The organism is Gilliamella sp. Occ3-1, assembly GCF_001690655.1.
Lineage (GTDB): Bacteria > Pseudomonadota > Gammaproteobacteria > Enterobacterales > Orbaceae > Gilliamella > Gilliamella apicola_P.
The window spans coordinates 1-57,671 of the sequence record NZ_LZHQ01000011.1; the positions used below are offsets into that span (position 1 = coordinate 1).

The window sequence follows — 57,671 nt, forward strand, 5'->3', positions numbered from 1 at the left end:
GCTTAAACAGATGTTTGCCGAACTGAGCTTAAAATCCCAGCTTCAGGAAGAAATCATAAAAAAGCTGTAGTGCCCACAAAAGCACGTAAAACGTGGGCACAGCAACTACAACAAAATCATTCGGTTACTATTGCTATGAGTTGTGCCATTGTTGGCTTAAGCCGTTGTGCTTACTATTATCAACCTAAGTTACCGGATGATTCGGTGATTGTTTCGGTGTTGAATGCTATCACTGACCGGCATTTGCGCTGGGGCTTTCCTAAATGCTTTAATCGTATCAGAAAGCTCGGCTATAAATGGAATCATAAACGGGTGTATCGGGTGTATTGTGAGTTGAAACTTAATCTCAGGGTAAAGCGTAAAAAACGTATCCCCCCACGAACTCCAGAAAAGCTATTGGCTCCTAATAAACAAGGTGAATGTTGGTCAATGGATTTTATGAGTGACAGTAGCCGTAATCAACGTCGCTTTAGGACATTCAATGTCATTGATGACTTTAATCGTGAGGCGTTAGGGATTGATATTGCAATAAGCTTACCAGCAGGAAGGATTACCCGTTACTTAGATAAACTGGCCGAATATAATGGGTATCCATTAAAAATACGAGTCGATAATGGACCAGAATTCACCGGAAACACGTTTACTAATTGGGCAAAAACACATGGTATAACTATAGATTACATCAAACCCGGTAGCCCTTATCAAAATGGTTACATTGAACGATTTAATCGGACTTATCGAACTGAAGTGTTAGATTTATATCTTTTTAACAACCTAGCGCAAGCAAAGAGAATAACCGAAGAATGGTTAACGATTTATAACACCGAAAGGCCTCATGAAGCACTAAATAATATGACGCCGATCGAGTATAAAACATTAAAACAGGCAGCTTAATTTTCTACGTGAGTTGTGTATTAAGTTTGGGGTATTTACAGATGCTTTTTCATACCGCTAAGAATATCTGCAAGAAAAGTATACCGTTACACTGTGTAAGTGGTTTAGAAAATTAGTTTAAACAGAAAAAATACCTTATTCAAGTTGAAACCTGCGTCAGCGGTTGAGACTCTTTATAGTTCATTCAATTGTTCAATACTGAATAAGTGGCTTAGCAGTATCGTTGAATAAGCGAAAAAAACGGAACTCACATGTTCCGTTTTTTTGTATGCTAAATCCTTGTATTCACTCGGCCAAAGAAAATATAGACAATAACCGCTAGAAAACCAAAAGCCAGAGACACAAAAAACATTGCCTGATAAGCGCAGTTTATTGAAATTATTTGATGTTGAGTGAGGTTGATTAATATTCCTGATAGTACGCCTCCAAATGCACCACCAATTTGCTGTGTAACACGCGTGATAGCGCTCGTGTCCTTAATTTGATTTTTATCACAGAACTCAAATGGAGAAGAGAGAACAGCAATCGTGGCGACGCCTAATCCGGAACCTCGAACAGTAAAACCGATAATTTCAAAGGCGTTGCCACCTACTTGAATTATTAATATACTTATTGCTGATATTATTAATCCTACACCAATAATTAGAAATGAATTTATCTCACTTAGAGATTTATAAATAAATTTTCTAGCCAACCAGGCACCTACACCTTGTAGAGCTAGCAACATACCAATATATGTAATAGATATATTATCATTTATTGCTTGTATTAAAGGAAAAAAAATCATGAAACCAAAAAAGATAAGTGACGTCAGAAATCCCATAATTATTGCGAACGAATATTGAATACAACTAAATGAACTTAAATCGATCAGTTTACTGTTTGACTTGTTATTAATAATAAGCGAAACCAGCATCAAACCAATACCTAAAACTAGCATAATAATATTAAAAATATCAAAAAAATGCCCAGAAGTGATATTTTTAATAGAGATGAAAAATATTATTAAAGCAATTAAAAATGTCATTAATACATAAATATTCATATTGTATTTAGACGTTTTATTATCAGGCATTGTCGTTCTACCAAATAAAAAAGCCATAAGTACTAAAGGTATGTTGATAAAAAAAGCTATTCTCCAATTTAACTGTTCTGATATGATTGCTCCAAAAATTGGCCCTAGTGCAGGGGCAAAGACTGACGGAATAGCAATCAATGCCATAACCGGCTTTAGTCTTTCCTTACCAAAATAAGTTGCTATTGTAGATTGAGTAATAGGAATTAAAATTCCTGCACCAAAACCTTGTAGACATCTATACAAGATTAAAGAAACCAGATTATATGAAAATCCAACTAATATAGAACCAACAAGAAAGACAAAAATTGAGCATACCCATGCTTTCTTGAGTCCAAAATTTTCATGTACATAAGGTGATAGTAATATGCCAGCTGCGCAAGCAAGCATATATATGGTAACAGCCCATTGCATATAAGCATAAGAGGTATTAATGTCATTCGAAATTGAGGGTAAAATAACATTAACAATACTGCTATCTAATAATGGCAATATACTAGATAGTGTCATAGCAAACACTAACTTTCTTTCTGAGGTTGTCAGGTCAATCGATTGCTTCATATTAAACTCTTTCCAGATTATATTGAGTTGCGCCTCGTGTATATATTCCACCGAACGTTGGCGGTGTAATTTCTTTATAATTTTTAAGTATTAAAACTAATTTTTGAAGGGCGATATTTAATTGCATATTTGCAAATTGAGCACCAATACAAGCATGAATTCCCACTCCATATGAAAGATGTCCCTTAAATTCTCTTCGTGGATTGAATGTGTTTGGGTGTTCAAAATATTTTTCATCTCTATTTGCTGATGGTATTAAGGAAAATATTAAATCTCCTTTTTTTAAGTTAACACCTTCAACACAACTATCATCCTCGACTTGGCGTGGAATTAAATGAACAGGTGGTGTAATTCGTAAGCTTTCCTGCAAGATACTATTAGTGCTGCAATCATTGGAGATAACTAGATCAATATAAGATTCATTTCTATAAAGGTGATAGATACAATTTGCTAAAACTTTATCAACTGGTTCTGAAGCTGCAAGTAAAATGTTTAATGAAAGTGCGACTATCTCACTATCACTTAATATTTCACTTTCATTACTATTATGAATAATAAAAGAAATAATATCATCTCCAGCACACTTTTTACGTTCATCGATTAAATCCAATATCACTTTTTCCAATTCTTCAGATGCAAATAGTGCGATATCTTCAGTCTCTTTTGAAAGATTAAACCCAGTCGCAAATTGAACTATGAGTTTTAATCTTTCTAGATACCAGTCTAATTTATTATAATCAATACCAATGATATTGAATGTTGTTAATAAAGCATATTTATTACCAAAATCAGAAATAAAATCAAATTTGTTCTTAGTTATAATTTCTGTTAACAATGAATCACATAGATTTGTCAGTTTGGGGTGATAATAATCTTTCAACACACGACCGGTAAGCTGATGTAAGAGCATGCTCTTTTTTATTTTATGTTCATTACCTTCCATCTGAGCCAGAACTTTTCCCCTCATTACTGGCTCAGCTCTTTTAGATAAAGGTTTTGTTGAAAATAATACTGAATTTCCAAGTATGCTACGAACAGCATCATAACTAATAGCTAAATGCGCATTTAAAGTTTTGTCATAAATAACGTTCTCCGTTTTATCCAATAAATCAATATATTTGTATGGATCTTGTCCATATTCATCAGACAACACTCCTGGAAAATGATTGTTCATAGTCAACATATTACCTCCATATTACTTAATAATTAAATTGAATGATCTTTAACAATAATTTTTGTATCTGAACTAGGGCTGATACTTAACTTTCCAGCATAAACATAATCAGCTATTGGCCATGAACAGTAATAAGATATATGCAGACTAGTTAGTGAAGATGACAATAAAGAAGGGGAAATAATAAAAGGAATTTCTCTTATTATATATTCTGTAGCAATAATAATATCCTGTTCTTTTATTTCAGATGTTTTACTGATGGCGTTTTTTCTATTCAAAATAGCTTTATATGGCTGAGTTATACATAATGAGTGAAAATTCTCATTATTTTTAAAATCTTCTTTTATTATCTCTACATTTTTTTATACAATTCGTCAGCATAAAAATCGGAAAATTTTAATATTCTTTTTGCAAAAAAATCATGACTAGACATTGATAAATAATTATTAATAGCTCTTTCAATTCGATAAAATTCTTTTCGTGATTTTTTACGTGCTTTTACCTCATTATCTCCAGCTCCTATTAAAAGATACTTAGCCTCTTCATGTGGATGTAAAACATCTACATGATCATAATTATCAAACCCCCACTCCAACATATTTTTAATGTAATTTTCATTAAATTTGGAATTAAAAGGGCTTATGCCAAATAAAACATGTTTTCCTTTCATTTTATACCTCTTTCTAGACAGCTAGCTACTAAAAATATATATAACATTAATTATTTCAATCAATTATATTAAATAATATTTTTTTTAAATCATTCATGATTTATTGCTAATTTATTTTTAATATATATAGTTATATTTATTTTATTTGAATTAAGTTGGGCTAATTTAGGATAGTTAGTAAAACAAAAAATTACTAACTAATTCCAGCCACAAAATATTACTTAGAGGCCATATAAATGAATATTTCACTCATTTCTCCAGAGGTCGCTTCTTCTGATAACGAACCTATGATTATATCGGCATCACTCAAATCCCCATCAGTGAAAGTAACAGAACTTCATCATCACTCGAGAGGACAACTAGCTGGTACATTACAAGGTTTAATTTCAATTGAAGTGGAAAGTAGTCAATGGGTAATACCCACAACTCATGGTATATGGATACCTCCAGATACACAGCATTCTCTTCTCGGATCACATGGGCCATTCCACGGATGGAGTATCTATATACAAAAAAGCGAATGTAATAATCTGCCGAATAAACCCTGCATGCTAGAATTATCTAGTCTATTGCGTGAAGCAATTACCCGAACCATGACATGGAATAATTCAGAATTGCAACCCGAGCATAAGCGATTGATGGCAGTGATTGTCGACGAGATTAGTATAATCCCTCAAGTTGAGATAGCACTCCCAATGCCAAAAGATATTCGTTTGTTAAAAATTGCTTTAGCTTTGTCTAATAATCCTAGTGACGATAGAAACATTAATGAATGGAGCGTTTGGGCTGGGATTTCTCGACGCTCATTAACTCGTCGATTTACAAATGAAACTGGATTTAATTTCACAGAATGGCGACAGAAACTACGTATGTTAAAAGCTTTAGAGTTGCTTGTTGCGGGCAGACCTATCACAGAAATTTCTTTAAATTTAGGTTATGATAATATTAGTGGCTTTATTGCTATTTTCCGTCGAAATTTCGGGGTAACTCCAGGTAATTATCAAAAAGCGATGAGAAATAACCACCCATGGAGAAACTTTAATGACACTATCATTTAAGATGATAATTATATTAATGATATATTAGGGCGTGTTGATCTTTCGTGATTATTTTTTAGACGGCATGATGTGAGTTATAATAATTCTACAAAAAACAACCATAACTCGATTCATCATGCCAAGAACAATGCTAACAGATAAACGGTGGGAAAAGCTACTACAAATAATGAAAAATACCGGCCGAGTTTATAATAAATCCGAGCATCGGATGACGTTTGAAGGGATCCTTTTCCGAATGAGAACCGGTATTCCTTGGCGAGATTTGCCAGAAGAGTTTGGTGAATGGAGCACCGTCTATAGACGATTTAATTTGTGGTCTAAAAAAGGAATATTAGTTGATATTTTCAAACATTTATCACAACTAGCGGATTTTGAATGGGTGTTCCTAGATGGCTCGATTATCAGGGCTCATCAACATAGTACAGGCGCTGCAACGGAGCATTGTGAGCAAATAGGTCAGAGCTGTGGTGGTAATTCAACTAAAATTCATCTTGCGGTTGATAGTGGTGGTTTGCCTATTTGTTTTGAGCTTTCTGAAGGGCAACGACATGATATCACTTATGCAGAAAACCTAGTTGAAAAGCTCGATGAGGTGAATACAGTGATAGCCGATAAAGGTTATGACAGCGAGCCTTTTCGGTGCTTTGTTCGTCAAAAAGGCGGACGAACGGTGATTGCTAAACGTAATTATGGTAAGGATATAGATAAAAGCAGTATGGATAGGTGCCTTTATCGCTATCGTCATTTAGTCGAGAATGCCTTTGCTAGAATCAATCAATATCGTTCAATATCAACTAGATACGATAAGTTAGAAAAGAATTATACCAGTATGGTATCACTGGCATTTATGTTAATGTGGCTGCCAATGTATTGTTGAGTAATTTATGTACAGCAAAGATCAACAGCCCCTAATCAATTACAATTAATTTTTTAATTATTTATAACTATCCTTTACCTAAATTCACTCCTAATTTGAAATACCTATAAACTTAAATAAAAGACATTAATTCAATGTATTCCGCTAATTTGATAATTAAAATCCATTTAAATGAAAATTTTTTGAATCTTTTTTTGATTTTGTCGACTCTTTATTAGAGTAGTTCATTATTAAATCTAATTTTAAAGAGGAAAAAAATATGAGTTTTAAAAAAAATATTCCAAGTTTTGAGCGTTTATGTCGAATTATTATTGGTGCCTGTATTGCTTATTTAGGCTTTCTTTTTGCTCCAACAGCCCTAGTAATGTGGATTGCTATCGCAACAGGAATAATTCTGGTTTGTACTGGAACTATAGGATTTTGCCCTATGCGTTCAATTATGAAAAGAAAAATAAACTAGCTAAAAAATCCACTCGCTACTTCCTTGATATAATGATGAATAACAGTTTACTTTGAGGAAGTACATATTACAGGATATCTCTCATTGATATCACCATTAAGAGAAAAATGTAAATAAAATGAAATTTAAATTAAATAATTTTAAGAGGTAATGTCATGTTTAGAAGTAGTTCTGTATTAAGGCATTTACTACGAGGATGTATTGGATTTGGTTTGCTCGGTTTAACAATATATCTGTTCATTCAAGGTGCTGTCTGGAGCGTTTTATTGGGACTTGTATCGGCTGTTTTAGGGTTTGTTGTATTAAGAGGATGCCCTGCTGTATTATTTTAGGGGAGAGTTACATTTTTCATACACTCAAAATACATATTATTCATGACTGTTACTACAAAACGAGGAAGCAGGCTAATAAAGCACTATTTGAATATATTGAAATCTATTATAATCGGATACGCCGTCATTCAGCCAATGCCTGGGTATCACCTGAACAATATGAACAACAATATTACCAAAACGAAAAAATGATAGAGGTGGGCACTGTCTAATATTTTGGCGAGGATCAGAGGCTTCCAGTACTCTAATACCGCGATTGAAACTGCCTTGATGATGGAGGGGACTTTCTCTATGCCGTTACCTGCACTGCAAGGTTTTTTTGAATTGGCTTTCAAGCCAATGGATGTTACACTAATATAGGTAAAAGTTCAAAGACAATTTACACCAAATATAGCAATAAAACGAGAGGGCTATTCGATATTTCGTTATTGATTCGACAGACCTTAAAGTCTTTGGTAAATGTAAAGTAAGAAAGCAGAACATGGCGCAAAGCAGACTTAGCTATTGATGTGGATACTCACGAAGCTATTAATACGGAAGCCAGCCTTGTCAATGTTGGCGATATTGAAGTGCAAAGTCTTGCTAGAGCAAATCATAATGAAAATAGGAAACAAATTGGGTAATGCTGCATCTAAAATCGAAGTAAAACCATACTCTTCACTCTATGCCTCTGAAATATGCGATTTGTTTCATTCGTCTATTCATGCTATTGATACCGATATTTACAGCAAAGCACAGCAAGAAGCATGGTGCTCAACACCACCAGATTATCAGAAGTGGTTAGAACGTTTAAATAACACTCAGCCTTGGATGGCTATCTTTGGCTCAAGCCTTGCGGGGTTTGTTGAACTTGGAGATGATGGTTACATAGACTGTCTGTATGTGCATCCTGACTTTCAAAAGCGTGGCATAGCTAGAAAACTCTATGACCATGTGCTTGACTTGGCCCACCAGAAAAAGCTTACACAATTAAGTGTAGATGCTTCAAAAGTGGCCATGCCAATTTTCAAAAAATGGGGTTTTAAAATAAAGCGGGCTAACAAAATATCCAGAGAAAATCAGGTACTGATAAATTACTATATGTATAAACTACTTTGATTTTTATTGAGACCTTTGTACAGTAAAGCTTCACTCAAACTAAATTTTTAACCGCGCTTTTTTGAGGCATTTGGGCTTATATTTAGATCTAAATACCTCTAGATAAGTTACTATTTATTGCCATTTCCCTGTTTTAGGCACAACTTTCCTGCTGTACAGATAACCCTCGTTTGATATCAAAGTTCAATAAGCTGCCTGAAAGATGAGCTTGGATTAGTTCTGTCAATGGAGTTTCAAATTAAACCGTATTTACGAAACCAAAGAATAAGTAGAAAACTTTATGAATAGAGGTGGGCACTGTCTAATATTTTGGCGAGGATCAGTTCTTGGCATGATGAATCGAGTTATGGTTGTTTTTTTGCAGAATTATTATAACTCACATCATGCCGTCTAAAAAATAATCACGAAAGATCAACACGCCCTAATATTTTTATAATTAATGTTTTTATTATTTAGGCTTTTATCGATTAATGATTTGCATCACTTTGCCAGCCATTTTTAGCTAAAGGAAAGAAACCGACCCCAACCGCAATTAACGCTACAAAAGAGATGTAAATACCAGCACCAAGATAACTATATTGACCTAATAAATGTTCAGGGCTTAATAGATAAATGGTTAATGTTGGTGTAAATGCACTAAATAGCGCATAGGCTAAATTATACGAAAATGACAAACCCGAATAACGAATCGCAGGAGGGAAAGCTCTTGTACCAACTATTGCTGTCATTGCAACAGAACCAATAAATAGCCCAAATACAGCCCAAAGCGAATAAAGTTTAGTTAAGGACATATCTGGCGACAAAGAGCTATAAAATACAATGCTCATAATAGCAAGTCCGCCCCAGTTAATTAGCATTGTTTTGGTTGTACCTATTTTATCTTCTAACCAACCAAAAATAACGCAACCGATAGTCAAAGTTAGTGCAGCAATACAACCACCAATACGCCAATCAAGATTAGCAAAATGGTACATGCCACCAACAATACGACCCGGTGTAATCAAAATACCCACCATAATTGCCGTCGACAATGACCAAGTCAAAAGAGCCACAATTAGGCAAGCTGTTTTATGTTTTTGAAGCACGGTAACGACAGGAATATTCTTTTCAATTGCTTTGCGTGCCGCTAACTCTTTAAAGATAGGTGTTTCAGATAAAAATCGACGTAAATAAACCGAAATAACGCCAAAAATACCACCAATAATAAACGGAATACGCCAAGCATAATCTAAAATATTTACGGTGGTAAAACAAAGATCAATAATGATAGTCACAATAAAGCCAAGTAAAATACCGCCAGTAATACCTGAAGTTAACGTACCGATACCTAAACCATAACGTTGCTTTGGCACATGTTCAGCAATGAACACCCAAGCTCCTGGCATTTCACCACCAATAGCAGCACCTTGAAGCATACGCATCACTAATAATAACAGAGGTGCAAAAATACCAATCACTTCATAAGTTGGTAAAACACCAATGATAAATGTAGGTAATGCCATCATAGCCACGCTTAAGGTAAACATTCGCTTACGTCCCACTTTATCACCAAAGTGCGCCATAATTATGCCACCAACAGGACGAACCAAATAACCAGCAGCAAAAATACCCCATGCAAATAAATCTAACGTTAATGGCGATAAAAAATACGGTAAAAATAGTGGTTTTACAATGGTATCGATGTAAAGCGCATAAATAACAAAATCATAAAATTCTAATGTACCACCCAAAGAGGACAAAACTAACGTTTTAAAATCCTGCCGATTTAATGGTCGAGCACTAGGCTGCCATTCCGCGTTGATTACAGACTGACTCATGGAAAAACCTTATTATTAAATTAAGTTAGAAAATAAAAAATCTATCTTTTATTGATTTAAGTTAAAAACGTGAGATTCATTCTGCCACAAAAAAAAGGCTTTTTTTTCATCATAAAAAAATTTAATGTATGTAACAAAACTACTTATTTGATTTATAATTCAACTAATCGAAGCTTAAAAAATATAAATCACGATAAAGCATAATCAATAATGGATAAATTAGATAAAATTTGATGACAAATAACAACAAAGTACGCTGTAGTTGGGTTTTGGATGACCCAATATACATTCATTACCACGATAACGAATGGGGCAACCCCCAATATGATAGCCTTAAACTATTTGAAAAAATTTGCCTTGAAGGGCAACAAGCGGGATTATCGTGGATCACTGTTCTGAAAAAACGAGATGAATATCGACGTTGCTTTTTTAATTTCGACCCACAAAAAATTATTCAGCTAACGCCTGAAGATATTGAACATCTTTTAAAAAATAAAGGACTAATTCGTAATCGTTTAAAGCTAAATAGCATTGTAAAAAATGCTCATGCTTATTTAAACATGCAAAAAAATGGTGAAGATTTCTCGCAATTTATCTGGTCTTTTGTTAATAATAAACCAATTATTAACCACTTTAACGACAAAAGCGAAGTTCCCGTAAGTACTGATATATCAGAAAAAATGTCAAAAGCGCTAAAAAACAAAGGATTTACATTTGTTGGTTCTACCATCTGTTATGCTTTTATGCAGTCCATGGGATTAGTTAACGATCATTTTGAAAATTGTTATAAAAAATAAAGGAAAAAATGGATGATAGCAAAATCAATAAAGTATGGTATAGCCTTAATATTAGCCTATTTCATTATTGCTAACATTGCGATTTATATTTCTTCGTTACAAAAACCAATAAAAAATGCCGATACCGTAGTTGTATTGGGATCACAAGTTATTAATACACCTGCCATAGCTCCACCTACTTTAGCCGAGCGTTTAAATATTGCCATAAATTATTTACAAAATAACCCACAAACCAAAGTTGTTGTTTGTGGTGGACAAGGCAAAGACGAATCTGCAACTGAAGCTAGTGTAATGGCTCAATATTTAATTGAAAAAGGGATCGATGCTAATCGAATTTATCAAGAAGACAAATCAACTCGAACAGCCCAACAATTTATCTATGCAAATCGTATATTACCCTTAGGAAAAACGGTTGTGGTAACCAATGATTTTCATTTATTGCGATCGCTAATGCTTGCTAAACGTTCAGGAATTAACGAAGTATCAGGCTTAGCGGCGCCATTAGATTTAACTAATGGCGATAAATATATCGCATTAATAAGAGAACCCCTAGCACTAGCAAATTCTTGGTTATTTGACCATCCAAGCGATAATAAAACCTCTGAAAACCAATTACCCAGTCAACCATCTAACTAAAATCATCGGCGCATCACGGCAAAAGCACGGGTAACTACTGTTTTTGCCGTGCGTCCATGATATCATTAACTATTAAAATTTAAATCAGCTACAGATAAATATGAAATCAGACACAATTGTTGCACAAGCAACACCACCAGGTCGTGGTGGCGTAGGTATATTGCGCATTTCTGGACCCCAAGCCCAAGCCGTGGCTCAGGCAGTATTAGGGCAAATACCCAAACCAAGGTATGCACATTATCTTCCTTTTTTAGCTACTGATGGTTCAATTTTAGATGAAGGTATTGCGCTGTTTTTCCCAAATCCACACTCTTTTACAGGCGAAGATGTACTTGAATTACAAGGGCACGGTGGTCCAGTTATTTTGGATCTACTTTTAAAGCGTATATTAGAACTTCCTAACATCCGTATTGCAAAGCCGGGAGAGTTTTCAGAGCGTGCATTTTTAAATGACAAGCTAGATCTGGCTCAAGCCGAAGCTATTGCTGATTTGATTGATGCTAGCTCAGAACAAGCGGCAAAATCGGCAATATCATCTTTGCAAGGAGTATTTTCTAAAAAAGTGAATGCCTTGGTTGAATCCTTAATTCATTTACGCATATTCACCGAGGCAGCAATCGACTTTCCTGAAGAAGAAATTGACTTTTTATCTGACGGCAAAATAGAAGCACAGCTTAACCAAGTCATAACTCGTTTAAGCGAAGTTCGCCAAGAAGCTAAACAAGGAACACTGTTACGAGAAGGCATGAAAGTAGTCATAGCAGGGCGTCCTAATGCAGGAAAATCAAGCTTACTAAATGCATTAGCTGGGCGTGAAGCTGCCATTGTGACCGATATCGCAGGCACCACGCGTGATGTACTGCGTGAACATATCCATATTGATGGCATGCCACTACACATTATTGATACCGCAGGTTTACGAGAAGCTAGTGACGAAGTGGAACGAATTGGTATAGAACGTGCTTGGCAAGAAATTGAGCAAGCTGATCGTGTATTATTCATGGTTGATAGCACAACCACAACAGAAACCAACCCAGAAAAGCTATGGCCAGAATTTATTGAACGCTTACCTAAAAATATGCCAGTAACTGTAATTCGTAATAAAGCCGATTTAACGGGTGAAGCATTGGGATATAGCGAAGTAAACGGCTACTCACTGATTCAGCTTTCAGCCAGAACGGGGGAAGGCATTTCACTATTACGCGATCACCTAAAACAAACCATGGGCTTTACTAGCAGCACTGAAGGTGGATTCTTAGCCCGACGCCGTCACCTTCAAGCACTTGAAAAGGCAGCCGAGCACTTAAATAATGGTAAACACCAACTAGTCACCTTCCATGCTGGTGAATTGCTTGCTGAAGAGCTAAGATTAGCGCAAGAATCCTTAAGCGAAATCACAGGAGAATTTACTTCTGATGATTTATTAGGCCGTATATTCAGTTCGTTTTGTATTGGTAAGTAGTAAATTTTATGCTAAACGGAGTCTAGCGGAATATTGCTTATTTTTGCTCGGTAAGATTTCGGACGTTATCACTGATGCATTTATTTCCACAAAAGTTAAAACGTCCGAAACCAAATAAATTTAACTAAATCTCCTTTTAATGACTGATTTTATAAAAATTTAATTGTTATTTGAATGTTTCAACAAATTTTAAAGTTTTGAGTATATTTCAACGAATTAACTTGTTTTTTACTATGAAATTCTATTTTATAAAAATCAGATAACTATCAATTTATGTAAATCATAATCTGAATAAATTTAAATAATTCGTAACTCCTTTAATGATAATTTTATAAACGCATAAAAAATAGGTGCAAAAATTAAACCAATGACACCAAAAAGAGTTTCTAAAAATAGCATCGCAATTAATAATTCACAGATACCTGCATGGATTTTAGTGCCGACAATTTTAGCATTAAGTACATATTCCATTTTGTGGATTAAAATTAAATAAACAATAATTACTATTGAAACAGAAAATGATACGGTAAATGCGACAAAAAAGATTATTGTATTGACAATCAGGTTTCCAATAATTGGTATTAGACCAAAAATAAATGTTGCTAGCACTAAACTTTTACTAAACGGTAAATGAATACCAAACAAAGGCAGAATAATAAATAGTAAAATGGCGGTCATTACGGTATTAAATAACGCAATCACAACTTGAGAGATAGCTACATATTGGAAAACCACCACTAATCGATTTAGACTGCTTTTCAAGGCTTTAGTTAATGGCCTTTGTGTAATTTGATTCTGATTAGTGTTGCGTTGATTTTCTTTATAGCCCAAAATTAATCCGATGATCATTCCTACAATTAATATAATTAAATCATGAAATACTTTTTTGATAACAGATTGTAGATAAAATACATGATCTTTAAGATAAATCATTATAGTTGATTTAACTTCATCGAGATCATTAGGTAAATAATGGGTAATACTTGGTGGTAGGCTGTTGATTACATTGTTGACCAATAATTTTAGATTCGTTAACGTTTCGGTTGGATGTTTAGCCATATCGACAAACCAAGCAAATAAATACCAAAATCCACCAATAAAAATGCCAATAATTAAAGTGGTAAGTACTAATACCGAAATTAATTTTGACCTATGGCTAAAACGTAGCATTTTTTGTGATAAAAAATCATCTAATTTTTGTGTTAACGTATAGGTTAATAAGCCTGCAATTACTGCAGGCATTAAATGCACTTGCATTAAAATAATGAAACTAACCGAAAATAGAGCAAGGCAAAACAGACCTAATTTTTGATTGTTATTAAGTAACATTGTTGAATTATTTCCTTTAATAATCAATTCAATATATTAAAACTATGAGTATATGAAGTAAAAATAGATAAAATTATAACAGATGGTTAGTTATTCATCCGCTTATTATTACTAGCTAAACAAAGTCAGTTTTAACAAATATTTTTTATAGTGATAAAAATATGGGAATGCAGTCTGTCATATAAACGCTAAGGTATAAAACTATTTAAAATAATCTTATACCTTTAAAGTGAGGTTGTTTAACAACCTCTTTTATATTTTGGAAATGACTAACGCAATGCTATTTAATTACATAAAAATTAACATCGCGAGTACTTCGGAGGGCATCAACAAATTGCCTTAATTCTTTACGGTAACTTTGCTCAGGATCGTTTTCTTTTGTGCATTTGTCTACAGAAGAATAGCTTTTCGCCATTGCATCATTTGAGGCTAAATTATTGTATGGTTTTGTAAAATCACTACCTTTTAATGTCATAAGGTGATTCCAATCATTTAACAGGCCTTCCATATATTTGCGACCTTCTTCGCATTTGATGCTATTTAAGTTAATCTTAGGAATAACATATTGGCTTATCTCGCTGAACTTTTTAGGCTGGTAAGGAAAACTAATGTCTTCTTGTTCATCTTCTTTTATGAGCTCAATAAAGTCGCTTTCACGATATAATTTTCTAAAAATTTCTTGATAAGATTGGTTTTTCTTTAATCTTAGGTCTTGGGTTATTTCTTCTGGGAAAGCCTGATCATAAGAATAATTCCAATGATAATCACTCCTTTCAATCAATATATCATTAATTAATTTTGCTGGCATTTCTATTTCTTGCTCTTTACCATCAATAATGGCTGGGATTTTATTGATTTCTCTGTTTTGTTTTAAGATCTTTTCGTATTCCTCATCACTAATTTCAGAGGTTGAATAGATGACTGTATATAAATAATAGTTGCTTTGAGTTGGGTTAATAAAACCTGATTCTCCAAATTGAGCCGGTTTTACGACAAAATTGAAGTCGTCATTATTATACGATAAGGTATGTTTGCCGTATTCAAATGTATAATTAACACCTGATTTGGCAGGGATAGTTAGTTCTTTACCATCGATAGTGACTTTTATTTCGTTAGCAGTAGGATTGTCAATCCAACGGTCGATAGAGCTAGGTTCAGAACAGCCTATAAGTATTAAACTGCAAATTAGTAGTAAAAAATATTTTATTTTTTTCATAATAATTATTTTATATGTACAAAAAGTAATCGAAAGCTATCATATTTATGGAAAAAATAAATAATTTTGAATCAAATAGTGATAAAAATTGCTATATTTGCTTTTTATTTGAACAAAAGAAATTTGAAAAGAGAGGTTTTTATGAAATTAATAGTCGATAATATGAGTTGCCAACACTGTGTTAAAGCAATAACAAAAGCAATTAATGATATTGATCCAAATGCAAAAGTGACCGTTGATTTAACCAAACGCGAGGTTGATATCGAAAATAGTTCTATTTCGCAAGAATCAGCTATTGTGGCGATTGATGAAGCTGGCTACCAGTTTGTTAGTATCCTTAATTAATTCAGTTCATTTCGATATTTATTTAAGCATAAAATGCTTAAATAAAGATAGTTTCGACAAACATACATAAATGTTTGTCGAACTAATAAGATTAGATTATTCATTCTTTTTTAAAATAAAATCAATAATATTTTTGAGCATATTTGGAAAATTTTTGATAAAAAATTTATTATTGAAGACTCATTACCACCATTGATAAAAATGGTGTGTTGGTCCAATTCCTTTCCCTATATTTAAATAATCGGCATGGCTGATTGCGCCGTGTAGGTAATTTTTTGCTTGAGCTATTGCATTTTGTAAGCTGTTTTTAGGTAATAATGCGGCAATGGCAGCGGATAATGTGCACCCCGTTCCATGAGTATTTTTAGTTTGGATGCGTGGAAAGGTCATTCTTATTATATTATTGTGTGTGATCAAATAATCAGTGCTTTCTTTGCTTGGTAAGTGTCCACCTTTCATTAATACTGCTTTGCAACCTAGTTTGAGTAATTTTTGCCCTTGGTTTTGCATTTCATCTTCGGTTTTTGCTTCATCACAATCAAGTAATGCAGCAGCTTCAGGTAGGTTGGGAGTGATAATGGTTGCTAGGGGTAATAAAAGCTCACGAATGGCCGTTACAGCATCGGATTTTAAAAGAGGGTGTCCACCTTTGGCAACCATTACGGTATCTAACACGATAGCAGGAATAGGGTTTGTTTTAAGTAGGTGGTGAACGGTTGTGACTATTTCTTTATTCATTAGCATACCCATTTTTACGCTATCAATTTGAATATCTTGATAAAGTGTATTAAATTGGGCTTCAATAAATTCGGGCGATATAGCTAATACCGCATCAACCCCTTGGGTGCTTTGTGCTGTTAGGGCGGTGATAACTGACATACCATACGCACCAAGTGCAGAAAAAGTTTTTAGATCGGCTTGAATACCTGCACCACCGCTAGGATCAGATCCTGCAATGGTTAATGCAATTGTTGTCATGATCGTATTTCCTATTTAGCTTGTTTGATTTTGTTGATAAGCGATAATGTTGCTTGTTGAATATCTTTTTTGCCACAAATAGCCGAAACTACAGCAACGCCGTCAATGCCCGTTTGAATAATGCTAGTTACATTGCTTTCATCAATACCACCAATGGCAACAGTTGGGCACTGTTTTAGTTTGACTAATTCAGTTAATTGTTCAGTTCCTATTGCTACCGTTGCATTTTTTTTGGTTGTGGTTGGGAAGATAGGGCCTATGCCAATATAATTAACCTGCTGCCAAGGAACTGCTTCAAGTTGTTGTTGGTTAGTTACCGAAAGGCCTAACCATTTATCTTTGCCGATAAGTTGTCGAGCTACATCAACAGGCAAATCACTTTGCCCAATATGGACACCATCGGCATCAACCGCTAAAGCAATATCTACATGGTCATTTATAAATAGTGGAACAGAGGTGTCGTTTAATGCTTCTTTCAATGCTAAGGCAGCGTAGTACCAATCTTTACCGCTAAACTCACGTTCAGATCTTAACTGTATTGCAGTCACACCATTTGAAACAGCAATCTTTGTGGTGTTTACCATGCCATTAATGCCACCGCATAATAATGGATCAAGGACTAAATAGAGGGTTAAATCCAGTCGTTTTTTCATTTGATTTCCTTATTAAAGCGATGGGTTAAATGTTGAGAGTTGATCTAATAGTGATATCGAGAAAGTTCCTAATCCTTGTTGTTTATTAGCTAGTTCACCAGCTTTTTTCATCATAAAACATGCACAGGCAGTGGCTGATAATGGGTCAGGCGAATTAGCTATGAAAGCCGCTACCATTGCAGATAATGAACATCCTGTACCTGTTACTTTTGTTAAAGTAATATCACCACCAGTTATACTATATGTGCTATTTCCGTTAGTTATGTAGTCAACATCGCCAGTCATTGCGACAATAGTTTGATATTTTTGCGCAAGCTCTTGGGCAGCGTTTAAAGCTGATTGAGTTGTGTCTTGACCGTCGGGGCCTTTTGAGAAAGATTTTTGACCATTTAATGCTAATATTTCTGAAGCATTACCTCGTATTACTGTGGGATTAAATGATAATAATTGATGTGCAATTTCAGTTCGATAATTAAGTGCAGTTCCTACAGCAACCGGATCGAGTACCCATGGGGTTTGTGTTTGCTGTGCCTTGGTGGCCGCTAATAGCATACTTTGGGCTGTGTTGCGGTGAATAGTGCCAATATTAATCAGTAAGCTATCGGCAATGTTGACAAATTCAGCAACTTCTTGTTCGGCAATCACCATTGCTGGAGATGCACCAATAGCAAGTAGTACATTGGCGGTAAAGTTTTGGACTACATCATTAGTAATGCAATGCACTAGTGGGCGTTGTTGTTTTATGTGATTAATAAAAGAAGCGGTTTGGGTAATTTGGAATGATTTGACTGCTGACATATTTCTTCCTTTCTTATTAATTTATAAATGTCGGGAAGAATTTGCCAATTTAAGGCTTTTATGGCTTAGACTTCCCTACGCTGGTATAATCCAGATCAGGTTCAACGGGTGAAATCTCAGTTTTTTGTTTAGACAAAAAACACCCCGAGTCAAAATGAATTTTTATTATGAACTGATTATTTGTTTTTAACAAGCTATTGTAATAATCTTTCAATATCAGTAATTGCTTTTCTATCTGGTAAGAAGATGATTAGATGATCATTGTCTTCTATGGTTAAATCAGTATTAACGATAATAACATCTTCTCCACGCACTACAGCTCCAATGGTTGCACCCGATGGGAGTTTTAGTCCATTAATATTTTTGCCAACCAGTCTTGATGTTTCACTATTACCATTGGCAATAATTTCGACAATTTCGGATTCTCCTTGTCTTAATGAAACAACTTTAACAACCCCAGTTTGTCTAACATGGCTTAATAGCTCAGATATTGTGGCGTGTTGTGGAGAAATCGCAATATCAATCACACTATCATTAATTAGTTCAAGGTAGGCTTGGCGTTGAATTAGTACAATTACTTTTTTTGCTCCCATTCTTTTGGCTAACATGGAGGACATGATGTTGGATTCATCATCACTGGTAACAGCGATAAATAGATCAGTAAGTTCAACTTGTTCTTGTGAGAGCAATTCTTGATCCGATGATTCCCCATGTAATACTGTTGTATTAACAAGTTGCTCGGCAATTAATTCTGCTCGTTCGGCATTTCGCTCAATTAATTTGACTTGATAATTATTTTCTAAACGTTTTGCTAGAGCGACAGCGACACCACCACCGCCACTGATAATTATTCGTTTATATGGTTTTTCTAACCGTTGTAACTCACTGGTCACCGCTTTGATATTAACGGGGGGAGTTATAAAGTAGACCATATCGCCCGCTTCTATAAGTGTTGAACCAAGCGGTCGGATAAAACGGTTTTTACGATAAATAGCTACTACTCGAGCTTCAACATGCGGTAAATGTTCTTTAAGTTCTGATAACTCACTACCTACTAAAGCACCACCATAATAAGCGGTGACGGCAACTAAACAGACACGATTGTCGTAAAAAGATGCAAATTGTAGCGAACCAGGATATTGTACTAATTGACTAATATGGTTGGTGATAAGATTTTCTGGAGCAATAATGTGATTTATATTTATACAATCTTTGTTGAAAAGAGGGTAGTTTTCGTCATTGTATTCAGGTGCTCTAATGCGCGCGACTTTTTGTGGAATGTTAAACATGACATGACCAATTTGGCAGGCCATCATGTTGACTTCATCAGAGTTAGTTACAGCAACAAGCATATCAGCTGATTCAGCTCCGGCACTTTCTAAAACTTGTGGGTATGATGATTTTCCGCAAATCACCTGTAAATCAAAACGTTCTTGTAATGATTGCAATTTATTATAATTTTCATCAATCACCGTGACATCGTTTTGTTTTTCGGTAACAAGATATTCAGCAAGCGCACTACCTGTTTGTCCTGCACCAAGAATAATAATCTTCATAACTAACCTGTATATTTAAATGGCTTTAATTGTTCCCCATTTTCCCTGTATATTAAAGCCATTGCATACTGTTTTATTTTTATTAACAATCAGTTATTAATTTTTCAATTATACAAAACCGATTGCATTATAAACTTTTTTCAAAGTTGGTTCGGCTTTTGAGCGTGCTTTTTCTGCTCCTTCTTGCATTATTGAAATTAGATAACTTTCATCATCTCGATACTGATGATACTTTGCTTGAAGTTTAGTTAGCATATCAATGACTTGTGTTGCTACTTCAGTTTTAAGATGACCATACATCTTGCCTTCGAACTCTTTTTCAAGTTCGCAGATAGGCTTACCTGTCACGCCAGTTAAAATGTCAAGTAGGTTTGAAACACCAGCTTTATTTTTTAGATCGTAACGTACCACAGGTGGCTCATCTGAATCGGTCATTGCACGTTTGATTTTTTTCTCGATATCTTTTGGATTTTCGAGTAAACCAATTACGTTATTGCGGGTTTCGTCTGATTTAGACATTTTTTTAGTCGGTTCTTGTAGTGACATGACGCGAGCACCCACTTTCGAGATAAAAGGCTCAGGAATAGTAAATATGTCACCGTAAAGCGCATTAAATCGCATAGCAATATCGCGTGATAATTCGAGATGTTGTTTTTGATCGTCACCTACAGGTACTAAATTTGCTTGATAGAGTAAAATATCCGCAGCCATTAGTACAGGGTAATCAAACAATCCCGCATTGATGTTTTCAGAATGACGAGATGATTTATCTTTAAATTGAGTCATACGGCTAAGTTCACCAAAATAGGTGTAACAATTTAATGCCCAGCCGAGTTCTGCATGTGCAGGCACTTGTGACTGTACAAAAATGGTACTTTTTTGCGGATTAATACCGCAAGCTAAATATAGAGCGAGTGTGTCTAATGTAGCTTTACGTAATTTGTTTGGATCTTGGCGTACGGTAATCGCATGTTGATTGACGATACAATAAATGCAATCATATTCATCTTGCAGAGCGACCCAATTCTTTAAAGCACCTAAGTAGTTACCAAGTGTTAGTTCTCCTGATGGCTGAGCGCCACTAAATACAATCGGTTTGCTCATAATTTATTCCTAATCTATGCTAATTATTTTTTTGCCTTAGCTTTTGGCTGAGGTAATAATGTTAATATGTCTTTAAAATCGTCAAATAAGAAATCAGGGTTGCTACTGGCGATCGATATGCCATAGTTATAACCATAGCTTAATGCAACAGTTGGACAGTTAGCATTTTGGGCTGCAGTAATATCATTTTTTGAATCACCAACAAAAAGTAACTGATCACTAAACAATCCAAATTTAGCCATTACTTGGTATAAAGGGGCTGGGTGTGGTTTTAGTTTAATCACATCTCCCCCTCCAAGCACTAATGAAAAGTACTCTTTTATGCCTAAAGAAGTCAGCAAAGCAGGCAAAAATTGTGCGGGTTTATTGGTTACTAAAGCTAGTGGATAATTATTATCGTGAAGTACTTTTAAAGTCTCTTTAACGTTGGGAAACAGTTTTGTTTCTGCATCAATGACTTTATCATAGTGTTGATTAAATAGATCTTTAGCTTTGGAAAATAGTTCTAATGATGAATCAACTTCAATTGCTTTGAATACTCGTTCTAGCATAATATCAATACCATTACCTACAAAGTTTTTGATTTTCTCGTTACTGATTGTAGGTAGATTCAAGTCTGCTAACATATTTTGTGTTGCCAATGCTAGTCCTGGTACGCTGTCAACTAATGTGCCATCTAAATCAAAAGCTACTGCTTGAATATTTTCTAGTTTATTCATGTTCAACTCCTGCTAACTCTTTACGCATGGCGTCAATAACTGTTTTATAATCAGGTTGGCTAAATATAGCTGAACCAGCAACAAACATATCGGCGCCAGCTCTAGCTATTTTGGCAATATTGTCAATTTTTACGCCACCATCAATTTCTAACCGAATATTGCATCCAGATTCAATAATACGCTGTTTGGCTTGTTGTAATTTCTTAATTGTTGAAGGTATAAAAGATTGACCTCCAAAACCTGGGTTAACACTCATTAATAAAATAATATCAATTTTATCTATGACATAATCTAAATAATCAAGCGGTGTAGCTGGATTAAATACAATACCAGCTGTGCAACCATGATCTTTAATTAACTGTAATGAACGATCCAAATGGACAGTAGCTTCTGGATGGATAGATATATTGGTTGCGCCAGCTTTGGCAAATGAGGTAATTATCTCTTCAACAGGCGATACCATCAAATGCACATCAATAGGGGCTTTAATACCATAGTCTCGTAAAGCTTTACAAAACATTGACCCCATTGTGAGATTAGGTACAAAATGGTTGTCCATAACATCAAAATGTATTACATCAGCTCCTGCATCTAGCACTTTTTGAGTATCTTCACCAAGGCGAGCAAAATCAGCTGATAATATTGATGGAGCAATAATGTATTCTTTCATAACTTACCTATAATAACTTGCCTTATATTCAAGCCTATTTAAGACTTTTTGTATAATGCTAGAATCTCGTCAATTTTTTTTCGTCCTTTACCGGCACAGCTAATTGAACGTCGCATTTCTGTTCGATAAAGCTCGCTTGCCTTGCTGTATAGGTTCATTGTGTAATCAGTATAATGATTGGACACAAGCACAGGGATATTTTTTTTATATGCCATAGTTTCAGCTAATTCCGACAAGTTTTTATGTTCTTCAAATCCAAATATATTTGAATAATAAGCCGTAAATCCAGCTGATTCATTCGGGGGTATATAAGGTGGATCACAATAAATTACTGAATTTTTTGCCGCTTTCTTCATTACTTCGTGGTAAGGTGCACAAATAAATTCTGCCCTTTGAGCTTTTTCTGCAAAAAAATAAAGTTCTTTTTCAGGAAAATAAATTGTTTTATACCGCCCAAACGGTACGTTAAATAGTCCATTGTTATTATAACGACATAAACCGTTATAACCATGCCGATTTAAATAGACAAATAAAAGCGATCTAATATACTGATCTTTACTTCCATTAAATACTTCACGCAGCTGATAAAACGCATCTGGACGATTATTCTGAGCAACAAATAGTAATCTAAGGTCACGGATAAATTGATCTGGACTTAATTTTAATAATGTAAATAATGAAATTAAGTCATGATTGATATCCGCTAAAATATAACTTTTGTAGTTGGTGTTTAAAAACACGGAACCAGCCCCAACAAAAGGCTCTATTAGTTGATCGCCTTCTGGTAGATACCGTTTAATTGTTTCCACAAGTTCATATTTTCCTCCAGCCCATTTTAAAAAGGCTCGTTGCTTCTTCAACGGATACTCCTATTTGTCGTTGATCGGATAAATAAACAATATCCTTGGTTATTTTGCGGCTTTTTCTTTATTAATTGTTGCACTAGATTTGACCCATGGTTTGTCTTTTTGTAGTGCACTCGGTAAAGACTTGATTGCTTTATGTGCTTCTTCAGATGAAGAGTAATTACCTTTAATTAGAACATACCATTTTTCATTATTACGTTTAGTTCCATAAATTTGATAGTTAGTTATTTTATGTTCGTTAATCAATTTTTTTAGACCGTCAACTGATTTTGATGCAGCAAGTTGAATACTATAACTATTATTGTCTAGTTTTAAATTATTTGCTGAAGTAACAATTTCATCAGTTTTATGATGAGGTATTTTTTTATCAAAGTTGTTTTTATTTGTGCCAGTTTTAGTTGAATTCGCATTCTTTTTAACGTTATCTGAACTAGCAATGCTATTAATATTTGGTCGTGTTAATGGCTTAGCCTGATTATGGTTTAGTTCATGTGTGTATTCCTGATTAATGATTGGTTCTAAATTACCATTTTTATCATGAAGTAATTCAAAATGCTCGTTACTTGATTGATTAATTTGTGCTTCTGAGCCTATATTTTGTATTGAATCCATTTGCACTGCATCCAGTGCTAGATCATCTTGACTTTGAGTTACCAAATCATCTGGTACTTGTGATGTTGCAACACCATTATTCTCCGGCAGTGTTAATGGTGTTGGTTTATCTTCTTTTGAAGATTTAAACAAAATCAAGCTAAGCAATAACAGAATGACCACAGTTGATAGAATAACAATGATTAACTTTTTATTAAGAAAATCTTGCAGTATTCTTGATAATTTTAATGAGAGTATAATGTCTTTATTAGATTTTTCAGATATATAACGATCCTCTTTATCTACACGCATTCTCACTCCTTAACCTATTAATAGGCTTTTTGCTTCGCGATAATTTCCTACCAAGTAAAATAATGGTTTAAATTTGCTCTATTTTATCAATAATATAACCAGCAACACCTTTTGCACTTTGTTCATCGGTTTTAATTGTAATATCGGCAATTTCTTCGTAAAGTGGTTCACGTTCACTAGCAAGATTTTCATAAAGTTCACGTGGTGTGTTACTGCCTTGTAATAATGGTCGGCGTTTATCTTTTTGTGTTCTTGCCATCTGTTTTTCAATGGTTGTTTCAAGATAGACAACGATTCCACGAGCGGATAATCTATTTCGTGTCTCTTTAGATAAGACTGAACCCCCACCAGTTGCAAGAACTACACCTTGTTTTTCAGTCAATTCGTTAATGACTTTTTCTTCTCTGGCACGGAATCCCTCTTCTCCTTCTAGGTCAAAAATCCATGCAATATCAGCCCCAGTACGTTTTTCAATCTCTTGATCTGAGTCAAAAAAATCCATGCCTAACTGTTGTGCAATTTGTCGGCCTATTGTGCTTTTTCCTGCCCCCATTGGGCCAATTAGAAAGATATTTCGCTTTTCTGCCATTGTTGTTTCATCATCTATTAATTTTGGTTAAAAATATACAACACAATGCCAACTTATTATGATTTATGAAATCATTCGTCTTATCACTGTGTAACTTTTCTTGGATCTCCGTCTAACGACAAAAATTTAGGTCGGTAATTATCTCAATAGATAGTACCTTTTGGCAATAGGTATTTATCAATACTTTTAGCTAATACCAGCTTGATGCAAATCATGAATGTTTAAAACGCCTACTAATTCACCTTTGCAATTAACGACCGGGGCGGCGGTTATATTATGATCATTAAATGATTTTAACACTTTGACTGCTTTCCAGTTTTCGGGAATGCAATGACCCGGACTAGTCATAACGCCCATAATACTATCTTGTAATGTACCATTTTTTAATAATAATCGACGTAAATCACCATCGGTAAATACCCCAATTATTTTATTATTATCTTGGCAGATTGCAACTAAACCAACACCTGTACGGCTTAATTCTAACATGGCATCCATAACGGTTGCATTTTGCGGTACTTTAGGAATTCGATCACCAGTTCGCATTACATCTTTGACATGATTGAGTAATTTAGCACCTAAACTACCTGCAGGGTGGGAGCGTGCAAAATCTTCCTCTTTAAAGCCTCGTGCTCGCATTACTGCAATTGCTAGCGCATCCCCTATTAATAATGTATTAGTTGAACTAGATGTTGGTGCAAGCCCCATGGGACAAGCTTCTTTCTCAATTGAAATATCAAGAATTGCTTGGGCTGATTTAGCGAGTGGCGAATCCAATCCTCCAGTGATAGCAATAACAGGTACCTGCATTTCAATAAGAATTGGTAAAATAAAATTGAATTCCTTAGCGCGACCTGAGTAAGAAATTAAAATGGCTACGTCGTTTTGAGTTATCATTCCTAAATCGCCATGTAAGGCTTCCGATGGATGCATAAAAAAAGCAGGGCTTCCTGTACTAGCTAACGAGGCGGCAATCTTTTTTCCTATATGTCCAGATTTTCCGATACCCGAAACAACGACTTTACCTTTGGTGGTTAAAATAAGCTGACATGCGTTAACAAAATCTCTGCCAAGTCGATTTGGTAATTTTTGTGCTTCGTGTATCTCTAATTCAAGAAGCTCTCGACCATATTGTAATAATTTATCCATTTAATTAGCCTATTGAATAAAATGAGTCATCTGTGAATTTATAATCAGGATGCAAGGTTGAAATGATTATAAAAACTGAATAGGTATTAGTTTAACAATTAATGTTTAAATATTCAAAAAAGTATGCATTTTAGCCTTAATATTTGCTAGTTACTTTTTAATAAGCTAAAAACCTAAGGCGACTTTAATTCCTAGTGTAATTAAAATGCCTCCTAGTAATTTATCAATTATAAATTGAATTTTAAAGTAACGTCGTTGTACACTTTATTCTTTGAAAAATAAAGACGATAAAAAGCCACCAAAAAACACCTTCAATCCAAATAATAAACGCAACGATTAGCTTATCAAGTGTTGATGATTCTGCATTAAGCACTTGAGTAAAGGTAGCTAAAAAAATAACGTTGCTTTAGGATTAAGTAAATTACATAAAAAACCTTGCATAAAGGCTGATTTTTTTGAAATTGGCTGCGTGAGTTGTGGCTTACCAATATAGGTGGTATTCAGATTTTGAGCGAGTAGTGCCTTTATGCCAAGCCATATTAAGTAAGTGGCACCCGCATAGCGTAAGGCGTTATAAAGAAGTGGAGTTGTGGTGATAAGTACTGCAATGCCCGCAATACAATAGCTCATATGAACTAAGATGGCGATGATGACGCCTAGGCAAGAGAGCAATGCCATCTTGTGGTTATAGCTTAAGCTATTTTTTAACACCAAAAAAATCAGGTCCAGGTGAGATCATACCTAAAAAGCTGACGGTAGAGACAAAAATTAATGTATCAAACGTCATTATTCATGCCTATTTAAATACTTGTGCCGAATTATTGAGCGTTGCGATATTAGATTTATTTTGTTCAATAAACTGTTTTTTATCAAAATTAGGTTCAGTTAAATAGTCAGTCAAAAATTTAGCGTTAGTTTTGACTTGGGCTCCATTTAAAATTAAACGAGGTAAGTCAATCTGATAAATAGTCTGCCCAGTGTTTTTTTGTAGATCTTGCGTATGTGCATTTGTTAATAAATAAAGTTTGCGTTCTGTTTCTGAAAGACGATTGATTGTTGGTGTGCCTGCTCCCATCATTAAATGATCTGGAAAAATATAAAATACAGTATCTTCTAATACACCTTCGTCTTTTAGATGTTGGATAAAAATTCCCAAATTATGATCTAGTGAAGCAGCAACGAAAGACATATTATCTGATTTTGGTGAAATAACCGATTTCATTCTTTCATCATCAAAACCATTTGGGGCATGAGTTGAAACAGTTGAAATAAATAAAGCAAAAGGTTTTTTTGTTTTGCGCATTTCAGTAATTTGTTTTTGCGCTACATCAAAAATGTCCTTGTCATACAGCCCAAAAGGTGCTAGTGGATATTGGTCGACATAGTTTTTTTCAGAAATGACTTGCATACCAAACAGTTCTGCTGTGTGACCAATACCAGCAAAATCAGGGCTAGCCATTACATAACGGGTTTGATAACCCGCTTGATTAAGAATATCGCCTAGGCTAACTAGATTGGTCTTTTCTGCGCGCATTAGTGGTGATGTTGTGTAGCCACCAATTAGAAAGGGCATACCGGTCATATAAGTGTACATTGATGCGGTAGTCCATGAGCTTCCTGGACTCATGGGCATATTAGCAAAAAAGGTATAATTTTGGCGAAGTTTTTGTAAATTAGGGGTAATATCCTCAAAATCGAAAAAGCCTTGTTCAAATGATTCTAAAGATAAAACAATAATATTTTTACCTTGATAGCTAACAAGCTGATCTTTATTGGTATAGTGAGTCATATTAAGTGATTGTAACGCCTGCTCAAATGGCTCACGAGGTGCGCTTGTAACTTGATAGATTTCGTATAAGCGACTGAATGGACCATTATGGTAACTGATGGATACTATTGCCACAAAGGCTAGTAACAGACGAAACACTAAATGACATTTACGTTTGCATAAATCTGCGAGTTTTGATAGCAAAAAAATAAGGGCAAAAAAGACAACGATAACTAAGACTGCTTGTAATTTAAAAATAAATAGCCCTTCGATTATGTCATTAATGTTTAAATTTACATAAAACTGATAATCAATAAAGCCACCACTAAAATAGATAGAAGTTAGCTCCATTACAATAAAGATTGTTAGTAAAATTATGCTTAACATTTGCCATTTTGTCTGTTTAAAGAGTGAGGCAAAAACAATTGTAATAATAAAAAGTGGCAAAACAATTAATGTCGATAGTGGCATAAGATTTGTTACTCAATATATTCAGAACTCAATTTTGCCTAAGTATATACTTAATGCATAAAAAAATAAAAATATCGGTTAATGTTATTTTATTCACAGGTTTATTTTCTTAATTTAATTTATAAAATAGTATTAAAAATAAGCGCCCTTATCACGATTTTGCTCGTTATAGCCAAAAAGTTATGAAAATGTCAGCTGGACGATTTATTGACTAATGGGTTTAGTTATTAACTGAATTGTTATATTAAAAGTGGATTACAACCCATGTCGATCATAATTTTATTGAGTTTTAATAATGGCAACCCAACTAATGAATTAATATCATTACCTTCAAGTTTATCAAACAGGGTGATGCCCAGTTCATCACATTTAAAACTGCCAGCACATTGTAGTGGCTTCTCTTTGCTAATGTAAGCATCAATTTCTGAATCAGTTAAATGCCGAAAAGTCACCTTAAATGGTTCGCAAATAGTGGTTTGTTGTTGTGTTTTGGTATTAATTACTGTCATACCAGTATAAAAATAGAAAGCTTTACCGCTGCTTTGTCGAAGCTGTTTACGGGCATTATCAATTGTATGCGGTTTGCAAACAATATTACCGTCTAACACACCAACTTGATCAGAGCCAATAATTAAACTATCAGCAAACTGCGTCGCTAATGATTGGGCTTTAAGTTTTGCTAGTCGAACCACCAATTGCTGAGCTGATTCGCCGACTAGCGGTGTTTCATCGCATACAGGCGGTACACACTCAAAAGGGATAGCTAATTTTTCGAGCACTTTTTTACGGGATACAGATGTTGATGCTAATATGATTCTCATTTTAATTATCTCTTAAAATCCAAGAAAAATGGTGTTCATTAAACCCGATATGACCATAACGATCAACTATGTGTTCTAACTAGATTTTTATATTAGGTTGATAAATAATATAGCTCATGTTGATCTCCATCATAAATTGGATAAAAAATAATTAAAGTTTAAATTTAAAATGAGTATCATACTAGCTAGGTAAAACCTATTTTAGGTTCACTGAATATATAATTGAATCTTTAACAAAGCAAGGGGGGGAGTTATGTACAAAAAAATTTTAGTTCCTATTGATGTGCTTGAAGACCAATTAACCAAGAAAGTGATTCCACATGTAGAGTGCTTAGCCAAACTGTCTAATTCCCAAGTTATCTTTTTTCATTCATTACCAGTCGCCTCAGCCATTGTGAATGCTTACTCATTTGGTTTTGACGAATTTAAGGATAAAGCTATAGTACAAACGGAAAAAGACTTGCATAAACTTATCGACTCGATTGATTTACCGCGTGAAAACGTATCCTTTTCTATTGCATTTGGTAATCCAAGGGATGAGATTCTCCGTTTAGCGGAAGAAATTCAACCCGATTTAATTCTTCTAGGCTCACGTCGTCCTAATATCTCAACTCATCTTTTAGGATCTAATGCTTCTGGGGTGGTTCGTGGTGCTAAAACTTCGGTGTTAGTTGTTAGGTAGGATGATTAAGTTTTGTTGAAAAATTAAATAAAATTAGGTGAATATCCCAATGAATTCTTTTTAAATATTTAGAATTACAGGTTTCGGGTGTTATAAACTTCAGTGATCATTTCTATACGATGACAACACCCGAATTAAACCAGTTATACCACAGCCTTTAAAAACAATCTAAGGAGATATGTTTACATACCCAAGAGTAGCTTAAGTCATCGCTCGGTTTTAACATACTAGTTGTGAATTATTTAGGACATTGTAAAATCATGCCAAACATCTATGTTTAGCATACTAACATCGTATTAGTGCCCAGTACCCTCTAACGGCTATTTTGATATTCGGGTGGATTAGCTGTTTTCCAGCTCCGTCTATTAATGTTTTACAATAAAACAGCAGTGAATCTGTTTGTTGCGTTTAAAATCCAGCGAAAGGGTTTTATTATTAATTTCTTGATAGGTGAGCCCCAGATTCTGCATACCACTACTATCCATTTTAAAACTACGCTTATTGTTGGAGAAAATGATAGTATCATTAGGTCTTAACAGACGTTTTAAATCCGTCATCAATTTTAGATGATCACGCTGAACATCAAAGGTATTATTCATGCGTTTCGAGTTTGAAAATGTGGGCGGAAAGATAAACATTAAATTGAATTGTTCATCAGCTTAAGATAAATAGAGCAAAACAATCCGCCTGAATTAATCGATGTTTTTACTCGTTAAATTATTTTTTTTAAATTGCGAATCATTTCTTTAAATAGATATAAGTGACGAGCAGAGTAAATTTAACGTATCAACAAAATATACAATCAATATTATTATGGAAAATAGTCAATCTTTTGTTTATTAATGATTCGAACCGTTAACTCTGTGATAGCGATGATGAGTGCCGAGCGTATCATTTGTTGATAGCGATTTTGGTAAATGGAAGATTTTAAAGTATCGACAATACCTGATTGTTTTACTTTTTCGTGTTGCGATTCCCAGCTTGGTGGTAATACCATATCATGTAATAAGCTAATAGGACCTAAAATTTCATCATCTAAATAAGTGTATTGTTTGTCGTCTAGCTCTAGTTCGTCCAAAACAGCAATCAGTAGCTCTATATCTTCGTAATCCTCACGAGAAATAATACCCAACACATAAAGTAGTTTTAGGCACACTGAGGTATCATTGAGAGGTCCATTTTTACCCACCAATGAGGGAATAACAAATTTAATGGCGTGAGGCTCTTTTCGGAAGACTTTAAGAATCAATTTGATGACATTATCATTAATTAATTTAATGGCAACTTTTAGCAAGCTGTGAATATCAGCTTGCTGGTTGAGTTTTTCTAATATTATATCTTCTTGTAATATCGATTCTGGCATTGAGAATTAGACAAATTGATGATCTTGCATTGCAGTATAAATTTCTTCAACCTTCATAACAATAGAATTATTAACGTCAATACTAGAGATTTCACAAAAAGCTTGTTTAACGCCTTTTTCAGTAATGAGTTTTTCTAGTTTAACTGCTTGCTCATCATCATTATTACGATAGTTAAGCGCAGCAGCAACTCCAATTAGTAAGTTAGTGTTTTTAACTTGATATTCAAAGGTGCCAAGTAATGGTTTTATTAAACGATCGTCTGCACCTAATTTACGAATTGGCTGACGCCCAACACGTGCAGTATCATCCTGTAAATAAGGATTTTCAAAGCGGGATAATATTTTTTCAATATATGCCATGTGTTTTTGCTCATCAAAATTGTAACGTTTGATAAGTACTAACCCGCTCTCTTCCATGGCTCCGCGTACAATTAAACGAATACGTTCATCTAGAATTGCATCACGTATTGTGCCAATACCATTATAAAATCCTAAATAAGCAGTTATTGCGTGACCAGTATTAAGTGTAAATAACTTACGTTCCACAAAAGCCATTAAATTATCAACGGGTTGCATGCCTTTAATGGTTGGAATAATGCCTACAAATTGTGTTTCATCAACAATCCATTCCGAGAAAGTCTCAACAGTCACTTCTAGTATATCGCCTGTTTTTGATGTTGCAGGTGGTACAATACGATCCACCGCAGAATCGACAAAACCGATATGAATGTTTGTCCATTGCTGAATTTCTTCTGGTAGCGCTTTAAAGATTTCTTGTTTAAATTGGCTGGTACCTCGTACCATGTTTTCACAAGCAATAATATTAAGTGGCTTACTGTTACCTCGATTATATCTTGCAATAATTCCTTGGGCAATCGTTGGAGCAATACGCGCTAAAATTTGTGGACCAACTGCAGTGGTGAGTAAATCAACGCTGGCAATATAATCGATCACTTCATTAGAGGTGCTATTAATTCCATCAACATTTTTAACTATCTCAGTAGTGGATTGCTCGCCAACAACATTTACCGGATATTCATGACGAGTGGCGATGGCATCAATAATTTCCTGATTGACATCAGCAAATGTAACTTGTACACCAGCATCGGATAGTAATTTGCCGATAAAACCTCGTCCAATGTTACCTGCGCCAAAGTGTAGTGCTTGCATAATAATAATCCTTAACTTTATAATTTAATTTGAAATATTTCACTCTATTTCCCGTGTAAAGCGGGAAATAGAAATAGGTTAACTTAGTATTGCTAAAACTTCTTTAATATTATTTGTCGTTGCTAATTTTGCAATAATAGTTTCATCATCTAATGCATTAGTCAGTTTTGCTATGACATCAAGATGTTCATTATTGTGAGCAGCAATACCAATCACAATTTTTGCTTTATCATCTTCTTCATCACCAAATTGAACCCCAGCAGGGTATTGGCAAAATACGATACCAGTTTTAATAACATCGTCTTTTGATTCAATAGTGCCATGTGGAACGGCTATTGATTCTCCTAAATAAGTTGATGTTAATTTTTCACGCTCTAGCATTGCTTCAATGTAAGTTGGTGTGACATAACCATTATCAACCAATTTTTGCCCTGTAAAACGAATTGCTTCTTCTTTATTTTTAGCGGTTAACCCTAAAAAGATATTTTGTTGTGATAATTTAAATAGAGGAATATTATCAGTCGATTGATTGCTTATAGGCACTGTTTCACTTGCTTCATTATTTGCTTGAGAGCTTAAAAGATCCGCCACGAGTTGGCTATATAATTGACTATCTAAAAAGTTAGTTAATGAAATATGATGTGCATTTGGTGCGTGTTGTTTTGCTCGATCGGTTAAGTCTTTATGTGTAATAACAATGTCAACATCATCAGGCAGATTATTAATTGCCACATTAGTGACAAAAATATCCAAATCTGCATCTTGAACTTTTTTGCGTAATACTCCTGCGCCCATAGCACTTGAGCCCATTCCTGCGTCACAAGCCACTATAATTTTTTTAACTTTAGTAAGATCAAGTGTACCATTTACAATTCCTTTTGATTCATTTTTCATTTCAGAAATATTCGATTTTGCCTCTTCAAGGCTTTTATCTGCTTCTTTGGTGGTTTTTAATAAAATAGCGGAAACGATAAAAGTAACCATTGTTGCTGCAATGACAGAAATAATTACGCCAAACATTGATGATTTTGGAGTGACCGCAAGAACGGCGATGATTGATCCTGGCGATGCTGGTGAACTTAAACCGGCACCAAATAGTGTTAAAGTAAATACTCCGGTCATTCCACCTAAAATCACTGCAATAATAAGGCGAGGGTTCATTAATACATATGGGAAATAAATTTCATGAATTCCCCCAAAGAAATGAATGATTGCTGCACCACTGGCTGAACTTTTTGCAGAACCTTTACCAAGCAACATATAAGCAAGTAATAAACCTAATCCAGGACCAGGATTTGCTTCGATTAAAAAGAAAATAGATTGAGAATGCTCTGCTGCTTGTTGAACACCTAATGGTGAGAATATACCGTGGTTAATTGCATTATTTAAGAAAAGAATCTTGGCAGGTTCAATAATAATTGAAGTTAAAGGTAGTGAGTTATGCTCAACTAGGAAATTAACAGCAAGAGTTAATTTACTTGATGCAACAACGACAGAAGGTCCAATTGCAAAAAAAGAAAGCAACGCAAGTAGCATGCCAATAATACCAGCTGAAAAATTATTGACTAACATTTCAAAGCCACTTTTGACTTTTCCGTCTATGGTTTTATCAAATTGTTTTATTACCCAGCCACCAAGTGGTCCGACTATCATAGCACCTAAGAACATCGGAATATCTGCACCAACAATGACCCCCATTGTCGTAATTGCACCGACAACGGCGCCTCGTTCACCGTGAACTAATTTACCGCCAGTATAACCAATCAACAGTGGTAATAAGTAAGTGATCATCGGGCTAACTAACTTGGCAATGGTTTCGTTTGGGTACCAGCCCGTTGGAATAAAAATAGCGGTAATAAATCCCCAAGCAATAAATGCGCCGATATTTGGCATGACCATATTACTTAAAAATCGTCCAAAATTTTGAACTTTTAATTTGATGTTTGAACTTGTCATAATATAAAACTTTCCTTATTGATTGTATAATCATCATGCTGTTATTGTAGAAGGATTTAGTTATTCAATTCATTAAAAAAAATTGATAAGTGTGATGAGTGTCACATTGTTAAAATGGGTCTATTTTTTATTTTTGTGATTAAGATCACTCTTCTAGAAGGTGGTAAGAGAAAAATATACTAAAACGTATAGTTTCCTGAAACTTTTTTACAAGATTGAATTTTATTATTAGTGATTACTGCTTATATATTATTTAGCAAATCAAACCCAGCTGAAATGGTTTAATTTTGTTGAATGTTTTATTTTGTCATAATTTTAATAAATTAACCGCCTTATGGCGGTTTGTGTTTATTGATGTTTTACAATAAAACAGCAGTGAATTTGTTTATTGCGTTTAAAATCAAGCGATAGCGTTTTATTGGTAATTTCTTGATAGGTTAGCCCTAGGTTTTGCATACCGATACTATCCATTTTAAAACCACGCTTATTGTTGGAGAAAATGATAGTACCATTAGGTCTTAACAGACGTTTTAAATCCGTCATCAATTTTAGATGATCACGCTGAACATCAAAGGTATCGTTCATCCTTTTTGAGTTTGAAAATGTCGGCGGATCGATAAAAATTAAATCGAATTGTTCATCAGCTTGAGATAAATAGAGCAAACAATCCGCCTGAATTAATCGATGTTTTTTACCTGTTAAACCATTTTGTTTTAAATTACGATCTGCCCATTCCAAATAGGTGCGAGACATATCGACCGTGGTGGTTGATTTTGCTCCGCCAAGTCCAGCATAAACCGTTGCACTACCTGTATAGGCAAATAGGTTTAGAAAGTCTTTTCCTGCACTCATTTCACCAATCATTTTTCGTGCTAAGCGATGATCTAAAAACAATCCTGTATCTAAATAATCGGTCACATTAACCCAAAATGCGGTTTTGCGCTGATTAATCGGGTATTCATGGACTAAAAAATAGTCCTGTTTTTGTCCTAGCTTTTGGTATTGCTGTTTGCCTTTTTGCTTTTCTCTTGTTTTTAATACTAACTGATCGGCGGTAAGCTCAAGCACTGACATGGTGGCGTTAATAATATCAAAAAGTCGTTGGCGAGTTTTTTGTGGATCGATGTTTTTCGGCGCTGCGTATTCTTGCATCACTATTTTATCTTTATAACGATCGATAGCGACATTGTATTCAGGCAAATCTGCATCATAAAGCCGATAACATTCCAGTTGTTCTTGAGCAGCCCATTTTTCTAACTTTTGTTTATTTTTGCGTAATCGGTTAGCAAAATCAGCCGCAGGCATAGTAGAATTTGTGATTGCTTCTTCAGTATTACGCTTAGCAATGACATAATTTTTTTGTATACAGTCGAGAGGGCCATTTTTTGCTTTGAATTGTCTTTCTGCTCTCATTTGTAAGCAATCTAACAATTGTGGCGCACCGCTAAATAATGATAAGCGCCATCCACCAAAATTTTGTTTGATTTGTCGACCAAGTGCCGTATGCAAAGCTATAAGCGCAGGTTCGCTTTCTAAGCGTTCTCCATAAGGTGGATTACTGATGATCATGCCTACCGTTTCAGTTGGCAATGGATTGGTCAGTTGTGTCACATCTTGCATCGAAAAAGTAATTAAATCCCCCACACCTGCTTGAAGAGCATTTTGTTTAGCTCGTTCAAGTACCGTCGCATTATTATCATAACCGATAAATGCAGTGTTTGTTTTAGATACGTTATGTTTTGCGGTGAAAAGCAATTCGTTCCACAATGTCGGGTTAAAGCCTTTCCAAGCAAAAAATCCCCACTGTTTACGATGTAAACCAGGTGGGATTTGTGATGCGATCATTGCCGCTTCAATTAGTAATGTACCTGAACCACACATCGGATCGAGCAATGGCTCATTTGTTTTCCAACCAGAACGCATAATAATAGCTGCTGCTAGGCTTTCTTTTAGTGGAGCTTTCCCTGTTTGCTCTCGATAACCACGCTCATGTAAACTATTACCACTTAGATCTAAAGATAGTGTGACACGGTTTTTATTTAAATAAGCATGAAGCCGAATATCTGGATCTTGCTTAGCCACATTGGGGCGTATGTTGGTATGACGTAAAAAGTGATCGACAATAGCATCTTTGATCTTTAGCGCACCATATTGACTATTACGGATAAACTCGTTTATACCAACAAAATTAATCACGAAAGAGTTATCAACAGCAAAAATATCTGGCCATTTAATATTAAACACACAAGAGTACAGATCCAAATCGCTATAGATGTCGAACTCGGCAATAGGTAGTAAAATGCGAGATGCCAAACGCGACCATAATAATGATTGATATAGCGTTTTGTCATCGGCATCAAAATAAACACCACCTTGCGCAATTTTACAATTAATTGCACCAATTTGTTCTAACTCTTTTTTTAATAACTCTTCAAGCCCACGAGACGTGCTGGCAAATAGCGTTTTCATGCATAACTCACTTAACAATAAAATTGTTGGCATTATACCGACTAATTGCAATAGTGGGAAATAAAGGCTGATATTAGTTAGATGAATATTGGGTTAGTTTATTAATAGTCAGAAAAGTTTGTTGTACTGTTTTAGGGGATAGTTACAGTTGGAGCCCCTCAACCTTGTTCGTGTGTGGTGCCAGAACACCCAATCAATATCTCTATCAAAAGAAAAATTATCAGGTTGAGGGACATAATCACTCATACGAGAATATAAATTCTCGCTTATTTAAGCTATTTTGTAAATAGTCAGTTTTTTTCCATTGAACAATAAAATCATTATTTAAAATATAATCTTTTGTTTCATCTTTATAATTTGCCTTATTTATTTTTTTTACTTTATTGATCACATCAGACCGAATATTTTTTTCCACATATGGACAAGATGCAAAATCAAAAAATAAAATAAAATAATGTGATGAGTTGAAAAGATCTTTATTATTTGTTAAATAATCTTTAGCCAAAATAATTAACTTCGATTTTATTTCATCATAGACATTGTTATTTTTGATGTATAATAAAAAAGTAACCCATATAAAATAAAAATCATCTTCTGATGTAGTACCTATTAATCGTAGATAATATTGATCTAATCTATTTACATCTAGTTGATAATGGACAGGTAATAATGTTAATAAAACTAATAGATTAAGTATCTCAAGACCGTATAATTCACCTTTTGTGATAAGGAAAATATCAATAGCTTGCTTTATAAGGTCAAATATTTTTTTATAAATAACCTCTTTTATTGCTTCTTCTTTCCAAGTTGATATTGTTGTTAATAAAAATTCAACTTGTTTTGCAATTTTATCCGTTGTTCTTACCCTAATATCCATTGCATAAAAAAAGAATAAAACATCTAAATCAACTAAAATCCAATTTAAGTGATGTTCTTCTTTTTTATCTAATCCATTTATTTCATTTATAAGATCTGTAAATTGGTTTTCAATTGATTTAATAAGGTAATTAGAAATTGAGCTATACAAAACATTATTTTGAAAAATGACCATTTTAATTTTAGAAATAATTTGATTTGCTTTTCTGTCTGGATAATTTATTTTATGTATTTCTCCATTTTTTTCAGTTTTATAATTAAATAATTTATGAATAGTGTTTTTAATATTATTTTTAGTAATAGATATTTTTGTTGTAAATGGTCTAACAATATACTCTGTTTTAGCTTCATTCAGATGTAGCTTATATTTTACAAGTGCATCTGAAATTGCTAAATGAACTGCCTCTCCTACATTTAATGATCTGTAAAAAATGAAATAATCATCAACGTACCTTCTTATTTCATAATCAATGCCATCTTCATATTTTGATTTTAATATTTTTACAATATCTATATCTATTTGTTGTAAAATTATTTCGGCAAATATTCTACAAACCTCTGGTCCAACGACTATACCATTAGTTTCTTTGTAGTTTGTATTTTGCATTAATGTATCAAAATGATGTTCAAATGAACCATTACTTCTATTCTTTGCTAGCCTTTTGTTTTTTGTCGCCCAACCAATGCTGTGTGTATATATATTAGGAAAACACTTAGATATATCAACTTGCATCATATGATTGAAACGTTTTTCTAATTTATGATATTCATAAGACTCGAAAAAACGATATAGAAAGGGATATTTAAGATACTTAAAATATGAACTAGCAGTTTTGGGGTCATCTTCATACATTTCAATACTATCAATTTTTTTTTGAGCCCCCATTTTGTTAACTTTTCCATAAAAGCTAGTGGCAATTTTAAATGGGTATCTAAGAGATTTATCAGACTTACTACAATAATATTCTATAATAGTTGCATATTTTTCATAAAAATCACACACATGTAATTGAGATAGTGGGTGAATAATAGATAAAACACGAGGGCTTTTATTTTCCCCTCTAAAAACTTTATAGTTAAAAGGAATTAAGTTTTCACTAATTTTATTTTTTAAAGTTGAAACTGTCATATAATTACTTAAATTATTTTTAAGACAGTTATACATATTATAATTGTTGTACCATAAAGGAAGTTCATAAGGTAATACATCAGTTAGAAGTGTGCGATATTTATCTGATAAATCAATTTTTATGATGTTAGGCATTTTTCCATATCCTTACTATTTGTTGTACTTTTTTTCTTGTAAAAGTAGACTTTTTTTTATTTTTTACAAAACCATAGAAAGATTTTTTCTTCAATTCATTTTGTTGTGCAACGGTCAATCCAAACCTTTTTGAATTAATCATTTTTATATAAAAGCCATCAATTTTTTTTAATAATTCAAAATCATCGGTTACATGACAATAACTATATGCAATCCCTCCTAAAAGAGTACCATTTTCGTGTTTTTTTATAATTCGGATCGAGGATAAATAATTAATTCTTTGCTTTAATAGATTGAAATTTTTATTTGTTTTGTAATCATTAAAGGACAAGGCAATTTTACTTTTTATTCTAGATAATTTTGAGTTAGAAATACAAAGATTAACTGTATTTTTTTTTTTTTCTTTATATTTTGTCGAAAAGTTATATCCCAAGTAGTCAAAACAACAATTTCTTGATGGCGCAATTGCATATTTATCAGATTTTTTATTAATGTTTAACCCTATCTGATATAATTCATTTATAATGTAGCCTTCTATTGTTGATTCTTTACCACACTCAACTATTATAAAATAATCATCAACATACCTTCTGAAATATATAACACCATCTTGGTGTTTTAACCCTTTATCAATTTTTTCTAAAAAAAGTTCAGTCAAAGTAGGAGAAATAGATAATCCTCTAGGTAAGCCCGAAATTTTTTGTTTTTCACATATATCATGAATTGAATTTAAAAGTTGAAGACAATTAGGTGCTAAAAGCATATCAGATTCTAATCTACTTAAAATTTTTGAAAAATTAATGGATTCATAACATTTTTCAATATCAAGTCGAATTATTTTAAAATCTTCATTGTCGGTTAATAAGCTTTTTATTTGTAGGATTAATTTTTGCCTATCAGATTGTTTTACCTTATATATTCGTCTTAAATATTTATCCAATAGTTTGATAGATAATGTATCTTCGATAGAGGAAGCTTGAAATGTTTTTTTATTTTTATGTATATGTTCTTTAAATGGTGCAATAGAATATTTGTTAGAATTAATCTTTCTTTCTAATTCTATTAAACACTTTTCGTGTTCTGAATTATTATTCCAAAGAGACCATTTCCATACATCTCGCTTACTGATAATTTTTGATATAGCTTCAATATTAAAAGATTGTTTTAACATTATATTCCTCGCCAAAAAAGTGGACAAAAGTCACCTCTATGATATAAACAAAAATCATAGAAGACAAATATCATGGTCAAAAAATTTAGTATCGAATTCAAACAACAATCAGTGGATTATGCGTTATCTAATGCACACCTTTCTATCAGCGAACTTGCCAACCATCTAGGTGTGGGTAAATCAACCCTAGGTAAATAGATTAGGCAACTTTCCCCAAATAAAACCAGCCGTCGAGAGTTAACAACTGAGCAACAGCGGATTATGGCATTAGAAAAAGAGATTAAAGAACTGAAAATGGCCAATGATATACTAAAAAAGGCGCATGTGTACTTCATCAACAATCCAAGTCGGTGAAGTACGCTTATATGAAAAATCATTTAACCTGCTATCCCGTTACTAGGATATGCTCATTACTTGGTGTCAGTTCATCAGGTTATTATGCTTGATTAAAATATTAAAACAAATAATTATCACATTTAATCCAACCAAACTTACTCCACGGTAACCGATTTTGCCAAATTACGAGGCTGATCGACATCGGTTCCTTTGATCAAAGCAACATGATACGCAAGTAACTGGGTTGGTACGGTGTAGTAAATCGGTGCGGTTAGCTCTTCAATATGGGGAAGATTGATAATATGCATGGTATCATCACTAACAAAGCCTGCATCTTCTTGAGCAAAAACATAGAGTTGACCACCACGCGCTCGAACTTCTTCTATATTAGATTTTAATTTTTCTAGCATTTCATTGGTTGGCGCCATAACAATCACTGGCATATCTGCATCAATTAATGCAAGTGGACCATGTTTGAGTTCACCAGCAGCATAGGCTTCAGCGTGAATATAAGATATTTCTTTGAGCTTTAGCGAAGCTTCCATAGCGATTGGATACTCATCACCTCGACCTAAGAATAGCGCATGATGTTTATCCACAAAATGACTAGCTAGTTTTTTTATTTGAGGTTCTGCTGTGAGCACTTGTTCAATGCGGTTTGGTAGGACTTGTAGTGCATGCACAATAGCCTGCTCAGTACTTTCAGCCATATTATTTATGCGTCCTAATTTAGCAACTAGTAGCAATAAAACCGTTAATTGTGTGGTAAAGGCTTTAGTTGACGCAACACCGATTTCAACCCCCGCCTTGGTTAATAGAACTAAATCTGCTTCGCGCACGAGTGTTGAGGCAGCCACATTACAGATAGCAAGGGTGCTTAGGTAATTATTTTCTTTGGCTAATCGCAATGCAGCGAGTGTGTCAGCCGTTTCACCAGATTGTGAAAGGGTGATAAATAAGCTATTTTTGCGACGAGCTGGATTTCGATAACGGAATTCTGATGCAATCTCGACATCACAAGGAATTCCTGCTAAAGCTTCAAACCAATAACGTGCAACCATACCTGCATTATAAGCAGTACCACAGGCAACAATTTGAACATGCTCAACCTGTTTAAGGATGGCTTTGGCTTCATCACCAAGTTCGGACAAATCAACTTTACCATGTACCATGCGACCTTCAAGCGTATTTTTTATTGCATTAGGTTGTTCGTAGATCTCTTTTTGCATGTAATGGCTGTAGCCTGCTTTACTACCCGCATCATACTTTGCATCAGATTCTAAACATGGTCTTGCTACTTTTTGATGATTTTTGTCTAAGATTGTTACTTTTCGGTGAGTGATAAGTGCGATATCACCTTCTTCCAAATAGATGAATTGGCGAGTGACGGGTAATAGTGCTAATTGATCGGATGCGATAAAGTTCTCTCCTACGCCACAACCTATAACTAAAGGACTGCCTGAACGTGCCGCAACCAGTATATCTGGATTGCGAGTGTCTATAATGACTGTACCGTAAGCCCCTCGTAGTTGTGGAATAGCTTTTTGTACAGCGTCAAATAAGGAACAATCTTCTGTTGATATAATGTTATGAATTAAGTGGGCAATAACTTCAGTATCCGTTTCTGAACGAAATTGATAACCTTTGGCGATCAGCTTTTCACGTAGTGGTTCAAAATTTTCGATAATTCCATTATGCACAACGGCAATAAAACCAGATACATGTGGATGAGCATTGTGTTCAGCTGGTTCACCATGAGTTGCCCAGCGAGTATGAGCAATTCCTGTAGATCCTTCTAGTGGATGCTGTTCAATGGCATCTTTAAGTGCTTGTACTTTGCCAACACGACGAACGCGTTGTAATTCACCTTGTGGTGAAATAATTGCCAGTCCTGCTGAGTCATAACCACGATATTCTAATCGTTTTAAACCTTCTAATAATATTTCAGCAACATCACGTTTGGCGATAGCACCTACAATTCCACACATATCTTATTCCTCGTTAGTTAGCTTTGTTGGTCGTTTCCAACCAGCAAGTTGTTTTTGTTTTACTCGGCTTACGACCAATTCGTTCTCATTCACATTATTGGTAACCGTTGTCCCTGCTGCAATAGTTGCCCCTTTACCCACTTTTACAGGTGCAATTAATTGCGTATCAGAACCGACAAACACATCATCTTCAATAATAGTTTTAAATTTATTTGCACCGTCATAATTACAGGTGATGGTGCCTGCACCTATGTTGACGTTACTACCAATTTCGCTATCGCCAAGATAGCTTAAGTGTCCGGCTTTGCTTGCTTGGCCTAGATGTGCTTTTTTTAATTCAACAAAGTTGCCAACATGGGCTTGTTCATCAAGCTGTGAACCAGGTCGTAGACGGGCGAAAGGTCCGATAGTGCACTGTTTAGCGATAGTTGAATCTTCAATAATGCTATACGGACTGATTGTTGAATTGTCATCAATTGAGCAATTTCTTAAGACACAGCCTGCACCAATAAATACGTTATTGCCTAGTTTGACATTTCCTTCAATAATTACATTACAATCAATCGTAACATCTTTACCATGCGATAGTGTGCCTCGTAAGTCAAAGCGATTTGGATCAAGCAGTGTTACACCAGCTAGTAATAAATTTTGAGCTTGCAGATGTTGATATTGTCTTTCTAACATTGCCAATTGTAGGCGATTATTAACACCTTCAACTTCAAATTGTTGAACTGGGTGCGAGGTTAAGATTTTATAACCATCTTGGTAAGCAAAAGCAATAATATCGGTTAAGTAGAACTCTTTTTGCGCATTATTATTGGTTAAACGTAGTAACCAACTTTTCAATAATTTTCCGTTAACTAGCATTATGCCAGTGTTAATTTCATTGATTTTTTGTTGTTCTGGTGTAGCATCTTTTTGTTCAATAATAGCAACAACTTTGCCATTTTTGCGTTCTATTCGACCATAACCTGTTGGATCTTCAAGAATAACAGTTAATAAAGCGATGCCTTGCTGGGGTTTACTGGCAATTAAAGTTTGTAGTGTTTGAACCGATATAAGGGGCGTGTCGCCATATAAAATTAAGATATCTTCGTCATCTTGAATGTAAGGGATAGCTTGTTGCACAGCATGACCAGTACCTAGTTGTTCAGCTTGATATACCAGTTGCACATGTTGCTCTTTAAGCGCATCTTTAAGCTGTTGTTTGCCATGTCCATAAACAATATTGATGCGATTTGTATTAAGTTGTTGAACTGTATCAATCACATGTTGTAACATCGGCTTGGCGCCAATTTTATGTAAAACTTTAGGTAGGTTGGAATGCATCCGTGTGCCTTTTCCTGCCGCCAAAATAATTGCACTTAGCTTTGGTGGTGAAATTGCCATAATTGGTTCCGATTTGATTGAATTAGTGTAACACTATAATCAAAATTTTTAATGAAATCATCCCCAATCTTTTAATTTTTATCATAAAAAAAGTAAAATTGATATTTACCCAAGAGTTTAACAAAAGAGGCAGCAAGTTATGAATTCCGCTATAAAAGTTTTATTACTCTATACCACACATGAAAAACAGACATTTAAGATTATGCAACGTATAAAAACACGACTTAATGGTCGATGTGATTGTGATGTTATTGAACTGTTACCTGATACTAAAATCGATTTGACGCAATACCAAGCAGCCTTATTGGGAAGTTCGATTCGTTATGGATTTTATAGCAAAGTGATGAAAGTATTTATCGATAAGAATTATCAGCAGTTAAATAGTATGAAGTCTGGATTTTTTGGGGTAAATATGGTTGCGAGGAAACCCAATAAAAATACACCAGAAACAAATTTATATACCAAAAAGTTTTTAGCTAAAATAGCATGGAAACCAGCTTTTATTGCTGTTTTTGCTGGCGCGCTTTATTATCCTCAATATAATTGGTTTGATCGCAATATGATCCGCTTTATTATGTGGTTAGGGAAAGGTGACACTGATGTAACAAAACCGGTTATTGAATATACAGATTGGGCAAAGGTAGATGAATTTGCTGAACAGTTTTATACTTAAACGTATAGTTACCGGAAACTTTTTTACAAATAACTTGATATTTTTCTAAAGATATCAAGTGTTCAACTTCTTTTAAAGAAACTTTGTGATATAGATCAACATTTCGGCTAAAAAGGTGTACAATACTGCGCCTATAGAATCTGTCTCCTAATTGGAATTTTAATTGTGATTGAAAATTTAAGAAATATTGCCATTATTGCTCACGTTGACCATGGTAAAACAACATTGGTTGATAAGTTATTAAAACAGTCAGGTACGCTAGATAATCTACGGGGTGACGATAACGAACGCATCATGGACTCTAATGCTCTCGAAAAAGAGCGTGGTATTACCATTTTAGCTAAAAATACCGCTATTGATTGGAATGGTTACCGAATTAATATCGTTGATACCCCAGGACATGCTGATTTTGGTGGTGAAGTTGAACGTGTTATGTCTATGGTTGATTCTGTATTATTGCTCGTTGATGCAATGGATGGACCAATGCCTCAAACACGTTTTGTAACGCAAAAAGCATTTGCTTATGGTTTAAAACCGATTGTGGTTATCAATAAAGTTGACCGCCCAGGTGCTCGCCCTGATTGGGTAGTTGACCAAGTATTTGATCTATTCGTTAATTTAGGGGCAACTGATGAACAGCTAGATTTCCCTATTGTTTATGCTTCTGCATTAATGGGTATTGCGGGCTTAGATCATGAAAATATGGCTGAAGATATGACGCCACTATTTGAAGCGATTGTTAAACATGTTGAACCACCAAAAGTGGATTTAGATGGTCCATTCCAAATGCAAATTTCTCAACTTGATTATAATAATTATGTTGGCGTTATTGGTATTGGTCGTATTAAACGTGGTCGTGTTAAACCAAATCAACAAGTGACTATAGTTGATAGTGAAGGTAACAAACGTACAGGTAAAGTAGGGCAAGTGCTAGGTCATTTAGGGCTGCAACGTTATGAAGCTGAAGTTGCCGAAGCTGGTGATATTATTGCATTAACTGGTCTTGGTGAACTCGGTATCTCTGACACGATTTGTGATAACAGTTGCGTTGAAGCTCTGCCGGCATTAACTGTTGATGAACCAACAGTAACTATGTTCTTTAATGTTAATAGCTCACCATTTGCTGGTAAAGAAGGTAAATATGTAACATCTCGACAAATTCTTGAGCGTTTAAATAAAGAGCTTGTACATAATGTTGCGTTGCGCGTTGAAGAAACTCCAGATCCAGATGCTTTTAGAGTATCGGGTCGTGGTGAATTGCATTTATCAGTACTAATTGAAAATATGCGCCGTGAAGGTTATGAGTTAGGTGTTTCTCGCCCTAAGGTTATTTTTAGAGAAATTGACGGTAAAAAACAAGAACCATTTGAACAAGTTACGCTTGATATTGAAGAACAGCATCAAGGTTCAGTAATGGAAGCCCTTGGTTTACGTAAAGGTGATCTAACAAACATGTTACCAGATGGTAAAGGTCGCGTACGTTTAGATTATGTAATTCCAAGCCGTGGACTTATCGGTTTCAGAACTGAATTTATGACTATGACTTCAGGTACAGGTTTACTTTATTCTACATTTAGTCATTATGATGATATTCGCCCAGGCGAAATTGGTCAGCGTAATAATGGCGTAATGATTTCTAACGGTACAGGTAAAGCATTGGCTTATGCGTTATATGGTTTACAAGATCGTGGTAAGTTATTCCTAGGTCATGGTGCTGAAGTATATGAAGGGCAAATCATTGGTATACATACTCGTTCAAACGATTTAACTGTTAACTGTTTAACGGGTAAAAAATTGACTAATATGCGAGCATCAGGTACCGACGAAGCAACAACACTTTCACCACCAATTAAAATGTCATTGGAACAAGCGTTAGAGTTTATCGACGATGATGAATTAGTGGAAGTAACACCGTTATCTATTCGTCTTCGTAAACGTCATTTGACGGAAAATGACCGAAAACGTGCATTTAGAAGTGGTAACAAAGACTAATTAATATTAGTTCTATCGTAATATGAAAACCTCGCTATTTAGCGAGGTTTTTTTTGGCTTTTACTCTAGCAATGGCATCGGCGATAGACTGTTTTCGGTCGATCGATGTGCTAGTTTTGTTTGCCATCGGTGTGACACGAGGAAACAAAATTGTTGGTGGCACTAATTGATTATGGTTTATTCGCTGTTGCTTTTTCTCAGTTAGCGCTAACTCTTCTGATTCACTTAATACAGTGCCTAAAGTGCTTAATGTAATACAGTCTGTTGGACAGGTATTAATACAATTACTGCACGAGGTACATAACTGTGGCAAAATTGTGTGCAACACTTGCTTACTGCCGACAATGGCATCAGTTGGGCAAACACGAATGCATTTGCCACAGCCAATACAGTTTTCTTCATCAATAAATGCTTTATATTGTTCTTGGGTTTGCATAATTACTTCTTGCATTAACTTAAACCTACAATATTACCATCTTTGTCAATATCGATTTGTCTATAAGCAGGATTAGTACCTAGCCCTGGCATGGTCATCACATTACCTGCATAAACACGAATAAAACCAGCACCGGCAGATATAGCTAAATGACTGATATAGACATCAAAATCGGTAGGAACATTTTTTAAGTTTGCATCAGCACTAATTGACATTGGCGTTTTAGCAATACAAAGTGGCAAATGATCCAGTTCTAATTCTTCGATCTCTTTGATGTTTTCCAGTGCAGTGTCTGATAAATTAGCCGTGTTAGCACCATATTTTTTTACCATAGTTTGAATCTTATCTGCGAGTGGCATATTATCAGGATAAGGCAATTTGACTTCACTCGGTATATCACATGCCTTAATAACATGTTTTGCTAATTTTTCAGCGCCTTTACCACCTTGAGTGAAGACTTCACTAACTTCACAGGCAAATGCACCATGTTCAATCGCATATTTTTGTAAAAACGCTAATTCTTCTTCACTGTCATGTGGAAAGCGATTAATAGCGACAATTACTTGTAATCCATAGCTTTTGGCATTGTTGATATGCCATGCTAAATTGGCAGCACCAATTTTAAGTAATTCAACGTTTGACTCAGAAATTTCTTTTGGAATTGCTTGCCCTGGTTTAATATTATATTTACCACTGTTAGATTTTAAACTACGAACTGTTGCAACAAGCACTACACATGAAGCTTTAATGCCAGCTTGGCGATATTTGATATTAAAGAATTTTTCCATACCCATATCCGAACCAAAGCCCGCTTCAGTCACGACATAATCAGCAAGTTGTAAAGCAATGCGATCGGCAATGACAGATGAATTACCATGAGCGATATTAGCAAAAGGCCCAGCATGAATAAGTACTGGTGTATTTTCAACGGTTTGCATCAGGTTTGGATTAATCGCATTTTTAAGTAACACAGTCATGGCGCCAGCAACTTCAAGTTGTTCTGCGGTAATGGCTTCGCCTTGCGTATTATAAGCAAGAATAATACGACCAATACGAGCACGCATATCATGTAAATCTGAAGCTAAGGCTAAAATTGCCATGAGTTCTGACGCTGCGGTAATTTCAAATCCATCTTGGCGTGTAACACCATTAACGCCACCACCAACACCGACAGTTATTTTACGAAGCGCACGATCGTTATGATCTATCACTCGCTTCCACACAATGCGATTTACATCAATGTTTAAACGCGGTAAACCTGTTTGTGCAGTAAATTCATCACCTAAACGTTCTTCATGATAAAGCCTTGAATCTAAAGCAGCAGAAGCTAAATCATGTGCGGCAGTAATGGCATGAATGTCACCTGTTAAGTGTAGATTTAATGTTTCCATTGGCAAAACCTCGGCTTTACCACCGCCAGCAGCACCACCTTTAACACCAAATACAGGACCTAAACTTGGTTGACGGATACAAGCGATTGCTGACTTACCAATATAATTTAAGCCCTCACTTAGCCCGATAGTATTAACTGTTTTACCCTCACCAAGTGGCGTCGGTGTGATAGCAGTAACTAATACCAATTTACCGTTAGGTTTGTTTGGTTTGGTTTTAAGAATGGATAGATCAACTTTTGCCACATGCTTGCCGTAAGGCAGGACAAATTCTTCTGGAATGTTGCATTGTTTAGCTATTTCGGTAATTGGATGTAATGGCATATTAATTCTCATCTAACAGTAATTTGGGTTATCAGTATAAATAATTTGATTTGCCGAATAAAGCGACAATTTTATCTTTATCGTTTTTCGGCACAATTCACAATTATCTTGTTATAATTACTAAATCTATTCAATCAACATATATTTCATTAAAGGATAATAATTAAATGAATTGGTTTTCTGAGTATTCACTTTTTTTAGCTGAAACAGCAACAGTTGTTATAGCAATTTTAGCTGTACTTGTTTTTATATTAAGCCAACGCCGTAAATCAGCAACGGTGGCAGGGCGGTTATCGGTTAAAGATATTAGCCAAGAATATGAACAAGTTAAAGACGACATGTTAATGTCAAGCATGGACGAGTTAGAAGCTAAGCTGTTTATGAAAGATCTTAAAAAACAGAAAAAAAATGAGAGAAAGCAAGCGAAATTAGCAGCTAAACAAAAAAAGAAACAAGCTAAAAATCAAGAAAAATCTGCCGAACAAACTTCGTCAGATTCAGATAATGTAGCGAAACCAGTAGAAAGTAATACAAACCAACAAGTTAAACCTAAATTATTTGTATTATCTTTCAATGGCAGCATGAACGCACACGAAGTTGAAGAATTACGCCAAGAGATCACTGCTGTATTAGCTGTTATTAAGCCTGAAGATAAAGTTGTCATTAAGCTTGAAAGCCCAGGTGGCGTGGTTCACGGTTATGGTCTTGCTGCATCGCAATTATTACGGTTTAGACAGCGTGATATACCTTTCACTGTAGTGGTTGATAAAGTTGCGGCAAGTGGGGGATATATGATGGCTTGTACCGCTAACAAAATTGTGGCAGCACCATTTGCAATTGTGGGTTCAATTGGTGTGGTTGCGCAGATCCCTAATTTTAACCGCTTACTCAAAAAACATGATGTAGATATTGAATTACAAACGGCAGGTGCGTATAAGCGTACATTGACGATGTTTGGTGAAAATACCGAAGAAGGACGTCAAAAATTCAAACAAGAATTAGAAGAAACTCATCTTTTATTTAAAGACTTTGTTAAAGAGTATCGCCCAAATGTCGATATCGAACAAGTTGCAACAGGCGAACACTGGTTTGCAACACAAGCTAAAAATAAAGGCTTAGTTGACGAAATCAGTACGAGTGATGACTTTATTTTATCTCACTTACAAACACATAAAATTATCTCAGTCTGTTATCAACGTAGGCAAAAGCTATCGGAAAGAATTTCGAAGAACGTGATAAAAAGTGTAGAAAGATTGTTTTTCAGACAAGAAAACGGGCTGTAATAGCCCTTTTTTATTTAGCAAATACTTATATCCTCTTAGACCTAAAATTCAAAAAATTGAAAAATCATAAATTAAGCTTACTTTTGACGTAAAAGTCTATCACAACTGATTAATTTTTAGCTATAGCATTAATTGTTAAAAATGAATGTATGTTACTCTAAATAAGTTTAATATATAAACGCTCCATAAAATTTATGGATAAACTCTTTCCCTTAATCACATTTCTTTATGTTTCTCCTTGAGGACAATTAATATGTTTCAATGGCTTTCAAATTGGGTTTTAGATGGACTTAAACACTCCCCAGAAATTCTATTATTTTTATCGTTAAGTTTAGGATATTTAATTGGTGGCATTCGAATGGGTAAATTCCAACTCGGTGGTGTTGCTGGTTCGTTACTTGTTGCTGTTGCTTTAAGTGTTTTTGGCGTTACTATTGATGCTGGGGTTAAGTCGATTCTCTTTGCACTATTTATTTATGCTGTGGGTTATGAAAGTGGTCCTCAGTTTTTCCGTTCATTAGGTGTGAAAACATTACGCGAAATATTCTTAGCATTATTTATTGCTGTCGCAAGCTTTGTGACTGTTGTAATTTTAGCTAAAATATTCAATTTAGACAAAGGCCTTGCTGCTGGTTTAGCTGCAGGAGGATTGACCCAATCAGCCATTATGGGCACAGCCTCTGATGCATTAAGTCAGCTTGGATTAAGTGCTGAAGAATTAAGTAAAATGCAAGCTAATGTCACTATTGGTTATGCAGTCACTTATATATTTGGTTCACTAGGTGCCATTATAGTGTGTGTCAATATTCTACCAAAAATAATGGGTAGAGATATTGGCGATGATGCAATTAAAGCACAAGCAGAACAGCTTCATGGTTCGCTCTTATTGGGCAATGATCAAAATTTAGCTTTATCTGATATTAGTGGTCGTTTGTATCGTATTACCAATAAAATCAACCAAACTGTTTCCCATATTGAACAAACTGTAAATGGTATCAGTATTGAACGTATTAAACGTGGCAATAAAATAATAGAAGCAACCCCTGAAACAGTATTAAAGTCAAAAGATATCATTCTGGTTGTGGGTCATCGTGACGCTATGATTAAAGCACAAGATCTACTTGGTAGCGAAGTAAATTCAGTATCAGGTATGGATGTAGTGATGAACAAACTAGATGTTGAAATGCGTAATAGCCGTTATGTGGATCAAAATCTTACTCAAGTACTTCAATCTGACGAAGTTATGAAATTAAAACATGGAATATACCTTTTGGCTATTCATCGTGATGGACAATCCCTTCCACTTAATAACGATATTAATTTAAAACTTGGTGATGTTATTACTATTTATGGTGCTGATGGTGATCTTCGTCGTGTTGTGGATAAAATTGGTGCTCCAATCACTAAAAGTGAAAAAACTGACTGGATATTTCATGGTTTAGGGCTTGTTGTAGGTCTTATTATTGGTTTAATCGTTATACGTGTTAGCGATATTCCTATTACATTAGGAGCTGGTGGTGGTGCGCTTTTATCAGGATTATTATTTGGCTGGTATCGCTCTGTTCATCAAACTATCGGTAACATACCAACTGGTGCTGTGCAACTTTTAAAAGATTTTGGCTTGGCAGGTTTTGTGGCGGTTGTTGGTTTAAGTTCTGGTCTTCAAGCGATTAATACTATTAAAGAACAAGGTTTATCCCTATTTTTAATTGGTGTTGTTGTTACTTTATTGCCAATGTTACTTGCCATTTATTTTGGTAAATATGTACTAGGCTATAAAAATGTAGCGGTGTTTGCTGGTGCTTTAGCGGGTTCGCGTAGTGCTAATCCTGCTTTTGGTGAAGTGCTAAATAAAGCCGGTAACTCAACACCAACCAACTCTTTTGCCATTACTTATGCTTTAGCTAATGTTTTCCTAACTTTATTAGGACCATTAGTTGTTGCTTTTGTTTAATTGATCCATCAAATTAAGGATACAAATGTATGAAAAACAAAACAGAATACAGTCAATATGCTAATTTAAGTCCTTTTGAATTAAAAGATAACTTAATTAAACTGGCACAAAGTCATACCGATCGCGTAATGTTAAATGCAGGTAGAGGCAATCCCAACTTTCTTGCTACTTGGCCTCGCCAAGCTTTTTTCCAATTAGGTGTATTTGCAACCCAAGAATCCGAAATGTCATTTTCATATTTAAATGAAGGTATTGGTGGCATGCTAATTAAAGCAGGACTAACAGGACGCTTTGAACATTTTATTTGCCAAAATTACAACACTCCTGGTGTTGCCTTTTTAGGTAAGGCATTTTCTTATATTCGTGATCAACTAGGGCTTGACGAAAACGCCTTTTTACAAGAAATGGTAGAAGGTATTTTAGGATGTAATTATCCAGTACCAGATAGAATGCTACATTTTAGTGAAGATGTGGTTAAAGCATATGTTTTACAACAAATGGGTGCTCAATATCTGGATCGTAATGATATAGATTTATTTGCTGTTGAAGGTGGCACAGCTGCCATGGCTTATATTTTTAACTCAATGAAAGAAAATGGATTAATCCAAAAAGGTGACAAAATTGCCATTGGCGCACCTATATTCACGCCTTATCTCGAAATTCCTGAACTTAATGATTACCAATTAGTTGAGGTATTAATCAATTCTGATCCTAACTCAAATTGGCAGTATCCTGAGTCAGAATTGCGTAAATTAGAAGATCCAGCAATTAAAGCTTTTTTTGTTGTTAATCCTTCAAATCCACCATCAGTTAAAATTGATGATAAAAGTTTAAAAATCATTGCTGAGATTGTTAAAAAACGCCCTGAATTGATCATTTTGACTGATGACGTTTATGGAACATTTGCCGATGATTTCCAATCTTTATTTGCAATTTGCCCTCAAAATACTATTTTAGTTTATTCATTCTCTAAATATTTTGGTGCTACAGGTTGGCGTTTAGGTGTTATTGCAACAGCACATGATAATGTAATAGATAAAGCCATTAAAGCGTTACCAAGCAAAACCAAACAGATCTTAAATAAACGATATAGCTCAATTGTTACTGCCCCTGAAAATCTAAAATTTATAGACCGCTTAGTAGCCGATAGTCGTGCGGTTGCATTAAACCATACTGCTGGACTATCAACACCACAGCAAGTACAAATGGTATTATTTGCATTATGTGAAATGATGGATAGTGATCAAAGCTATAAAACAGCATTAAAATCGCTAATTCGACGCCGCGCAGCATCACTTTATCAACATTTAGGTCTTAAACATCAAACCGATGAAAACAGTGTAGATTATTACACTCTAGTGGATCTTGAACATATTTGCCGAGAATTATATGACGATAAATTTGCTAAATGGATCCTAAAAAATAAAAATCCATCTGAAATGTTATTCAGAATTGCTGATGAAGCAGGTGTTGTACTACTACCAGGTAAGGGATTTGCTGTAGAACATCCTTCTGCTCGAGCATCGTTAGCAAACTTAAATGAATATCAATATGCCGCAATTGGATTATCAATGCGTAAATTAGCAGAAGAATATTATGCTGAATATAAAGCGAAGAATTAATAGTTAAATATTTAAATCAATAAACTTAATTAATACCCTAGCTAGTCTAGGGTTTTATTCAACCAAAATGTTGTAAATTTTCTACTACCGATGTATCCAAAAGTAACAGTATTACGACAATCTATCTTTTGGGAAAAATATAAAATAAATATACTACCTGAGTTATGTAAAACGAAAAATAGACCTATCTTTATAACGTTTAAAGGTTAATATAACCATTTATACGTGTCGTCAAAATATGCCGACAAATAAGCGTGCATAACATGTCAAACAAGCATTTTGGAGGTGGAAGTGTTAGGTATTTTGTCAAGAATAAAAATATAGCTGATTTGTCAAAATCGAAATAAAGTCAAATATTATCATTCAACTACTTTGATCGTTTTTGATAAGTTAACACTAAACTTCTATCTTTAATTTATATATAATGTTGGCTCAATACTTAGATTGTAGATATCAATTTCGGAGCCTTTCATGCAGCAGTTTCGTCCTATCCGTCGTGCTTTACTTAGTGTGTCCGACAAAACCGGTATTTTAGAATTTGCAAAAGCCTTATCAGAACGTAATGTGGAACTCCTTTCGACTGGGGGAACAGCAAAATTATTAATGGAAAACCAAATACCTGTTATTGAAGTATCCAATTACACTGGTTTCCCTGAAATGATGGACGGGCGAGTTAAAACCTTACATCCTAAAATCCATGGGGCAATTTTAGGGCGACGGGGTATTGATGATGCTATTATGCAACAACACCAAATTGCACCGATTGATATGGTGGTTGTTAATCTTTACCCCTTTGCGCAAACTGTCGCTAAACCAGATTGTACGTTAGATGATGCGGTTGAAAACATTGACATTGGTGGTCCGACAATGGTTCGATCTGCTGCCAAAAATCATAAAGATGTTGCCATTGTAGTTGATTGTGGTGATTATGAAAATATCATCAATATGATGGATAGTAACCAAAACTCGCTTTCATTTAAATACCGTTTTAACCTTGCAATTAAAGCCTTTGAACACACGGCTAAATATGATGGTATGATTGCCAACTATTTTGGGCAATTAGTGCCACCTTACATGGGTGAAACCAATCAACCATCGGGCGAATTTCCTCGAACTTTAAATCTACAATTCATTAAAAAACAGAATATGCGTTACGGTGAAAACGCACATCAGCAAGCGGCTTTTTATGTTGAGCAAGATGTCAAAGAAGCCTCGATTGCAACAGCAAACCAGTTGCAAGGTAAAGCCCTTTCTTATAACAATATTGCTGATACTGACGCTGCGCTTGAATGTGTAAAATCATTTGATGAGCCAGCGTGTGTGATTGTAAAACATGCTAATCCTTGTGGTGTAGCGGTTAGTGATAATAATATTTTACATGCTTATGAAAAAGCCTTTAAAACTGATCCAACTTCAGCTTTTGGTGGCATTATAGCCTTTAATCGACAACTTGATGCAGATACCGCAAAAGCCATTGTTGATAAACAATTTGTAGAAGTAATTATTGCCCCATCAGTTAGCCAAGAAGCTTTAACCATTACTCAAGCTAAAAAAAATGTGCGTGTACTTGAATGTGGTGAGTGGTCAACACCAGCATCAGTAAGTTTAGATTTTAAACGTGTCAATGGCGGTTTATTAGTGCAAGATCGCGATCTAGGTATGATATCGCCAAATGAATTAACTGTAGTAACCAAACGTAAACCAACTGCTCAAGAGCTTTCAGATGCGCTATTTTGTTGGAAAGTGGCAAAATTTGTTAAGTCAAATGCCATTGTCTATGCAAAAGATAATATGACAATTGGTATTGGAGCAGGGCAGATGAGTCGTGTTTACTCTGCTAAGATAGCGGGAATTAAAGCTAAAGATGAAACTTTAAACGTTGCTGGATCAGTTGTTGCATCAGATGCGTTTTTCCCATTTAGAGATGGAGTCGATGCCGCTGCAGCCGTAGGTGTGACTTGTGTGATTCAACCCGGTGGTTCGATTCGAGATGATGAAGTGATCCAAGCCGCAAATGAGCACAATATCGCAATGATCTTTACTAAAATGCGTCATTTTAGGCATTAATTGTGTGATCACTTTGTTAGTTTTTTAAAAATTAGTTATCTATATATATCTTTATATTATGAAAGGCATCTTAAAAGGATCTTTTATGAAAGTATTAGTAATTGGTAATGGTGGGCGTGAACATGCGCTTGCTTGGAAAGCAGCACAATCTCCATTGGTTTCTAAAGTTTTTGTTGCACCTGGCAATGCTGGTACTGCGCTGGAACCAAGTTTAGAAAATATTAATATCAAAGCCACCGATGTGAGTGGACTGCTTAACTTTGCCCAGCAACAGCAAGTGGATTTGACCATTGTTGGTCCTGAAGCACCACTGGTTATTGGCATTGTTGATAGCTTCCAAAAAGCAAGATTGAAAATCTTCGGTCCAACAAAATCGGCCGCTCAACTGGAAGGGTCAAAAGCTTTTACTAAAGATTTTTTAGCACGTCATAAAATTCCAACAGCTGAATATCAAAACTTTACTGAAGTTGAACCAGCAATTGCTTATATCCGTGAAAAGGGCGCACCGATCGTGATTAAAGCCGATGGACTTGCGGCTGGTAAAGGCGTTATTGTTGCCATGACACTAAAAGAGGCCGAAGACGCCGTTCGTGATATGTTAGCTGGAAATGCCTTTGGTGATGCAGGTCACCGAGTAGTGATTGAAGAGTTTCTCGAGGGTGAAGAAGCTAGCTTTATTGTCATGGTGGATGGTAAACATGTAGAGCCAATGGCAACTAGCCAAGATCATAAACGTGTTGGCGACGGCGATACAGGTTTAAACACGGGTGGCATGGGCGCGTATTCGCCAGCTCCTGTTGTAACTGATGCGGTTTTTGCAAAGGTAATAGATGAGATCATCTATCCAACGGTCAATGGTATGGCGCAAGAAGGCAACGTCTATGTCGGCTTTTTATATGCTGGCTTAATGATTGACAAAAACGGCAATCCAAAAGTTATTGAATTCAACTGCCGATTTGGCGATCCCGAAACACAGCCGATAATGATGCGAATGCAATCAGATTTGGTCAAACTTTGCTTAGCGGCGGTAGAAGGCAAATTAGATACGGTCAAATCAAAATGGGATCCAAGATCCGCACTAGGTGTAGTGCTAGCTGCAGGCGGTTACCCAGGTGAATATCATACCCAAGATGTAATTCTTGGACTACCGGCAGAATCAACCGAAGATTGCAAAATTTTCCATGCGGGTACTAGTTTAGAAAAAGGGCGAGTCTACACCAACGGTGGACGGGTATTATGTGTAACCGCACTTGGCAACACAGTACTTGAAGCTCAACAACGTGCTTATCAGCAAGCCAAAGACATCTATTGGCATGGTTGTTTTTATCGCCATGATATTGGCTACCGTGCAATTGAGCGGGAACAAAACGTTCATAAAATTTAATTTTTAAAGTTAATTAATTATGGCATTTAATGACGCTGTAATAGGTGTGAACGAAAGATTAACCCAATAGCTATCAATTTTTATTAAATTTTTTAAAATCAGAGAACTATATTTAATGGTTAAGCTGTAGGGATTACTAGTGTTGTTTACAGTAATTTTAGAAAATGCTGTAAATATACCTAAAAAAACTAAAGTTTTATGAATTTTAAAAGATTATTTTAACCATGAAGTATAAACAACTCATTTTTTCTACAAGTAAGAAATCATTAACTTTGGACGTAGGTAGTGAGCTATTATCTTTTTATCAATTACATGAAAAATTAAAAGGTAGATTTGGATGGCTGTTGAAATATGGGTTAGCTATTACTTTTTTTCCATTGTTGGGGGGGGGATTCGGTACTATTTTTCGGGATATATTGCAATGGACTATGCTAATGATAAGACTTTAAATCGTAAACGACGTTTAGCTCTTTTTTATTTTTATATTGTATGTATTTTTTATTAGTCCCACGTAGATACAAAAAAAGAAAAAAATGGAAATGATTAATTGAAGTTAAATAAGGATAAAATTAATTTTATCCTTATTTATGCAAAGAACTTATAAATCATGACTTTCAAAACATTAACAACTTTTTGATGCTTGTTTATAAATTGAATCTTCATTTTAAGTTATACCACTCTATGTTATGCTAGCGCTAATATTAGTCACAGGATATTCCTTTTATGATAAAAGATCCATTTTTTGACCGCGAAGCCGAGAAGTATGATTCCCCAATTGCCAGTCGAGAGCTTATTTTAGATTACCTTAAACAAGAAGCAAAGCCTGCCAGTTTAGAAAAAATTGCTCAAGCTGTTGATATTAAAAATGAAGAGCAAAAAGTGGCATTGCATCGTCGTTTGCGCGCAATGGAGCGTGATGGACAAGTAGTTTTTACACGCCGTAAATGTTATGCCTTGCCTGAAAAATTTGATATGGTTAAAGGCAGTGTGATTGCGCATCGTGATGGATTTGGTTTTTTACGCGTTGAAGGAAGT

Annotated in this window: 51 protein-coding genes, 4 pseudogenes and 1 riboswitch (1 of these 56 running past the window's edge); of the genes and pseudogenes, 23 read left to right on the forward strand and 32 right to left on the reverse strand. The window is 34.8% G+C overall.

What is annotated here, in order from left to right; translation table 11 throughout:
* The first annotated feature begins 69 nt into the window (after positions 1–69).
* Positions 70–894 carry an IS3 family transposase gene (locus tag A9G43_RS03250; protein WP_081298005.1) on the forward strand — a complete coding sequence of 275 codons (825 nt, stop codon included), beginning with the start codon at positions 70–72 and terminating at the stop codon, positions 892–894.
* 271 nt (positions 895–1,165) lie between these two features.
* Here the strand turns inward: A9G43_RS03250 and A9G43_RS03255 are convergent, their stop codons facing one another.
* Genes A9G43_RS03255 through A9G43_RS03265 form a run of 4 tightly spaced genes read right to left on the reverse strand, consistent with a single transcriptional unit; the run spans position 1,166 to position 4,374 of the window.
* A complete protein-coding gene (locus A9G43_RS03255; RefSeq protein WP_065606593.1) occupies positions 1,166–2,530 on the reverse strand; it encodes an MFS transporter in 1,365 nt (454 codons plus the stop codon).
* 1 nt (position 2,531) lies between these two features.
* The gene (locus tag A9G43_RS03260) at positions 2,532–3,713 is read right to left on the reverse strand and encodes a cytochrome P450 (protein WP_065586986.1); all 1,182 of its coding nucleotides are present in this window, start codon (positions 3,711–3,713) and stop codon (positions 2,532–2,534) included.
* Between the two features lie 23 nt (positions 3,714–3,736).
* Positions 3,737–4,054, reverse strand: coding sequence for a tRNA-dependent cyclodipeptide synthase (locus A9G43_RS11350; protein ID WP_141673845.1), 318 nt, complete (start codon positions 4,052–4,054; stop codon positions 3,737–3,739).
* Between the two features lie 2 nt (positions 4,055–4,056).
* Entirely contained in the window at positions 4,057–4,374 is a 318-nt protein-coding gene (locus A9G43_RS03265) for a tRNA-dependent cyclodipeptide synthase (protein ID WP_065606595.1), read from the reverse strand.
* Positions 4,375–4,610: 236 nt separating this feature from the next.
* Between A9G43_RS03265 and A9G43_RS03270 the strand changes: the two genes are divergently transcribed.
* The 7 genes and pseudogenes from A9G43_RS03270 to A9G43_RS03285 all read left to right on the forward strand — a co-directional run bounded on the left by A9G43_RS03270 (position 4,611) and on the right by A9G43_RS03285 (position 8,199).
* On the forward strand, positions 4,611–5,432 hold the full coding sequence (locus A9G43_RS03270) for an AraC family transcriptional regulator (RefSeq protein ID WP_065606596.1): 822 nt from the start codon (positions 4,611–4,613) through the stop codon (positions 5,430–5,432).
* 115 nt (positions 5,433–5,547) lie between these two features.
* Positions 5,548–6,309, forward strand: coding sequence for an IS5 family transposase (locus A9G43_RS03275; RefSeq protein WP_065606598.1), 762 nt, complete (start codon positions 5,548–5,550; stop codon positions 6,307–6,309).
* 259 nt (positions 6,310–6,568) lie between these two features.
* Complete coding sequence (locus tag A9G43_RS03280) at positions 6,569–6,769, forward strand: YgaP family membrane protein (protein ID WP_034915691.1); 201 nt, start codon at positions 6,569–6,571, stop codon at positions 6,767–6,769.
* A gap of 155 nt (positions 6,770–6,924) precedes the next feature.
* Positions 6,925–7,101 (forward strand): hypothetical protein, encoded by a 177-nt coding sequence (locus A9G43_RS10985; protein ID WP_176701690.1) that lies wholly within the window; start codon positions 6,925–6,927, stop codon positions 7,099–7,101.
* A gap of 14 nt (positions 7,102–7,115) precedes the next feature.
* Positions 7,116–7,313 (forward strand): annotated as a pseudogene (locus A9G43_RS10675) (IS3 family transposase); the annotation flags it as partial.
* 10 nt (positions 7,314–7,323) lie between these two features.
* Positions 7,324–7,673: pseudogene (locus A9G43_RS11230) on the forward strand (transposase); the annotation flags it as partial.
* A 25-nt stretch (positions 7,674–7,698) separates the two neighbouring features.
* Complete coding sequence (locus A9G43_RS03285) at positions 7,699–8,199, forward strand: GNAT family N-acetyltransferase (RefSeq protein ID WP_218058601.1); 501 nt, start codon at positions 7,699–7,701, stop codon at positions 8,197–8,199.
* Between the two features lie 467 nt (positions 8,200–8,666).
* Here A9G43_RS03285 and A9G43_RS03290 read toward each other — a convergent pair whose 3' ends face one another.
* Positions 8,667–10,016, reverse strand: coding sequence for an MFS transporter (locus tag A9G43_RS03290; protein WP_065606600.1), 1,350 nt, complete (start codon positions 10,014–10,016; stop codon positions 8,667–8,669).
* A 233-nt stretch (positions 10,017–10,249) separates the two neighbouring features.
* On the opposite strand from A9G43_RS03290, the gene A9G43_RS03295 reads away from it, so the two are divergent.
* The 3 genes from A9G43_RS03295 to mnmE all read left to right on the forward strand — a co-directional run bounded on the left by A9G43_RS03295 (position 10,250) and on the right by mnmE (position 12,911).
* The gene (locus tag A9G43_RS03295) at positions 10,250–10,813 is read left to right on the forward strand and encodes a DNA-3-methyladenine glycosylase I (protein WP_065606602.1); all 564 of its coding nucleotides are present in this window, start codon (positions 10,250–10,252) and stop codon (positions 10,811–10,813) included.
* 12 nt (positions 10,814–10,825) lie between these two features.
* A complete protein-coding gene (locus tag A9G43_RS03300; RefSeq protein WP_065606604.1) occupies positions 10,826–11,449 on the forward strand; it encodes a YdcF family protein in 624 nt (207 codons plus the stop codon).
* A 100-nt stretch (positions 11,450–11,549) separates the two neighbouring features.
* Positions 11,550–12,911, forward strand: a complete 1,362-nt coding sequence (gene mnmE / locus A9G43_RS03305) for a tRNA uridine-5-carboxymethylaminomethyl(34) synthesis GTPase MnmE (RefSeq protein ID WP_065606606.1) — start codon at positions 11,550–11,552, stop codon at positions 12,909–12,911.
* A gap of 297 nt (positions 12,912–13,208) precedes the next feature.
* Here mnmE and A9G43_RS03310 read toward each other — a convergent pair whose 3' ends face one another.
* Both A9G43_RS03310 and A9G43_RS03315 read right to left on the reverse strand, forming a co-directional pair.
* Entirely contained in the window at positions 13,209–14,240 is a 1,032-nt protein-coding gene (locus A9G43_RS03310; RefSeq protein WP_065606608.1) for an AI-2E family transporter, read from the reverse strand.
* A 280-nt stretch (positions 14,241–14,520) separates the two neighbouring features.
* On the reverse strand, positions 14,521–15,456 hold the full coding sequence (locus A9G43_RS03315) for a hypothetical protein (protein ID WP_065606609.1): 936 nt from the start codon (positions 15,454–15,456) through the stop codon (positions 14,521–14,523).
* Between the two features lie 141 nt (positions 15,457–15,597).
* Here A9G43_RS03315 and A9G43_RS03320 point away from each other — a divergent pair, with 141 nt between their 5' ends.
* A complete protein-coding gene (locus tag A9G43_RS03320; RefSeq protein WP_065606611.1) occupies positions 15,598–15,801 on the forward strand; it encodes a heavy-metal-associated domain-containing protein in 204 nt (67 codons plus the stop codon).
* Positions 15,802–15,984: 183 nt separating this feature from the next.
* On the opposite strand, the gene thiD is transcribed toward A9G43_RS03320, so the two are convergent.
* From thiD to A9G43_RS03390, 14 genes and pseudogenes are all read right to left on the reverse strand, one after another.
* On the reverse strand, positions 15,985–16,779 hold the full coding sequence (gene thiD / locus A9G43_RS03325) for a bifunctional hydroxymethylpyrimidine kinase/phosphomethylpyrimidine kinase (RefSeq protein ID WP_065606613.1): 795 nt from the start codon (positions 16,777–16,779) through the stop codon (positions 15,985–15,987).
* Between the two features lie 11 nt (positions 16,780–16,790).
* On the reverse strand, positions 16,791–17,432 hold the full coding sequence (thiE, locus tag A9G43_RS03330) for a thiamine phosphate synthase (RefSeq protein WP_065561333.1): 642 nt from the start codon (positions 17,430–17,432) through the stop codon (positions 16,791–16,793).
* 12 nt (positions 17,433–17,444) lie between these two features.
* On the reverse strand, positions 17,445–18,230 hold the full coding sequence (gene thiM, locus A9G43_RS03335) for a hydroxyethylthiazole kinase (RefSeq protein ID WP_065606615.1): 786 nt from the start codon (positions 18,228–18,230) through the stop codon (positions 17,445–17,447).
* A 55-nt stretch (positions 18,231–18,285) separates the two neighbouring features.
* A riboswitch (TPP riboswitch) is annotated at positions 18,286–18,387 on the reverse strand.
* 37 nt (positions 18,388–18,424) lie between these two features.
* Positions 18,425–19,786: a Trk system potassium transporter TrkA gene (trkA, locus tag A9G43_RS03340; protein ID WP_065606617.1), complete on the reverse strand. Its 1,362-nt coding sequence runs from the start codon at positions 19,784–19,786 to the stop codon at positions 18,425–18,427.
* Positions 19,787–19,894: 108 nt separating this feature from the next.
* Complete coding sequence (trpS, locus tag A9G43_RS03345; protein ID WP_065606619.1) at positions 19,895–20,890, reverse strand: tryptophan--tRNA ligase; 996 nt, start codon at positions 20,888–20,890, stop codon at positions 19,895–19,897.
* A 23-nt stretch (positions 20,891–20,913) separates the two neighbouring features.
* Positions 20,914–21,609: a phosphoglycolate phosphatase gene (locus A9G43_RS03350; RefSeq protein WP_065606621.1), complete on the reverse strand. Its 696-nt coding sequence runs from the start codon at positions 21,607–21,609 to the stop codon at positions 20,914–20,916.
* Positions 21,602–22,279 (reverse strand): ribulose-phosphate 3-epimerase, encoded by a 678-nt coding sequence (rpe, locus tag A9G43_RS03355; protein WP_065606623.1) that lies wholly within the window; start codon positions 22,277–22,279, stop codon positions 21,602–21,604. The genes A9G43_RS03350 and rpe overlap by 8 nt, the downstream gene beginning before the upstream one ends.
* A 38-nt stretch (positions 22,280–22,317) precedes the next feature.
* Positions 22,318–23,139: a Dam family site-specific DNA-(adenine-N6)-methyltransferase gene (locus A9G43_RS03360; RefSeq protein ID WP_065606625.1), complete on the reverse strand. Its 822-nt coding sequence runs from the start codon at positions 23,137–23,139 to the stop codon at positions 22,318–22,320.
* Positions 23,140–23,187: 48 nt separating this feature from the next.
* A complete protein-coding gene (locus A9G43_RS03365; RefSeq protein ID WP_065606627.1) occupies positions 23,188–24,048 on the reverse strand; it encodes an SPOR domain-containing protein in 861 nt (286 codons plus the stop codon).
* Between the two features lie 67 nt (positions 24,049–24,115).
* On the reverse strand, positions 24,116–24,637 hold the full coding sequence (gene aroK, locus A9G43_RS03370) for a shikimate kinase AroK (RefSeq protein ID WP_065606629.1): 522 nt from the start codon (positions 24,635–24,637) through the stop codon (positions 24,116–24,118).
* Between the two features lie 186 nt (positions 24,638–24,823).
* Positions 24,824–25,786, reverse strand: a complete 963-nt coding sequence (gutQ, locus tag A9G43_RS03375) for an arabinose-5-phosphate isomerase GutQ (RefSeq protein WP_065606631.1) — start codon at positions 25,784–25,786, stop codon at positions 24,824–24,826.
* Positions 25,787–25,951: 165 nt separating this feature from the next.
* Positions 25,952–26,573, reverse strand: a pseudogene (locus A9G43_RS11355) (LysE family translocator).
* Positions 26,574–26,582: 9 nt separating this feature from the next.
* Positions 26,583–28,025, reverse strand: coding sequence for an LTA synthase family protein (locus tag A9G43_RS03385; RefSeq protein WP_065606633.1), 1,443 nt, complete (start codon positions 28,023–28,025; stop codon positions 26,583–26,585).
* 239 nt (positions 28,026–28,264) lie between these two features.
* Positions 28,265–28,846, reverse strand: coding sequence for a Maf family protein (locus A9G43_RS03390; RefSeq protein ID WP_034912210.1), 582 nt, complete (start codon positions 28,844–28,846; stop codon positions 28,265–28,267).
* A gap of 253 nt (positions 28,847–29,099) precedes the next feature.
* Here A9G43_RS03390 and A9G43_RS03395 point away from each other — a divergent pair, with 253 nt between their 5' ends.
* Positions 29,100–29,528, forward strand: coding sequence for a universal stress protein (locus A9G43_RS03395; RefSeq protein WP_065606634.1), 429 nt, complete (start codon positions 29,100–29,102; stop codon positions 29,526–29,528).
* Positions 29,529–29,893: 365 nt separating this feature from the next.
* Here the strand turns inward: A9G43_RS03395 and rlmL are convergent.
* The 7 genes and pseudogenes from rlmL to drt3a all read right to left on the reverse strand — a co-directional run.
* Positions 29,894–30,230 (reverse strand): annotated as a pseudogene (gene rlmL / locus A9G43_RS11235) (bifunctional 23S rRNA (guanine(2069)-N(7))-methyltransferase RlmK/23S rRNA (guanine(2445)-N(2))-methyltransferase RlmL); the annotation flags it as partial.
* Positions 30,231–30,339: 109 nt separating this feature from the next.
* On the reverse strand, positions 30,340–30,891 hold the full coding sequence (locus tag A9G43_RS03400) for an MltR family transcriptional regulator (RefSeq protein ID WP_065606636.1): 552 nt from the start codon (positions 30,889–30,891) through the stop codon (positions 30,340–30,342).
* Positions 30,892–30,897: 6 nt separating this feature from the next.
* Positions 30,898–32,061 carry a mannitol-1-phosphate 5-dehydrogenase gene (locus tag A9G43_RS03405; RefSeq protein WP_065606638.1) on the reverse strand — a complete coding sequence of 388 codons (1,164 nt, stop codon included), beginning with the start codon at positions 32,059–32,061 and terminating at the stop codon, positions 30,898–30,900.
* Between the two features lie 78 nt (positions 32,062–32,139).
* A complete protein-coding gene (locus A9G43_RS03410; RefSeq protein ID WP_065606641.1) occupies positions 32,140–34,017 on the reverse strand; it encodes a PTS mannitol transporter subunit IICBA in 1,878 nt (625 codons plus the stop codon).
* A 348-nt stretch (positions 34,018–34,365) separates the two neighbouring features.
* Complete coding sequence (gene rlmKL, locus A9G43_RS03415) at positions 34,366–36,486, reverse strand: bifunctional 23S rRNA (guanine(2069)-N(7))-methyltransferase RlmK/23S rRNA (guanine(2445)-N(2))-methyltransferase RlmL (RefSeq protein WP_065606643.1); 2,121 nt, start codon at positions 36,484–36,486, stop codon at positions 34,366–34,368.
* Between the two features lie 238 nt (positions 36,487–36,724).
* Positions 36,725–38,626: an antiviral reverse transcriptase Drt3b gene (gene drt3b / locus A9G43_RS03420; protein WP_065606645.1), complete on the reverse strand. Its 1,902-nt coding sequence runs from the start codon at positions 38,624–38,626 to the stop codon at positions 36,725–36,727.
* On the reverse strand, positions 38,619–39,797 hold the full coding sequence (gene drt3a / locus A9G43_RS03425; RefSeq protein WP_065606647.1) for an antiviral reverse transcriptase Drt3a: 1,179 nt from the start codon (positions 39,795–39,797) through the stop codon (positions 38,619–38,621). Before drt3a ends, drt3b begins: the two co-directional genes overlap by 8 nt.
* Before the next feature lie 72 nt (positions 39,798–39,869).
* Here drt3a and A9G43_RS10870 point away from each other — a divergent pair, with 72 nt between their 5' ends.
* Positions 39,870–39,995, forward strand: a complete 126-nt coding sequence (locus A9G43_RS10870) for an IS3 family transposase (protein WP_065606649.1) — start codon at positions 39,870–39,872, stop codon at positions 39,993–39,995.
* A gap of 293 nt (positions 39,996–40,288) precedes the next feature.
* Here the strand turns inward: A9G43_RS10870 and glmS are convergent, their stop codons facing one another.
* Positions 40,289–42,121 (reverse strand): glutamine--fructose-6-phosphate transaminase (isomerizing), encoded by a 1,833-nt coding sequence (glmS, locus tag A9G43_RS10875; RefSeq protein WP_065606651.1) that lies wholly within the window; start codon positions 42,119–42,121, stop codon positions 40,289–40,291.
* A 3-nt stretch (positions 42,122–42,124) separates the two neighbouring features.
* The gene (glmU, locus tag A9G43_RS10880; protein ID WP_141671456.1) at positions 42,125–43,510 is read right to left on the reverse strand and encodes a bifunctional UDP-N-acetylglucosamine diphosphorylase/glucosamine-1-phosphate N-acetyltransferase GlmU; all 1,386 of its coding nucleotides are present in this window, start codon (positions 43,508–43,510) and stop codon (positions 42,125–42,127) included.
* A 139-nt stretch (positions 43,511–43,649) separates the two neighbouring features.
* Here glmU and hemG point away from each other — a divergent pair, with 139 nt between their 5' ends.
* A complete protein-coding gene (hemG, locus tag A9G43_RS03445) occupies positions 43,650–44,183 on the forward strand; it encodes a menaquinone-dependent protoporphyrinogen IX dehydrogenase (protein WP_081298007.1) in 534 nt (177 codons plus the stop codon).
* Between the two features lie 165 nt (positions 44,184–44,348).
* Positions 44,349–46,175, forward strand: coding sequence for a ribosome-dependent GTPase TypA (gene typA / locus A9G43_RS03450; RefSeq protein WP_065561705.1), 1,827 nt, complete (start codon positions 44,349–44,351; stop codon positions 46,173–46,175).
* A gap of 34 nt (positions 46,176–46,209) precedes the next feature.
* Here the strand turns inward: typA and A9G43_RS03455 are convergent, their stop codons facing one another.
* A complete protein-coding gene (locus A9G43_RS03455) occupies positions 46,210–46,626 on the reverse strand; it encodes an RnfABCDGE type electron transport complex subunit B (RefSeq protein WP_065590068.1) in 417 nt (138 codons plus the stop codon).
* Positions 46,626–48,326 carry a formate--tetrahydrofolate ligase gene (locus A9G43_RS03460; protein ID WP_218058603.1) on the reverse strand — a complete coding sequence of 567 codons (1,701 nt, stop codon included), beginning with the start codon at positions 48,324–48,326 and terminating at the stop codon, positions 46,626–46,628. The genes A9G43_RS03455 and A9G43_RS03460 overlap by 1 nt, the downstream gene beginning before the upstream one ends.
* Positions 48,327–48,493: 167 nt before the next feature.
* Between A9G43_RS03460 and sohB the strand changes: the two genes are divergently transcribed.
* The 7 genes from sohB to rnr form a co-directional block, all read left to right on the forward strand.
* Complete coding sequence (gene sohB / locus A9G43_RS03465) at positions 48,494–49,609, forward strand: protease SohB (protein ID WP_065606655.1); 1,116 nt, start codon at positions 48,494–48,496, stop codon at positions 49,607–49,609.
* 253 nt (positions 49,610–49,862) lie between these two features.
* Complete coding sequence (gene aspT, locus A9G43_RS03470; RefSeq protein ID WP_065606657.1) at positions 49,863–51,563, forward strand: aspartate-alanine antiporter; 1,701 nt, start codon at positions 49,863–49,865, stop codon at positions 51,561–51,563.
* Between the two features lie 29 nt (positions 51,564–51,592).
* Positions 51,593–53,185 carry a bifunctional aspartate transaminase/aspartate 4-decarboxylase gene (locus A9G43_RS03475; RefSeq protein ID WP_065606659.1) on the forward strand — a complete coding sequence of 531 codons (1,593 nt, stop codon included), beginning with the start codon at positions 51,593–51,595 and terminating at the stop codon, positions 53,183–53,185.
* Between the two features lie 471 nt (positions 53,186–53,656).
* Positions 53,657–55,252 carry a bifunctional phosphoribosylaminoimidazolecarboxamide formyltransferase/IMP cyclohydrolase gene (purH, locus tag A9G43_RS03480; protein ID WP_065606661.1) on the forward strand — a complete coding sequence of 532 codons (1,596 nt, stop codon included), beginning with the start codon at positions 53,657–53,659 and terminating at the stop codon, positions 55,250–55,252.
* Between the two features lie 85 nt (positions 55,253–55,337).
* On the forward strand, positions 55,338–56,636 hold the full coding sequence (purD, locus tag A9G43_RS03485) for a phosphoribosylamine--glycine ligase (RefSeq protein ID WP_065606663.1): 1,299 nt from the start codon (positions 55,338–55,340) through the stop codon (positions 56,634–56,636).
* 337 nt (positions 56,637–56,973) lie between these two features.
* The gene (locus A9G43_RS10990) at positions 56,974–57,141 is read left to right on the forward strand and encodes a hypothetical protein (protein ID WP_176701692.1); all 168 of its coding nucleotides are present in this window, start codon (positions 56,974–56,976) and stop codon (positions 57,139–57,141) included.
* Between the two features lie 218 nt (positions 57,142–57,359).
* Positions 57,360–57,671, forward strand: partial view of a ribonuclease R gene (rnr, locus tag A9G43_RS03495; protein WP_065606668.1) — the 5' portion only. It continues 2,124 nt past the right edge of the window; 312 of the gene's 2,436 nt are visible here — the first part of the coding sequence; it begins with the start codon at positions 57,360–57,362; its stop codon lies off the right edge, out of view.

Coding starts and splice junctions, on each gene's coding strand:
- A9G43_RS03255 (WP_065606593.1), bottom strand. CDS start 2,530: ATGAAGCAATCGATTGACCTGACAACCTCAGAAAGAAAGTTAGTGTTT.
- A9G43_RS03260 (WP_065586986.1), bottom strand. CDS start 3,713: ATGTTGACTATGAACAATCATTTTCCAGGAGTGTTGTCTGATGAATAT.
- A9G43_RS03265 (WP_065606595.1), bottom strand. CDS start 4,374: ATGAAAGGAAAACATGTTTTATTTGGCATAAGCCCTTTTAATTCCAAA.
- A9G43_RS03270 (WP_065606596.1), top strand. CDS start 4,611: ATGAATATTTCACTCATTTCTCCAGAGGTCGCTTCTTCTGATAACGAA.
- A9G43_RS03275 (WP_065606598.1), top strand. CDS start 5,548: ATGCCAAGAACAATGCTAACAGATAAACGGTGGGAAAAGCTACTACAA.
- A9G43_RS03280 (WP_034915691.1), top strand. CDS start 6,569: ATGAGTTTTAAAAAAAATATTCCAAGTTTTGAGCGTTTATGTCGAATT.
- A9G43_RS10985 (WP_176701690.1), top strand. CDS start 6,925: ATGTTTAGAAGTAGTTCTGTATTAAGGCATTTACTACGAGGATGTATT.
- A9G43_RS03285 (WP_218058601.1), top strand. CDS start 7,699: ATGAAAATAGGAAACAAATTGGGTAATGCTGCATCTAAAATCGAAGTA.
- A9G43_RS03290 (WP_065606600.1), bottom strand. CDS start 10,016: ATGAGTCAGTCTGTAATCAACGCGGAATGGCAGCCTAGTGCTCGACCA.
- A9G43_RS03295 (WP_065606602.1), top strand. CDS start 10,250: ATGACAAATAACAACAAAGTACGCTGTAGTTGGGTTTTGGATGACCCA.
- A9G43_RS03300 (WP_065606604.1), top strand. CDS start 10,826: ATGATAGCAAAATCAATAAAGTATGGTATAGCCTTAATATTAGCCTAT.
- mnmE (WP_065606606.1), top strand. CDS start 11,550: ATGAAATCAGACACAATTGTTGCACAAGCAACACCACCAGGTCGTGGT.
- A9G43_RS03310 (WP_065606608.1), bottom strand. CDS start 14,240: ATGTTACTTAATAACAATCAAAAATTAGGTCTGTTTTGCCTTGCTCTA.
- A9G43_RS03315 (WP_065606609.1), bottom strand. CDS start 15,456: ATGAAAAAAATAAAATATTTTTTACTACTAATTTGCAGTTTAATACTT.
- A9G43_RS03320 (WP_065606611.1), top strand. CDS start 15,598: ATGAAATTAATAGTCGATAATATGAGTTGCCAACACTGTGTTAAAGCA.
- thiD (WP_065606613.1), bottom strand. CDS start 16,779: ATGACAACAATTGCATTAACCATTGCAGGATCTGATCCTAGCGGTGGT.
- thiE (WP_065561333.1), bottom strand. CDS start 17,432: ATGAAAAAACGACTGGATTTAACCCTCTATTTAGTCCTTGATCCATTA.
- thiM (WP_065606615.1), bottom strand. CDS start 18,230: ATGTCAGCAGTCAAATCATTCCAAATTACCCAAACCGCTTCTTTTATT.
- trkA (WP_065606617.1), bottom strand. CDS start 19,786: ATGAAGATTATTATTCTTGGTGCAGGACAAACAGGTAGTGCGCTTGCT.
- trpS (WP_065606619.1), bottom strand. CDS start 20,890: ATGAGCAAACCGATTGTATTTAGTGGCGCTCAGCCATCAGGAGAACTA.
- A9G43_RS03350 (WP_065606621.1), bottom strand. CDS start 21,609: ATGAATAAACTAGAAAATATTCAAGCAGTAGCTTTTGATTTAGATGGC.
- rpe (WP_065606623.1), bottom strand. CDS start 22,279: ATGAAAGAATACATTATTGCTCCATCAATATTATCAGCTGATTTTGCT.
- A9G43_RS03365 (WP_065606627.1), bottom strand. CDS start 24,048: ATGCGTGTAGATAAAGAGGATCGTTATATATCTGAAAAATCTAATAAA.
- aroK (WP_065606629.1), bottom strand. CDS start 24,637: ATGGCAGAAAAGCGAAATATCTTTCTAATTGGCCCAATGGGGGCAGGA.
- gutQ (WP_065606631.1), bottom strand. CDS start 25,786: ATGGATAAATTATTACAATATGGTCGAGAGCTTCTTGAATTAGAGATA.
- A9G43_RS03385 (WP_065606633.1), bottom strand. CDS start 28,025: ATGCCACTATCGACATTAATTGTTTTGCCACTTTTTATTATTACAATT.
- A9G43_RS03390 (WP_034912210.1), bottom strand. CDS start 28,846: ATGAGAATCATATTAGCATCAACATCTGTATCCCGTAAAAAAGTGCTC.
- A9G43_RS03395 (WP_065606634.1), top strand. CDS start 29,100: ATGTACAAAAAAATTTTAGTTCCTATTGATGTGCTTGAAGACCAATTA.
- A9G43_RS03400 (WP_065606636.1), bottom strand. CDS start 30,891: ATGCCAGAATCGATATTACAAGAAGATATAATATTAGAAAAACTCAAC.
- A9G43_RS03405 (WP_065606638.1), bottom strand. CDS start 32,061: ATGCAAGCACTACACTTTGGCGCAGGTAACATTGGACGAGGTTTTATC.
- A9G43_RS03410 (WP_065606641.1), bottom strand. CDS start 34,017: ATGACAAGTTCAAACATCAAATTAAAAGTTCAAAATTTTGGACGATTT.
- rlmKL (WP_065606643.1), bottom strand. CDS start 36,486: ATGAAAACGCTATTTGCCAGCACGTCTCGTGGGCTTGAAGAGTTATTA.
- drt3b (WP_065606645.1), bottom strand. CDS start 38,626: ATGCCTAACATCATAAAAATTGATTTATCAGATAAATATCGCACACTT.
- drt3a (WP_065606647.1), bottom strand. CDS start 39,797: ATGTTAAAACAATCTTTTAATATTGAAGCTATATCAAAAATTATCAGT.
- A9G43_RS10870 (WP_065606649.1), top strand. CDS start 39,870: ATGGTCAAAAAATTTAGTATCGAATTCAAACAACAATCAGTGGATTAT.
- glmS (WP_065606651.1), bottom strand. CDS start 42,121: ATGTGTGGAATTGTAGGTGCTATCGCCAAACGTGATGTTGCTGAAATA.
- glmU (WP_141671456.1), bottom strand. CDS start 43,510: ATGGCAATTTCACCACCAAAGCTAAGTGCAATTATTTTGGCGGCAGGA.
- hemG (WP_081298007.1), top strand. CDS start 43,650: ATGAATTCCGCTATAAAAGTTTTATTACTCTATACCACACATGAAAAA.
- A9G43_RS03455 (WP_065590068.1), bottom strand. CDS start 46,626: ATGCAAGAAGTAATTATGCAAACCCAAGAACAATATAAAGCATTTATT.
- A9G43_RS03460 (WP_218058603.1), bottom strand. CDS start 48,326: ATGCCATTACATCCAATTACCGAAATAGCTAAACAATGCAACATTCCA.
- sohB (WP_065606655.1), top strand. CDS start 48,494: ATGAATTGGTTTTCTGAGTATTCACTTTTTTTAGCTGAAACAGCAACA.
- aspT (WP_065606657.1), top strand. CDS start 49,863: ATGTTTCAATGGCTTTCAAATTGGGTTTTAGATGGACTTAAACACTCC.
- A9G43_RS03475 (WP_065606659.1), top strand. CDS start 51,593: ATGAAAAACAAAACAGAATACAGTCAATATGCTAATTTAAGTCCTTTT.
- purH (WP_065606661.1), top strand. CDS start 53,657: ATGCAGCAGTTTCGTCCTATCCGTCGTGCTTTACTTAGTGTGTCCGAC.
- purD (WP_065606663.1), top strand. CDS start 55,338: ATGAAAGTATTAGTAATTGGTAATGGTGGGCGTGAACATGCGCTTGCT.
- A9G43_RS10990 (WP_176701692.1), top strand. CDS start 56,974: ATGGCTGTTGAAATATGGGTTAGCTATTACTTTTTTTCCATTGTTGGG.